The organism is Egicoccus sp. AB-alg2, assembly GCF_041821065.1.
Lineage (GTDB): Bacteria > Actinomycetota > Nitriliruptoria > Nitriliruptorales > Nitriliruptoraceae > Egicoccus.
The window spans coordinates 171,680-227,673 of the sequence record NZ_JBGUAX010000005.1 but is presented as its reverse complement, the minus strand read 5'-3'; the positions used below and the strand labels follow the sequence as shown (position 1 = coordinate 227,673).

Below are 55,994 nucleotides of genomic sequence, written 5' to 3'. Positions count from 1 at the left end.
GGCTGGTGCCCAGGGCATGGTCGGCGTCGGCGGGCCGAACCACGCGGTAGGTGTAGGTACCGGCGCGTGTTGGCGAGAGTCGGAACCGATAGGTGCTGGTGGAGCTCAGCTTCGTCTCCGCGACCTTGCGCCAGATGCCATTGACGTTCTGCTGCAGTACCACCGGCTGGCCCGCGTGAGCGGGCGAGACCTTGCCGTCGAGCGTGGCGGTTCGGCCGACCGACATGGACGTCGTGCTGAGCGTGGCCGTCACTCGCTGTTCGACGGTGACCGACACGAGCGAACTACTGCCCGGCACAGTGGTCGTGTCACCGACGAAGCTCCAGCGGTACTGGAGGTTGCGGGACGGCTTGACGGCGAAGGAGAAGCGCCCATCGCGGTCGGACGTCACCTGCGCCACGTCACGCCAGGGGTCCTGTGTCGTGTGCCGCACCTGCAGACGGACGGCTTTGCCGCTGAGCGCCGTCGAGCCGCGGAGGATGCGTCCGGTAACGGTCGTCGAGTTGCCGTGAACGAGTTTGGTCGGCGACGCGGCGACGGACACGCTCGGCGTTCTCTGGAAGCCGAAACGCAGACGCTCGATGCGGTCGCCGGTACGGATCGTCACGGTTCGCGAGGTCGTCGTCGTCGCCACGTACCCCGCAGGCACATCGGCGCGCACGGTGTAGGTGCCCGGCATCAGTTCCTCGACGAGGAACCGGCCACGTCGGCTGGCGACCTGCACGCCATCCCGGAAGACGCGGACGGGCGTCGACAATTCGTACTCACGGTTGCCGAACAGGCCGTCCTTGTTGTCGTCCTCGAAGACGGCTCCCTCGATGACACCGGTCGCGCAGCGGACCCCGAAGTTCAACGTGTGGGTGCGTCCGCGTTCGACCCGCACCTCGACGGGGTTCGGCGTCGTGAACTGGCATTCGTAGTAGGGCTCGAACTCGACCTGGTATGTGCCGGCCGGAAGTTCATCGAAGATGAATTCGGCGTCCCACCCACCGTTGTGATCGCCGTAGGGATCGTCCCAAATTCCTACGCTGAACTGTCCGCCATAGAAGCCGCCCTCCAGCAGGACTTGGCCCGGCACGACCGGCAGGCGCATCTCACTGTTGTCGCGGACACCGTTGCCGTTGTCGTCGCTGAAGACGACGCCCTGGATCACGGCCGAGTAGGTGTCAGCGCCTGCCGGCGCGACCGGCAGCAGCGACATCGTCAGGACGGTCGCTGCGCCCATGCCGAAGCGCGCAGCAATGCCGAGCATGCTCATATGGATCCCCCGAATCGACGCGGATGCCCGCGCGGAGGTGCCAAGTGAGGCACCAGCAGAGATCATCGGCCGCCCGGTCTGCCGAAGAAGTCGTCCAGCTTCCCCGGCCATGCGCCGCTCGGTCAGCGCACGGTGCAACTCGCCGAGCTCCTATTGAGCTCGATCTATGATCTGGCGATGCGGCTCTCCGCGCGGCGGTTGAACCGGGCCACGTTGGCCCGGCAGTTGCTGTTGCGTCGGGAAGCCCGGCCAGTTGCCGACGCGGTCCGGCGGGTCGTCGCCCTGCAGGCCCAGGAGCCGGCATCGCCGTACGTCGCGCTGTGGAACCGGCTCGCCGACTTCCAGCCGGCCGACCTCGACGCCGCCTTCGCGCGCACCGCCGTGGTCAAGGCCACGCTCATGCGCATCACGCTGCACGCGGTCCACGCCGACGACTACACGACCTTCCACGAGGCGATGCTGCGCAACCTGCGGGCATCGCGGCTCAACGACCGCCGCTTCACCTCGACGGGCCTGTCCATCGCGGATGCCGACGCCCTGCTCCCGCACCTGGTCGCGTTCGCCACCGAGCCACGCACGAAACGCGACATCGAGGCGATGCTCGCCGAGCACCTCGGCGCGCCCCCGGAGCGCGGCGTGTGGTGGGCGCTGAGAACCTTCGCGCCGCTGCTCCACGCGCCTACCGGCAAGCCGTGGTCGTTCGGTCGCGAGCCGACCTTCGTCGCCGCACCCGCGGCGCCACCGCGCCCCACCCCGGCGGAGGCGCTGCGCGGGCTGATCCGGCGCTACCTCGAGGGCTTCGGGCCGGCCTCGGCCGAGGACGTCGCCCAGTTCGCGATGCAGCGGCGCACCGTCGTCCGCGAGGCCATGCAGGCCATGGCCGACGAACTGGTCGTCCACGAGGGGCCCGACGGCAAGCCGCTTCACGACCTGCCGGACGCGCCGCTCCCGGACGAGGACACGCCGGCGCCGCCGCGGCTGCTCGGCATGTGGGACAGCATCCTGCTCGCCTACGCCGACCGCGGCCGCGTGCTGCCGGACGAATACCGGCAGACCGTGCTGCGCCGCAACGGCGACGTACTGCCCACCGTGCTGGTCGACGGCCACGTCCGCGGCGTCTGGCGGCCGGTCGACGACGGCATCGAGGTATTGCCGTTCCACCGCCTGCCCGACGACGCGTGGGAGGCGCTCACCGCCGAGGCACGCGGCCTCCTCACGCTGTTCGCCGATCGCGATCCGCAGGCCTATGCCCGCTACGGCCACTGGTGGTCGAAGCTGCCGGCGGCCGGAACCCGCGTCATCGGCCGCTAGCGCCCGCTCGACGACAGCCGCTCGAGGACGGCCTGCACCGCGGCTTCCACGTTCGGGACGGTCCTGACCGAATCGCCCGGCAGTGGCCAGCCGCGCAGCGCCACCACGGGTCGGCCGGTCCGCACCGCCAGCGCCACCTCGCTCAACGACCCCCAGCTGCCGCCGATGCACAGCACCGCGTCCGCCGTACGGATCACGAGCCCGTTGCGGAGCTCGCCCATCCCGGTCGGCACCAGCACGGTGTGGGCCGCCGCTCCGTCGTGCCGGTCCATGCCCGGCAGCAGCCCGACGGAGATGCCGCCGACCGTCGCCGCCCCCTCGGCCGCAGCCTCCATGACGCCGCCGAGCCCGCCGGTGACGATCGTGTGTCCGGCCTCGGCCAAGCGCCGTCCCGCCTCCCTGGCATCGGCGCGGTCGTCCTCGGTCGCGCCGTCACCGGGAACGATGATCGCCACGTACGCCGCCATCACCCGAACCGCCCGGTAGTTGTCGCTCGATGCGGCGAGTATGGCCCCGCCCGACCCGTGCGCCGGCAACGCTGTCCGTGCGGGCCTTCAGAGTGGCTGCGGCGCCAAGGGCCCGATGGCTCGCACGCAGCTGCGCCGTGATCAGGCCGGTCGGGTCGGCGACCTCCAGCACGATCTCGCCGGTCGCCACCTCGAGGTAGCCCAGCCGCAGCCCGTCGGCACCGTTGGCGTAGAGACGGTCCTTGCCAAAGCGGCGCCACCGGCGGACCGTCACCGCGCGGCCGTCGGCGGTCGGCGGAGGCGACGGCGCCGCAGCGGCGGGTGCTGGGGGAGCGGCGGGGACCGCCGAGCCGGCCGACAGCGAGGCAGCGGGGGTCGTGGCCGCAGTTGTCGGTGATGGCGGACCGGTGACCGCCGGCGAGGCGGCCGGCGGCGCTGGTGCTGGTGACCTCGACGCAGCCGCGGCCTTCGGTGGCAGCCATGTCTGCGGAGTCCGCGCCGCCCGCTCCAGTTCCAGCACCTGCCCGCCGCTCAGCACGTCGTCCGGCAGGGACGTCAACCACCCCGCCAGATGTGGTGGTGTCAGCACCGCGATGCCGGCGAGCGGCTTCCTCACCTCGATCCGGCAGCCCATCAACACGAGCGCGCCCCACGGCTGCACCGGCCGGCCGACCGCCGCCGACAGCCGGTCCCGCACCGCCTCGACCTCGCGGAGCAGGCCGGGCACGGAGCCGGTCCGGTGGCCGTTCTGGCGGACCGACCGCTCGTGCACCGTGACCGTCCCGGTCAGGTTCTTCGTGTTCAGCACGAAGACCCCGGCGGGTCCGATCACGAGGTGGTCGAGGTTCGCGCCCCGGCGCCCGATCGTGAGGTCGTGAACGACGGCCCAGCGCTCACCGAGCCCGGCCAGTACTGCCGCGACCCGTTCCTCGCCCTCCGCGCCGCGGCGCCAGCTGCGCTCGTCGCTGCGGGTGTCCAGCAGCCGTTCGACGAGCCGTCGCCCGCGACTCTTGCCGGCCGCGTGTTCCCGCTCCTTCTCGCGGGCGCCGGCGCCGGCCTCGTTGTGCAGGTAGCGCTGCTCGATGCGGATGGCCCAGTCGTCGTGCGCGTCCACGCGTCCCCCTCGTCGTGGAGGCGGGTATCGGCACGTCGCCCACCGATCTGGAGGACCTTTCGGTCATGCGACCACAGAAGCCCCGTCCGCAGCCCGTCCGCGGCCCGGCCGCCACGCCGCCCACGATTCGACGACCGCGCCGGGCACGACCGACGGCCACGCCCGGCGCCGCACAGCCCACGACCCCCGCCCGCATCCGGAGCCCGGTCGGCGCCGCCCCCCGTAGAACGGCGCCGACCGGCGGCTACGGCCGCGTGCCGGTGCGCTGTTCGCAGAACAGCGCGGCACGCTCCAGCAGGTCCGCCGCCAGCCGGCGCGGTTCCCACGAGGTCGATCCCATCCGCAGGGCGTGCTCACTGGCCTGCAGCAACCGTGCCGGCTGTGCGTCGGCCAGGTCGCCGAGCAGCGTGACACTGCCACGCGTCAGCCCGGTCGTGAAGGCGAGCCCGAGCGCGGTGGCCGCCAACAGCGCGACCGCCGGCGCCGGCTCCAGAGCAGCGTCTGGTCGCACCGTGCCGTCGGGTTCAGCGACACCAGCCGCCACGTCGCGACCATCCCGGTCGGCGAGGCGGTCGGACCCGACACGCACGTCCGCCCCTGGCCACACCGTCGCCGGCGCGGGCGCCGCGACGACCGAGCCAACCGCCGCCACCTTGCCAACCCCGCGGGGCGGCGCGACGAGGGCAGCGCCGTGATCGGCGAACTCCGTCGCCTCGTCGGGCCGCAGTGGTGCGTGCGCAGTTGCCTGCATGGGCGTTCGTCCCCGGATCGATGTCCGCGCCTAGCTCAGCATGGGGTGGAGCGGGGGGACAGGCACCAAGGTCACTAATGGTCGCCCCGGCGGATCGGACGTCGACGCGCGCGCCCGCAGCGCCACAATGCTGTTGCGGGACGAACTGAGCACCAAGGTCCCTAGCCACGCTCGCGGTCGTCAACCACCCTGCACCTCCTGGCAACACCCTCCCCCGCCTCGGCGTGCCACCCGGCCGCCTACCGACGGTGACCTGCCCATGCCCGCCCAACCCCGCGAACCCGACGCCAGCTGGCCCCGCAACAACGGTGCCGGCACTCCGGGCGATCCAGCCGCCCCACCCGTCGATCTGCTCGACAGCGTCCAACAGCGCCTTTTCGTCGTGGCGTTGGGGCTGAACGGCGTGCGCAACACCGTTCGGGATGGCACGGTTGCGGAAGAGCTCGATCGGCTCGAGGCATTGATCGACGACGTGATCCGAGACGTGCGTGCCGGCTCGGCGCGCTGACCCGCTCGGCGCACCGATCCGCGGGGCCGCGGCCCCCGGGCGGCCCGCACCGTCGGGTGACGCCCCCGGTGTCGGCTGGAGACGGGTGATGGCGCACACGGTCGTGATCGTCGACGACCACGAGGTGGTCCGGCAGGGACTGCGGCGTGCGCTCGAGCGCGTCGCCACGGACTGCGAGGTGGTCGGCGAGGCCGGGACGGTCGCCGAGGCCCGCACGGTCGTGGCCGCGACCGACCCCGACGTCGCGATCCTCGACGTGGTCCTGCCCGACGGGGACGGGATCCAGTTGTGCCGCGAACTGCGCGCCAGCCATCCCAACACCGCCTGCCTGCTGCTGACCTCGTTCCCGGACCCGCGCGGGCTGCTGTCCGCCGCGCTCGCCGGCGCCGGCGCCTACCTCGGCAAGGACAGCCGCGCCGCGGACCTGGCCGAGACCGTCGCGCTGCTGGCCAAGGGCGGCACCCTGCTGCCGCCCGACACCGTCCCGGAGCTGCTCGACAAGGTCACCGGCACCGTCGACGAGGATCCGCGTGTCGCCACCCTGACCGACCAGGAGCGGCGGGTGTTCGAGCTCATCGGCCAGGGGCTGTCCAACCGGCAGATCGCCGAGCGGCTCTTCCTCGCGGAGCGGACGGTCAAGAACTACACGACGCGGCTGCTCGACAAGCTCCAGATGGAGCGCCGCACGGAGGCTGCCGCCCTGGCGGCCCGCCTGGCCGAACGGCGCGCCCAGAGTTCGGCCCGGCAGCCGCCGAGCACGTCCAACACGCCCTGACGGATCGGCCGGCGGACCTCAGGTCGCCGGCAGGGTGAACACGAACCGCGCCCCCTCGCCGTCGCCCTCGGCCGAGAACGAGCCGCCGTGGCGCTCCACGATCCGGCGGCAGGTCGCCAACCCGATCCCGATCGCACCGCCGTTCCCACCCCGAACGAACGGCTCGAAGAGCGCCTCGCGTTCCCCGGGACCGAACCCCTGTCCGGTGTCGCTGACCGAGATCTGCCAGCTCGTCGCGTTCCGAGCGGCGGTCAGGTCGATCACCAGTGGTCGGTCCGGGTGCCGCATCCTCAGCGCGTTGGCGAGCAGGTTCTGCAGCAGCAGTCCGAGCAAACGCGGATCGCCCTCGACCTGTGGCAGGTCGTGCACGCGGATGTCGGCCTCCGCGCCGCGGATCTCGGGTTCGAGCGCCACCGTCGTCTCCTGCACCAGCGAAGCGAGGTCGACCGTTTGCAGCTCCAGCGGGCCGCGCTCGACCCGCGCCAGCGAGAGCAGCCCGTCCACGGACGCGGCCATCTTGGCGGTCAGGCCGTCCGCGGCGTCCAGCAACTGCCGGACGGAGTCGTCATCGAGGTCCGCCCCGGATTCGAGCAGGTGCGACAGGAGTCCGCGCAGCGTCGCCAACGGGCTGCGCAGGTCGTGTGAGGTCACCACCGCGAAGCGCTCCAACTCGCCGTTGCTGCGCAGCAGTTCGGCGTTGAGATCGCGCAGCTGCGACTCCACGGCCTTGCGTTCGCTGATGTCCACCACCTGCCCGATGACGTGGGTCGGCCGGCCGTCGGGGCTGCGGATCACCGCCACGTGCAGCTCGCACGGCACATACGTGCCGTCGCCGCGCAGGTAGCGCTTCTCCATCTCGTAGTCCAGGCGCCGCCCCGCGATGACCTCCTCGAGCAGGCTGAGGTCGGCCTCGAGGTCGTCGGGGTGCGTGATGGACTGGAAGTCGGTGGCGAGCAGTTCCTCGGTGCCCCGGCCGACGATGCGGCACAGCGCGTCGTTGACCTCGAGGAAGCGGCCGTCGAGCCCGACCAGTGCCATGCCGATGGGCGCGTTGGCCAGCGCGGCGCGGAACCTCGCCTCCGACTCCTGCAGCCGGTCCTCGGCCTCGCGGCGGTCGCTGATGTCGCGGGTGGTGCACTGGATGGCGGCCGGCTCGCCGGTCTGCGGGTCCGGCACGGTGCGGCCGCGCACCTCGACCCACCGGTAGCTGCCGTCGGCGCAGCGCAGCCGGTAGGTCGCCGTGCCGCCGCGCGGCCCGGCCAGCACGGCGTCGTGGACGGCGCGGATCGCCGCCACGTCATCGGGATGGAACAGGTCGTACGAGGGCGTGCCGACGAGCTGCTCCGGCCTCCAGCCGAACAGCTCCTCGCTGGCCGGGGACACCTCGAGATAGATGCCGTCGAGGTCGTACAGCGCGAGCATGTCGCCGGCCGTCTCGGTCAACTGTCGCAGGCGCTGCTCGCTGCGGGTCAGTGCGGCCATGCGTTCGAGTTCGTCGGTGACGTCGCGGGCGACGACCAGCCCGCCGATGACCTCGCCGCCCGCACCTCGCAGAGGGACGATGTCGACGGCGTTGGTGCGCTCGGGGCGCCGCACGCCGTGGTAGTGGAAGCTCTGCGTCTCGCCGGCCAGGGCGGCCCGGTAGCGGACAGCCAGTTCGTCGTTGGGGCTCACGAGCTCTTCAAGACGTCGCCCGAGCAGCTCCGCCGGGTCCCAGCCCTGCGCCTCGAGCCCCGGCCCGCCGGCAGCCGTGAACCGCAGGTCCCGGTCGTAGGCGAGCACCGCGACGTCGGGCAGCCGGGCCAGCAGCGCCTGGATGGCCTCGGGATCGGCGAGCGGATGCTCGCGGTCGAGCACGTCCGGTGGGTTCCCGGGCGTCGCCTCCGGGCCATCGAACCTGGCCATCGTCTACCTCCTGCTTCTGCGTGCACACCGGCACACGACGGCGAGGTCGCGCGCTCACCGTTGTTCGTACCCACTGGTGCCCGGGTACGCCGGGGTCCCAGGCCACCGATCCACGGGGCGTTCGGCCTGGGGTGGACCACGGACGACCGTCGTGTCACAGGGCGGACCTACGGTGACCTCGGATCGAGGAGGCGCGCGCGGGCGCGCACGGGGACCGGGACCCGGCCGGGGCACGGCCGGCTCCTGCACCTCCTCGGCACCGATCACGGTCGGCAGACGTCGTCGACCCGGCGGCCGCATGCCGTCGTGCGAACCGAGGAAGAGGAACGAACATGACGCAGCAACCATCCGTCCCACCGCCGGCGACCCCGGTGGAAGAGCCGACGGCCAAGAAGCCCTGGTTCAAGCGCTGGTGGGGCATCGCGCTCATCGTGGTGCTGGTCCTAGGGGTCGTGAACGCGCTGAGTGACGGGGGCGAGGACGCCGCCGCACCGGCGGGCGCGGGCGCAGACGCCCCAGGAACCGACGAGGCCGACACCGAGGCAGCGGACGCCGGTGACGCGGACACGGACGAGGCCGCCGCTGACGCGGCCGCGGACGACGAGCCGGCCGACACCGACGTGGCGGCCGAAGATGACAGCGAGGGTGACAGCGCCGACGAGGCGGCCGGGCAGCCGGAGGAAGCCGCGGACGACGTCGAGGCCGGCACCGACCTGGCGTTCGGCAACGGCACCTACCGCGTCGGTGAGGACCTCGAGGCCGGCACCTATCGCAGCACCGGCTCGTCGCTGTGCTACTGGGAGCGCCTGGCCGGCTTCTCCGGCGAACTGGACGACATCATCGCCAACGGCAACGACCCGCTGTCCATCGTGACCGTCGACGCCGGCGACGCCGGCTTCTCGACCCAGGGCTGTGGCGACTGGCTCCCCGTCGAGGCGACCTATCCCGATGCGCCGGCGACCAACTTCGGCGACGGCACGTTCGTGGTCGGCGAACACATCGCCCCGGGCAGCTACCGGGCTGACGGCGACGCCGACGACCTGTGCTACTGGGAGCGGACGTCCGGGTTCTCGGGCGAGCTCGGCGACATCATCGCCAACGGCAACTCGCCGACCGTCGTCGACATCAGCGAGTCGGACGCCGGCTTCAAGGCCAGCGGCTGCGGCACCTGGTCGCAGTAGACGCACAGCGCGAGGGGTCGCCCGGGTCGACCGGGCGGCCCCGCTTCGTTGCGGCTGGTCGGCCGGCGACTCGACTCGCGCCCGCCGGCGGCATCGGTCGCGCCTGGCTGCCGCCGCGCAGCGGTCGGGCGCGACGCTTGCGCGCTGACGCGACAAGGCAGCCCCGTCGCGCCGGCCGGCATCGGTCGCGGCCGGCGGCATCGGTCGCGTCTGGCTGCCGGCCCGTGGCGGTCGGGCGCGACGCTTGCGCGTAGACGCGACCGGACACCCCCGTCGCGGCCCGTCGCGGCCCGGCGCGGCCGCGGAAGCGCCGCGGTCAGCTCGCTTCCGCGGAAGCGCTCCGGCGCGCTTCTGGCTGCCCGATTCGAGCGACATGCCCGGTGACGGATGGTGACGGACAGTGGTCGAGACAGTTGTGAGACACCTGGACGTCATGCTCAGCGTGGAGGTTCAGGGCCGCCGCCGACTCCGGCCGGTTCGCCCTGCGCCAACGCGCTCACCCACACCGAGGTGCCCCCTTGCCCAAGACGGAACCCGCACCACGACCGGCCGGCGGCCGGTGGTGGCTGGAGGCCGTCCCGGGGCCCTTGGCCGTCGCGGCGATCACCGTGCTGCTCGCCGTCGCGTGGGCGGTGACCTACCTCACCGGCGGCACCCGGATGGTGGGTCCGCACGCGTTCTACCTCGCCATCTTCCTCGCTGCGGTCGTGTTCGGCGCGCGCGGCGGCGCGCTGACCGGGCTGGTCGCCGGCATCCTCTGCGGACCGTTCATGCCGATGGACGTCGCCGCCGGCGAACCCCAGCTGCTGCAGAACTGGCTGCTGCGCGTAATCATCTTCGTCGCGATCGGCGCCGCCGCCGGCGCGATGGTGCGCGCCATGCGCCGCGCCTACGAGACCGCGATAGAGCAGCGCATCGACCAGGAGCTGCGCCTCGCGACGGCGCCGGTGCCCGCGGTCCCGCCCGGCCACGACCGGCAGGTCCGCCAGTTGCTGGACGAGCGCGCCTTCCATCCGGTCTTCCAGCCCATCTACGCCCTGTCCGACGGCCGGCTGCTGGGCGTGGAGGCCCTGACCCGCTTCCACGTCGACCTGCCCGGCTCGCCCGAGGTGTGGTTCCGGCTCGCGGAGCAGGCCGGTCTCGGTCGCGAACTCGAGCTGGCGGCGATGGAGGAGGCGGTCGAGGCGGCCGACCGCGCCGAGCTGCCACGCTGCGTGACCTTGGGACTCAACTGCTCGCCGACCACGCTGCCCGACCCACGCCTGCTGGCGCTCGTGCAGCGGGCCGGGCGCCCGATCGTGCTGGAGATCACCGAGCACGCGGTCGTCGAGGACTACCTCGAGGTGCAGACGGCCATGCACGCCCTGCGCCGCAGCGGCGCGCGGCTGGCCGTCGACGACGCCGGTGCCGGCTTCGCCAGCCTGCGCCACATCGTCCGGCTGGCGCCGGAGGTCATCAAGCTCGACCGCTCCCTGACCCAGGACCTGCGCCACGACCCCGTCCGCACCGCCCTGGCCGACTGCCTGATCCGCTTCGCCAAGGACACCGGCACCGAGCTGATCGCCGAAGGCATCGAGCACGCCAGTGACCTCGCCACCTGGCGCGACTTCGGTGCCCACGCCGCCCAAGGCTTCCACCTCGGCCGCCCCGGCACCCTGCCGGTCTCCGAGCGGTGTCGCGCGATCCTCGACGACGGCGTACTACCCATCAGGGGACAGGTCGAGGTGCGTTAGCCTGTGCCCGCCCGCACCGAGGTGATGCATGGCCGCGCTGGAGGTGTTCCTCTTCGGAGGCTTCCAGCTGCGCCGCGACGGCGAGGCCGTGGCCCCGCTGCCCTCGCGAGCGGCCCGGTCGCTGTTCGCCCACCTCGTGCTCGACCGGGGCACCCGCCACCCGCGTGAACGGCTCGCGGCCCAGTTCTGGCCCGAACTGCCGGCCGCCCGCGCCCGTCGGCGCCTGAGCCACACGCTGTGGCAGATCCAGGACACGCTCGGCGAACTGCCCGGCGGCTGGGACCACCTGCAGACCACCTCGGACGCCATCGCGCTGGACCGCGACGCGCCCTGCTGGGTCGACGTCGAGGAGTTCGAACGCCGCCTCGACCACGCCCGTGCCGCCTCCGGAGGCCCGGCACGGGCGGCGACGGCGCTGCCGGAGCTCGAGCAGGCCGTCGAGCTCTACCGCGGCGACTTCCTCGCCGGCCACTACGACGACTGGGTCCTCGAGGAACAGCAGCGGCTCTCGCAGCGCTACCTCGACGCCCTCACCAAGCTGGTCGCCGCCGCCCGCAGCAGCGGCGCCTTCGAGGACGCGCTCGTCTACGCCCGCCGGCTGACCCACCAGGACCCGCTGCGCGAGGACGCCCACCGCGAGGTCATGCGGCTGTGCATGCTGCTCGGGCGCGCCAGCGACGCGCTGCGCCAGTACGAGCGCTGCCGCGAGGTGCTCGCCGAGGAACTGGGCACGGAACCGGCCGCCGCGACCGAGCAGCTCTACCAGCGCATCCTGCAGGAACGCGGCCGTGACGACGCGCCCGCGGCACCGGCGCCGTCGACGGCGTTCCCGGACCGCCTGCCGCTGGCGGGCCGTGACGCCGAACGGGCCGAGGGCGTCCGGATCCTCGAGGAGGCCCTCGCCGGCCGTGGCGGGTCGGTGCTAGTCGAGGCGGACGCCGGCTACGGCAAGACGCGGCTGCTCGCCGAGGTGGTCGACGACGCCAACTGGCGCGGCTGCAAGGTGCTGCAGACCGTCTGCCGCGGCCCCGAGGTCGCCGGTCCCTACACGGCCGTGCGCCAGCTGCTGGAACCGGCACTGACCGCCCTGCGGGTCGAGCAGCTGCGCCACCGGGTCGAGCCGGTCTGGCTCGGCGTCGTCGCCCAGCTGCTGCCCAACGTCGCCCGTGCGCTGGGACCGCATGCCGTCCCCGTCCCGTCCGTGCGCGGCGACGAGGCCGCCCAGCGGCTGCGCCACGCGCTGGTGCGCACGATCACCGCGCTGTCCACGCTGGACCCCTTGCTGGTGGTCGTCGACGACCTGCAGTGGGCGGACGAGGCCTCGCTGCAGGTGATCGGCGACCTCGCGGCCGAGACCCGCGGCCACCACCTCGCCGTCGTGCTCGGCTACCGCGGCGAGGAGGCCCGCGAGCGCAGCGCGGTGTGGGGCGCGGTCCGCGAGCTCGACCGGCGGGCCCGGCCGGCCCGGCTGGTCCTCGGCCCGCTCGACCTCGACGCCGTCGGCGACATCGTCCGGTTGGTGGGCACGGCCCGCGACGCCGAGGAGGTGCTGACCGCCCGGCTGCACCAGGAGACCGGCGGGCACCCGCTGTTCGTCGTGGAGACGCTGCGCACCCTGGCCGAGACCCCGGAACTGCGTTTCGAGCACGCCGACGGTGACCCCGACGTCGCCTCGCTGCCGCTGCCGGCCACGATCCGCGACCTCGTGCTCGCCCGGCTCGCGCCGCTGGACGACCCGGCCCGCGCGCTGGTCGAGGTGGCCGCCGTCGGCGGTGAGGGCACCGCGCTGGACACCATGGTGACGGCGCTGGAGCTGCCGCGCGGCGACGTCGTCGACGCCGCCGACCTGCTCGTTCGCCGCGCGCTGCTCTGCGAGGTGGACGACGGATTCGGGCTGCGCCACCAGCAGCTACGTCGGGTCGTCCTGGACGCGTTGCCGGACCGACGGCTGCGGACGCTGCACCGGCGCGTCGGCGAGGCGCTGGAGGACCAGCAGCCGGACGCCCTCGACCGGCTCGCGCACCACTTCAGCCACGCCGACGAACCCCGCAAGGCCGTCCACTACCTGCGCGAGGCCGGCCGCGCCGCCGCTGCCGTGCACGCCTACGCGACCGCCGACGAGTACTACGCCCGGGCCGTCGAAATCCAGCGCCGCCGGCCGGCCAGCGTCGCTGCCCGCTTCGAGCTGTTGGCCGACCACGAGGCGGTCCTGGACGTCCTCGGCGACCGCGACCGCCAGCAGGCGGTGGTCGACGAGCTCATCACGCTGGCCGACGGCTCGCCGCGCCGCGAGCTGGAGGCGCTGCAGCGCCGGGCGCTGCTGACGGCCAACCTCGGCGCGCCCGAGCAGGCCCGCGCCGACGCCCGCCGCGCCGTCGAGCTGGCCACCGCCGCGGGGGAGGACCTGCCGCTGGCGAGTGCCCGGTTCGCGCTCGCGCGTGTGCTGGCGTGGGCGGGGGAGCGGCGTGCCGCGCTCCCGCTGTTCGTCCGCGCCGTTCGCACCGGCGCGGTCGCACCGGCCCTGGCGGTGGAGATCCGCACCACGCTGGCATCGGTGCTGCGCGAGATGCAGCGCTACCGCGCGGCCGAGATCGAACTGGACGCGGCGCTCTCGCTCGCCCGCGCGCACGACGAGACCCGCGAGGAAGCCCAGGCGCTGGGCGTGCTCGGCACGGTCCTGATGGAGACCGGCCGTGCCGCCGAGGCCACCGACCTCTACGGCCAGGCGATCGAGCGCTGCCGCACCATCGGCCTGCGCCGCGCCGAGGGCATCCACCTGCTCAACCAGGCCAACGCCCACTACGTCCGCGGCCTGGTCGGACAGGCGTTGCCGGGCTACGAGGCTGCCGCGGAGATCTTCGCGCAACTCGGTGACCGCCGCGGCGAGGCCGCCGTCCGCTTCAACCTCGGGGTCGTCCTGCACGCCGTTCTCGGCGACGACGAGCGCGCAACGGTCGAGCTGTCGTCGGCGCTGAGGTACTTCCAGGAGGTGGGCGACCCGCTGTTCGAAGCGAGCTGCCGCGACGCCCTGATCGGCGTCGCGCTGCGCCGGGGCGACATCGACGCCGCGCAGGAGCAGCTCGACGCGGCCTTCGCGCTTCCCGACGTCTCGGCGGATGCCATCGGCCACGTGCAACTGATCCGCCGCGAGGCGGAGCTGTTCCTGGCCACTGGCGACGGCCAGGCCGCGCTCACGTCGGCTCGCGAGGCGGTCGCCTCCGCACGGCAGCACGATTTACTCGACGTCCTGCCATTGCTCCTGGGGCTCGAGGGTCGCATCCGGCTGGCGAACGGCGATGCGACGGCTGCCGTCGCCGCCACGGCAGCGGCGGTCGACGCGCTGCACGACGGGGTCGAGCGTCCCCACCTCATCTGGCTGGTGCACCACGAGGCCCTGCGAGCCGCCGGACGCAGCGAAGAGGCCGGGGCGGCGGCCGCCGAGGCCGCACAGGCGCTCGACACCCTCCTCGAAGGGCTCTCCGCGTCCGACCGGTCGCAGGCGGAGGGCGTGCCGGAGCACCGGCGAATCTTCGAGGCCGTGGAGGCGCCGGCCCGTCCCGGGCACACCCGCATGGTCGTCGCGTCGCGGTCGGCGCCGCGAGGGCGGGCCCTCCACGCGCGCGAACTGGTCGAGGTGGAAGTCGACGTCTCGCCCGGGCCCGACGCGCCGGCGGAGCCGATCGAGCGGCGCCAGTGGCTGCTCCAGCACGTCGCGCGGCAGATCACCGAGCAGGACGGGGCGCCGACCACCGCTGATCTCGCCACGCTGCTCGAGGTGAGCGAGGCGACGGTGCGCCGTGACCTGCAGGCTCTGCGGGCCGCCGGCCGCGACGTGGAGACCCGTGGGGCCCGCGCCGGATGACGCTTCGCGACTCACGGTCGGTCAGCGGTACCTAGACAAATCCGAGACAGCGGCATGGCACCTTCTCGTCGTCGCAAACGACCGCCGACCACGAAGGCTTGATCAGATGTCGCGTCTCAAGGCCCGCCTCACCGCCCTCTCCGTCTTCACCGCCATGGCGATGCTCGCCGCTTCGCCGGCTTTTGCCGGTGTCCGGAACCTCGGCCTGTAGGCCTTTTTCCGGTCGTCCCCTGTCCCAGACGACCGACTTCGAGAGGGCGACCGCTGGTCAGCGGTCGCGGCAGAACGCTCCACCCCCAACGTCCCAAGGGGTGGAGCGTTCTCTCGTCCGCGGCGAAAGGTCCGCAGAGCAGCTGATCAGCGCCGAATGGTCGTCAGCTGCCACCAGGTGACACAGTCCGTCGTTCGCCGCGAGGGTGTCGTTGCGGCCGGCGGTCGGCTCGGGCACAGCGGCGCACCACTCTCGTGGGCGGCGGCCGAGCGTCGACCGGAACCGCTCCCAACGGGCGGTCCGGTGCGCAGCCCGTCCAGGTCCGACTGGGCGACGACCCGCACGCGCCCGGCGGCGGCGCGCCGCTCCTCCAAGGCCTCGTCGTCGAGCAGCGCGCGCAGACGGCCGTCCTCGACCAGGACCGCCCCGGGACGCCCGGCCACCCGGACCACCTCGCCGTCGCGGAAGCCGTCCAGAACCTCGACGCCCAGCCGGTCGGCGAGCCGCGCGCGCTCGCGGTCGGTGGGGTAGGGGTTGGGCCGGCAACCCTGCAGGTCGATCGACTGCTGCTGCATCAGCGGAGCCGGCTCGCCGCGGCCGGGACAGTCGGCATGCCGGAAGTCCAGCCAGTGGCCGACCTCGTGGTTGACCACCATGCGGCGGTAGTCGGCCAGTGACGCGCCGGCCCTCCGCCACGCCGGCGTGCCGCGGTGCCAGCGGGCCCGGTTGATCACCACGTCGTCGTCGACCCGGCACGAGTAGTCGTGGCTGCAGATCGACCCGAACGACGGCAGGCGTCGCGGGCTCGCCAGCCAGAGCGTGAAGGCGGCGTCGTCGCAACTGGCCTGCTCGACGAAGCGCACGGTGCCGCCGAGGCTCCAGCCGCGGCGCTCGGCCAGGATTTGCTGCGCCTGGGCGGCGAAGGCCGCCCGCTCGACACGCGGCGCGCCCGCGACCCGGACGCAGTAGGGGTGCGTGACCGTCGACCTCGTCGTGGTCTGCTCGCCGTCGGGCGGCACCGCGGACGCGGCCGACGGCGCCACCGACACGACCAGCGCGACGGTCGCCGCCAGCAGGAGCAGACGGATGCCCTGGATCACCAGCCCTGCTCGTCCCGGTCCACCGGCCACGGCAGCCGGGGCGCGAAGCGACGGTAGCCGCCGGGAGGCGGAATCGTCGCCGACGCGACGGTTCTCGCCCGATCAGAGGCATCCGTCCTGGACCCGCCTCGACCGGGCGCGATCCGAAGTGTCGTGCGATGGGCGTCGAGTGTCCCGTGAGCCGACACCGGCGCGCGTCGCGACGGATGCCGGCACCCGTAGTTGGCGGAATCCACCGGAAGGTCCGGCAGAAGTTGCCATGCCCACGGCCGCCTGAACGGCTTACGGTGCCCGCACGCCGGACGGGAGACCGGCGCAAGCGGGGTCGCGAGCGAGGGAGTGCTCATGGTCGATCGAACACAGGTCGAGGTCCTCTACGACGTCGACGAGATGCCACCGCTGCGGGAGGCCGTACCACTGGGGCTGCAACACGTCCTGGTCATGGTCGCCAGCAACGTCACCATCCCCATCATCATCGCCGGCGTCGTCGGCGCGACGACCGGCGAGACCGCCTTCCTGGTCCAGGTCGCGCTGCTGGTCGCGGGCCTGACCACGCTGCTGCAGACCATCGGCGTGGGCCCCATCGGGGCCCGGCTGCCCGTGGTGCAGGGCACCAGCTTCGGCTTCCTGGTCATCGCCATCCCGCTGGCGTCGGAGTACGGCCTGTCGGCCGTCTTCGGCGGCGCGATCATCGCCGGCATCGTGCAGGTGGCCCTCGGGCTCACCCTGCGCTGGCTGAAGTCGCTGTTCCCGCCGCTGGTGAGCGGCATCGTCGTGCTGGTCATCGGTGTCGGGTTGCTGCCGGCCGGGATCAACCTCGCAGGCGGCGGCGCCGGCGCGGAGGACTTCGGCTCGGCGACCAACCTCACCCTGGCCGGCCTCGTCCTGCTCGTGACCCTGCTCGCCTATGCGCTCGGCCGCGGCATCGTCAGCGCCGCGTCCGTCCTCATCGGCCTGGTGGCCGGCTACCTCGTCGCCCTCCCGCTGGGCGCCGTGGACGCCAGCCAGATCGCGGAAGCGGCGTGGTTCTCGTTCCCACGACCGCTCGCGTTCGGGCTCAGCTTCCCCGCCGCGGCGGTGATCGGCATGAGCGTGATGGCGATCGCCACCTCGGTGGAGACCATCGGCGACCTCGCCGCCGTCACCAAGGGCGGCGCCGGTCGCGAGGTGACCGACCGGGAGCTGTCCGGCGGCGTCATGGCCGACGGCGTCGGCACCGCGTTCGCGTCGCTGTTCAGCGCGATGCCCAACACCTCGTTCAGCCAGAACGTCGGGCTGGTCGCCTTCACGGGCGTGATGAGCCGGCACGTCGTGTCGGTTGGTGCGGCGTTCCTGATCGTGGCCGGGTTCGTGCCCAAGCTGGCCGCCGTCATCGCGGCCATGCCGTCGGCCGTGCTCGGCGGGGCCGCGGTCGTGATGTTCGCCATGGTCGCCGCCGCCGGCATCCGGCTGATCGCCGAGTCGCGGCTCGACCGCCGTGACCTGCTCATCATCGCGGTCTCCGTCGGGGTGGGGCAGGGCATGGCCACCGTGCCGGACGTCGTCGCCATCGCGCCCGAGCAGCTGCGGGTGCTGCTGATCACCGGCATCGTCCCGGCCGGCTTCCTCGCCGTCCTGCTCAACATGATCCTGCCGGGACGCGATCGAGGGACCGACTCGCCGCTGGGTGCCACGATCGCGCCGGACGCCGCCATCCTCGCCGGCGAGGACGACACACCCTCGCGACGCCACACGGACGAGCCACCGCGCACACCCCAGCCGTGAGCGAGGCCACGCAGCGTCACCCGACGTGGGCACTGGCGCTCGGGCTGACGCTGCTGGTCGGGATCTTCCCGCAGTTCGCCATCGGGGCGCTCGGCCCCCAGTTGCAGGCCGACCTGCAGCTGGGGCCGAGCGACCTCGGGCTGGTCTTCGCCGGCCTGTACGCGATCGGCGTCTTCGGTTCGCCACTGGCGGGACCGCTCGTCGACCGCATCGGTGGGCGTCACAGCTGCCTCGGTCTCCTGGTGGTCGCCGGCGGGGCGCTGCTGCTGGCGTCGTTCGCGGGCTCCGGCGTCGGCCTGAGCCTGGCGATGTTGCCGGCCGGTGCCGCCATGGCGTTCGCCAACCCCGGCACGACCCGGTGGGCCTCGACAGCGGCCACCGCGCGGGCGCAGGCCAGGCTCGTCGGGATCGGCCAGGCCGGTGTGCAGGCGGGTGCCCTGGCGGCGGGCGCGCTGGCCGCCGCCAGCGCCGTCGGCCTGGACTGGCGCGCGACGCTGCGGATCGGTGCGCTGGTCGCGGCGGTAGGTGCCGTGCTCGCCTGGGCGTCCCCGAGCGACCATGCCCGCACGGGATCAACGTCCGCTCGGGCCGGCGATACGAAGGTCGGCCACGTAAGGGGTGGCCACGCGAGGGGCGGCCACGCGAGGGACGGCGGCGCGACGGCTGGCCAGCCAGGGGCCGGACGCGGCCCATCGCCGGCCGGCCGGCGGGTGCGTGTCGCGACGGATCCGGGCGTGCGCACGCGCCGGTCCCTGGCTGCGTACGCCCTGCTGATGGGCGGGGGCAGCGCGGTCGTGTTCGCCTACCTGCCCACCTTCGCCTCGGACGTCGGTGGGCTGTCGGTGTCAACGGCCGGGGCGACGGTGATGGTCTACGGCGGGACGGCGCTGGTGTGCCGCCTGCTGCTCGGGTTCGCGGTGCGCCGCCCGGACCGGCTGGCCGTGCCGCTGATGGTCGCCATGGCCGTCGGTTCGGCCACCGCCATCGTGCTGATGGCGGCCAGTGGCGCGGTGCCGGCGCTGCTGTGGGTCGGGGCCGTGCTGTTCGGCGCCACCGGCACCACGTGGCCGGCGGTGGCGTTCCTCGCCCTCGTCCGCGCCAGCCCGCCGGGCACGGCCGGTCGGACGACCGGCTGGGTCACCGCCGCCTTCTACCTCGCCCTCTGGGTCACCCCACCGGTCAGCGGCGCGCTGATCCCACGGCTGGGCTACTGGCCGGTGTGGGCCGGGGCCGCGACGATCGCGCTGTCCGCGGCGCTGCCGGCCGCCCGCGCCCGCCCCGGGCGACACGCTGCGGAGACCGGCCAGACGGCGGTCGGACGGCCGGTCGCCGACGAGGCCCGCGACGGGGCCTGACTTAGGGTCGGAGGCCGCACGCACCCGGAGGTGGCATGGAGCCGACGATCACGCTCGACGGTGGCCTGACGGTCCCGAAGCTCGGCTACGGCACCTGGCGGCTGTGGGGCCAGGACGCCTACGACGGCGTGCGCACCGCCCTGGACGTCGGCTACCGCCACGTCGACACGGCACAGGGCTACGACAACGAGGCCGAGGTGGGTCGCGCGATCGCCGACAGCGACGTCGACCGCGACGAGGTGTTCCTCACCACCAAGCTCAAGCCCAGCAACGCCGCAGCGGCCGACGTGCGCCGTTCGACCGAGCAGAGCCTGCGCGACCTCGGCGTCGACCGTGTCGACCTGCTCCTGCTGCACTGGCCGGCCGAGGACCACGCGCCGCTCGAAGAGACGATGCAGGCCATGACCGCACTGGTCGAGGACGGTCTGACCCGCGCCATCGGCGTGTCGAACTTCCCGTCGGCCATGCTGCGGCGGGCCTACGAGTTCGCCCCGCTGGTCACGGACCAGGTCGAGCACCACCCCTACCTCGCCGTCGACGCCATCGAGGAGGTGCTGCGCGAGCACGGCGGCTTCGTGACCGCCTACAGCCCCATCGCGCGTGGCGAGGTGGCTGACGACCCGACCCTCACCGAGATCGCGGACGCGCACGACGTGACCGCGACGCAGGTCACGCTGCGCTGGCTGATCCAGAAGCCCGGCACGGTCGCCATCCCGAAGTCGGGCAACCCGGAGCGCATCCGCACCAACTTCGACGTGTTCGGCTTCGAACTCAGCGACGAGGAGATGGCCCGGATCCGTGCGCTGGACCGTGGCCACCGGCTGGTCGCCCCGGCCGACGGCCCCGACTGGGACTGACCGTCGGCGGCAACGTCGTCAGGTGCTGACGGTCGCGACGTCGATGATCTCCGGCTGCACGAGGCGGACGTAGTCCGCGGTCGTCAGCGTGATCGTTTCCGTGTGCGAGCCGTCCCGGAACACCAGCTGCGGGCGTGCCCGCAAGTCCTCGTCGAGGAACGTTGGCACGCCGTACAGGTTCCCGAACGGTGGCTCGGCACCGGGTTCGCAGTCGTCGAACACCGACGTGAACTCGTCCTCGGTCGCCAGCCGGACGTCGTTGTGGCCGAGCACCTCGCTGACCCGCTCGAGGTCGACGACCTCCGCGCCCGGTACGACGACCATCGCGAGCTGGCCGCCGACCGACAGCAGCACCGGCTTCGCGACGTCGTAGCCGCTGATGCCTTCCGCGTCGGCCAGGCGCTGCGCCGTGACCGCCCGCGGGTGCGTCTGCACCTCGAACTCGACGCCGTTGCTCTCCAGCAGGGCGTGCAACTTCTCCGCCGCCATCATGCTCCCTCCCGTGTACCCCGAGCGTGAAGGGGCGAGGCGGCCGCGTCAACGGCGGCGCGCGGCTCAGGCCACCAGCCGGCGCAACCATCGCGCCACGGGCCGTGCAGCGGGGTCTGACGGCAGCGCGGCCGCGAGTGCCATCACCCGGGCGTGGGCGGCGGGCCAGTCGGCGCTGGGGCGCACCGCTGCCCGCCTGTGACACGCCGGGCGCCGATCAGCCGCCGGCGCTGGCCCAGCTCCCGGCGCGGCGCGCGTCGGCCACCCCGTCGATGGTGCCGGCGTCCCAATCGATCTCGAGGACCTGCACGCCGCCGAAGTACTCGGTCGTGGGCACGTCGGTCGTGACCTCGTAGCCGCGCTGCTGCAGGGCCTGTCGCTCGCCGTCCGAGACGGCCTCCTCCAGCTCCAGCCGGCGGGCCTCGAGGTGGAAGCGGGGGGCGACGACGGCGTCGTCCAGCGGCTCGTCCAGCGCCGCCCAGCGCACCAGCACCTGGGCGACGATGTTCGGGATGCGCCGGCCGCCGGGCGAGCCCAGCCCGAGCACCGGGCGGCCGTCGTCCAGCACGATCGTCGGCGTGATGAAGCTGCGGGGACGCTTGCCCGGGGCGGTGTGGTTGATCGAGTCCGGCTCGGGATCGAAGTTCTTGAGCTGGTCGTTGAGGAAGAACCCCGACACCGGTAGGCCGGAGCCGAAGAAGTTGCTGAGCGTGTTGGTCATGGACACCATCGTGCCCTGCCGGTCGACGACGACCACCTGGGTCGTGTCGGTCTCCAGCGACAGGACGTCCTCCTCGTCCTCGACCGGCGCGAAGCCGTCGTCGGGGATGCGCTCGGCCAGCGCGTCGGTGTACTCGCGCGACAGCAGGCGGTCGAGGTCGACGTCCTCCTGGCTCGGGTCGCCGATGTAGGTGCTGCGCTGGTCGTTGGCCAGCCGCCACGCCTGCGCCATGAGATGGATCCCCTCGGCGCTGCGCGGGTCGACGTCGGCGACACCGCTGGTCTCCGCGATCTGCAGCAGCTGGACCAGCGGCGGACCGCTGACCGGCGCGCCGCCGGAGACGATCTCGTAGCCGGCGAAGCTGCCGACCGCCGGTTCGAGCTCGAGCACCTCGTAGTCGTCGAAGTCGTCGAGCTCGAGACCGTTGACGGCGTCGACGATCGCCTGGGCGAGCTCGCCGCGGTACATCACGTCCGAGCCCTGCTCCTGGATCAGCCGCAGGGCCTGCGCGTACTCGGGCTGGCGCAAGGTCTCGCCGGCGGCAATCGCGGTGCCGTCGGGGAACAACCGCGGCAGCAGGTGGATCGGCATGCGGTGGGCCGCACCGCGCATCCGCTCGTTGAGGTACTGGTCCACCTCGACGCCGTCCTCGGCGAGACGCGCCGCGTACTCGATGAGGTCGGCCAGTTCCACGGTGCCGTGGTCGTCGTGGATCACCTCCATGCCCGCGACGAAGCCGGGCACGCCGATGTCCGAGGCGGGCAGCTCGCCGCTCAGGGGCGTGATCTCCCGGTAGTCGTAGTAGCTCGGGGGACCGTCGGCCGGCTGGATCAGCATCGCGCCGCCGCCGCCGATGCCGGAGCCGAACGGCTCGGCCACGCCCAGCGCGTAGGCGACGGCGATCGCGGCGTCGACGGCGTTGCCGCCGCCCTCCAGCACCTGCATCCCGACGTCGACCGCGTCAGGGTGGCTCGCGCTGACGCCGTACTCCGCGAGCAGCGGCTCAGCCGCCGGTTCCTCGGTCTCCTCGTCGGCCCCCGTTGGTGCCTCGTCGCGGTCGGCACGGCGCTGCAGTTCGACCGGGTCGCGGTCCTCGACCGGCCCCGGGTCGTCCTCGATCTCGGTCAGTTCCTGGTCGAGGAACTCGGCGCGTTCCTGGCGGTCGCGCGGCTGGTTGTAGATCGCCACGCCGATCATGCCCAGCACGACGACGACGGACAGGACGTAGTTGAGCCACCGGTCGGTCATCACGAGCCGGCCCCTCCCAGCGCCCCGGAGTGGTCGATCTCGGTCACCAGCATCCCGTCCTCGCGTGTCCACTCCAGGCCACCGCCGGTCAGCCGCTGGAAGATGCGGGCACGCCGGTAGTCCGCCAGCGGCCCGGCCAGCGGCCGCGGCGCGCCTTCACGTACCTCGACGGGCACGAACTCCACGCGGGCGCGGCCGTCCTGACCCAGCTGGTAGCGCACGACCGCCGACTCGCGTGTGCGCGACCAGCCCTGGTCGAACACGAAGTTGCCGAGGCTGTACATCACCAACGTGTCGCCGATCCGTTCCACCGACTGCAGCACGTGGGGATGGTGGCCGATCACGATGTCGGCCCCGGCCGCGGCCGCCATCTGCGCCAGCTCGCGCTGGTCACGGTTGGCCGCGAAGCCGTATTCCGTGCCCCAGTGGAAGTGGGTGACGACCAGGTCCGCGTTGGCGGCCGCCTCGCGGATCAACCGTCCGGTCCGGTCCGGTTCGGCCGACAGCACGCCGCCCTGGAAGGCCAGCGCCACGAACCCGACCACGTAGGCGTCACTGAACGACAGCGTCGCCACGGTCAGGTCGCCGACCTCCTGGTACTCGATCTCCAGCGCGTCCTGCAGGGTCTCGCCGGCGCCGACCGACGCCAACCCGACGTCGTCCAACGCGGCGATCGTCTCGCGCAGCCCCGGGATGCCATGGTCCATGGCGTGGTTGTTGGCCAGCGCCAGGGTCGTGAACCCCGCGTCCGCGAGGGCCTGCGCGGCCCGCCGGTCGCTGGCGAGGTGGATGAGCTTGTCGGCGTCCGGCAGTGCGTCGGGATCCGCGGCGATCACCTGCTCGAGGTTGCCGGTCACGTAGTCGGCGCCGTCGAACAGCGGCGTGACGTCCTCCAGCAGCCAGTCGTGGCCGCGGCGCTCGGCCACCTTCGCGACGTGACGGCCGAACATCAGGTCGCCGACCATGACGCCACGGAACAGTGCCGTGTCGTCCAGCGGCGCCGCGGCGGCGGCCTCGCCCTCGAGCCAGCCGCCGCCGTGGACCAGCCCGACGAGCAGGGCCGTGACCACCAGCGCGACGAGCGAGTCGCGTCCCGCCGTGCGTGACTGGCGGCGCAACCGGCGCTGCAGGCGACCCCGGAAGGTGGTCGCCGGCGCGTCGACCGGGGGAGCGGTGTCGGTCATGGCCTCAAGCCATCACGAGGTTGACCGCGAACACCAGCAGGAACGTCACGCCCGCCAGCAGCAGCGTGGAGATGAGCGTGTGCGGCAGGCCCTGGCGGGCGATCGAGTTGGCGACCAGCCCGGGGACGATGACGCCGATGCCGCGGAACTCGTACACCTCGAACGGCAGCGCGGGATACAGGTAGTCGAACAGCAGCTTCAGCAGGATCCCGACGCCGAGCATCGCGACGAACCGTCGGCGGCCGTAGAGGATCACCCACTTCGACACGCCGAAGTGCACGATCGTGAAGGTCGCGAAGCTGATCAGGAAGATCGCCCCGACGAACAACACCTGGTCCAGCACCAGGGCGAGGTAGCCGGGGACGACCATGCCCGCCGGGATCACGCCCGTGCGCTCGGCGTAGACGAGGCTGACGACCACGCCGATCACGAGGGAGAGGTAGAGCTCGGTTCCGAACATCAGGCGACTCCGCGGTCGGTCGTCGGGTCGATGGCGAGACGCTCGAGGGCGGCGACCAGCTCGGCCCCGCCGCCGTGGAGGTTCCCGACGCCGTAGACGATCCGGCGCGTCAGCTGGCCGTCGAGCGCCTGGATCACCTGCTCGGCATCCTGGCCCGTGAGGTCACGCACGTCGCCGGCGCCGATCGCCCCGGATTCGGCCGCCCGCAGGATCGGCCGGGTCTGCTCGCCGGTCACGACCAGCGTGTCGATCGGCAGGTGCGGCAGCACGTCGGTGGCGAACAGCTGGGTGCGGCCCATCCGGTCGGCGCGGCAGTTGACGATCACGGTCAGCTCGTCCGAGGGCAGGGCCCGGTCGTGGATGTGTTCCCACACCGCCAACGTCGAGGTGGGGTCGTTGGCCGCGAACCCGTTGACGAACCAGGCCGGCTCGTCCGGGTCGCCGACCGGGGTGATCCGCATCGCGAACGGGTCGGAGGGAGCGGCGCGCATGCCGCGCAGCGCCGCCTCGTCGGGGATGCCGAGCTCGCGCGTGATCGCCAGCACCAGCGCCACGTGGTCGGGCAGGACGAGGTAGCCGTAGCCGGCCAGCTGGTCCTCGGTGACCGCCTCCGGTTCGGCGACGAGCAGCTTGGCGCCACGTTCGTCGGCCACCCGCCGGTAGGTGTCGAGGTGGCGTTCGGGCGTGACCACGACCGTCTGGCCCGCCGGGATGCTCTCGGCGAGGACCTCGGCGACGTCCTCCACCGTCGGGCCCATCTCGTCGAGGTGGTCGTCGAGGGCGTTGCAGATCACCAGCAGGTTCACGTCCAGCAGGTCGCGGTGGAACGTGAGCTGGTACTCGGGATCGACCGCCATGCACTCGATGACCATGGCGTCGGCCCCCTCGCGCACCGCACGCCGGGTGACCTGGCGCTGCTCGCCGATGTTGGGCCCCTCGGGCCGGCGACGGACGTCCTCCTCCGTGCCGTTCCAGCCGAACAGCAGCTTGGGTTCGGTCCCGGTCGTCTTGCCGAGCGGCCGCAGACCTCCCTCGGCCAACGCGCCCGTGAGCAGGCGGGTGACGGTGGACTTGCCGCGGCTGCCGTTGATGCTGATCCGCAACGGGACGCGGTCCAGCCGGGCCTGGTTGCGCCGCCGCTCCCACAGGCCGAGGAGGAGCAGCAGCACGAGGCCGGCAGCGACGACGATCGTGACGACGTCGTCGGACGACGACAGGGGTAGATCCTCCACGGGCGCTGCTGCTCTCCGGTCCGTGCGGGCCTCCCCCTGACAGGCCGCGCTGGTGTCCACGGTGCGTGACCCTACGTGGTCGGCACCGGATCCCTGGTCGGCCGACCCTGACCGTCCGGGAGGCGCCCGCGGCCGCACGTGGCCGATCGTGGGTGATGGGCGCGTTCGCTGACGTTGCGCGTCTGTTGCGAAGTCGCCGGACGTCTGTACCTTCGGTCACGTCCGACGGGCCGGATCCGGCGACACGCCGACGGCCGTCCGCTCCTCGACCGCGCGATGCCGGCGCGGTGTCCCCCCATGCCTTCTCGGAGCCCGTGTTGCGCGTCCACCTGCTGCTGCCCGCTGCCGTCGTCGCCCTCGCTGCCACCACCGTCGCCGCCGTCGGCGTCCGCGCACCTGACGCCGGTGCCGACACCGCGACGGCGACCCCCGTGTTGGCCGAGGCCGTCCGCGCGACGGCCGCCGCCGGCATCGACCTCGACGTCGACGTGGCGCGGCACGACCACCCGCCACGCAGCGTGGTCACCGACCCCGACGGCGCCTGGCTCGCCACCTTCACCGACGGCGCGCACACGGTCGCCGTCGCCGGCGAGGAGCGCACCTTCGACGAGCCGTCCGCCGATGCCGGCGTGACCACCGACGTGTGGGTCCGCCTGCTCGACGCGCCCTTCGACGGCGACGTCGACCTCGCCTGGCTCCGGGCCGCGCTCGACGACCGTGAGCCCGACGTGCTGGAGATCGCCACCGAGTACTTCGAGGGTGCGCCCGACGTCCGCGACGAGGACGGGGCGCTGATCGCGGGCGAGGCCGAGTACGGCCCGCTGCTGCCCGACGGCTGGCGGCCGGTCGGCGCCGACTGGCACGACTTCCCGGGCGTCGACGCGACCTACGGCAGCAAGGTCGACCCGGCCGACCCGGAGGAGTACCGGGCCCTCGACTGCTCCGGCTACGTCCGGATCGTCTACGGGTTCCGGCTGGGGCTGCCCCTGACGCTGCGGCCCGACGGGGGCGCATCGCTGCCGCGCCGCTCGTTCGAGCAGGCCGCCGAGGCACCTGGCGTGGTGCCCATCGCCGACGGCGAGCTCGACGAGGCCCGCCTGCAGACCGGCGACCTGGTGTTCTTCGACGCGCCGGACGACGGCGACGACCGCATCGACCACGTCGGCATCCACCTCGGCGTGGACGACGACGGCCACCACCGCTTCATCCACTCGCGCCGGTCCTCCAACGGCCCGACGCTGGGCGGAGACGCGCAAGGTCCGTCGATCCTCGACGGCGAGGACTACTTTGCCCGCGGCTTCGTGTCGACGCGCCGCCTCTGACGCCCGCGCCGCCCGAAGCGGGGCACGCCCGGCCGGCACGCGGTCGGGCACAAGGGGACGAGCATGCACGGGGCGACGGACGATCCTCATCACACGCTGGGCGTGTCACCGGAGGCGACCGCGGAGCAGATCACGGCCGCCTACCGGCAACTCGTCCGGCAGGAGCACCCGGACCTGCACCCGCACGACTCCGCCGCCGAACGGGCCGCCCGTCACCAGCGCGTGGCCGCCATCACGGCTGCCTACCGGATGCTGAACGATCCGGCCGAACTGCAGCGCTGGCAGCGGCTGCAGGAGCGTCGTCGGCCCGACGCCGCCGGTGACCAGCCGGGCCGGCGGGGCGTCCATTTCACGGCGGCGAACCCGCGTGCCGGCGGCGGGATCGAGCCGGCGCCCGGGGATCCGGACTTCGACTACCGGCGGCGGGCTCCGAGCGAGTTCGACGTCGACGACCGGCCCGGCGGCGTGCCGTGGAGCGCCAGGCCGCGGCGCCGGTCGCGGTGGCGTCGCCGCTGACCGGACGGGCCGCGGCGGGCCGCCGGCTGCTTGGCTGGTGGCGGGTCGAACCGAAGGAGTCCTGTGGCCGCGCTGCTGGCGGGCGTCCCGATCCTGGTCGTGCTCGTGCTGATGGTGGGCCGCCGGTGGGCGGCGTCGCGGGCCGGTCTGGTCGGTGCCGCCCTCGCGCTGCTGATCGCCGTCACGGCATTCGACTTCGGCCGGGGCGTGCCCGCGGAGGCGCCCGGTGCGGGCGCCTACCTCGGCACCTTCGGCGAGGCGCTGTTCACCTCCGCGACCATCCTCTGGATCGTCGTCCCCGCGTTGGCCATCCACCACCTGCAGGTCGCCACCGGCGCCACCGACCGGCTGCGGCTGGCGCTGGCCGGCCTGGCCGCCGACCCGCGCCTGTTCGCGCTGCTGATCGGCTGGTTCTTCGCGCTGTTCGTCGAGGGCGCGGCCGGCTTCGGTGCGTCGGTGGCGCTGGCCGCACCATTCCTGGTCGGGGTCGGCTACCGGCCGCTGGACGCCGTGGTGGTGGCGATGCTGGGTCACGCCATCGGCGTGTCGTTCGGCGCCATCGGCACGCCTGTCGTCCCGCAGGTGGCCGCGACCGGTCTCACCGGGCGGGAGATCGCCGCGGCCACCGCGTCGCTGCACCTCGCCGCCGGCTGGCTGCTGCTGGCGGTGTTGGTGGTCGTCGCGTCGCGGGCGCTGGGTCGGGCGCCACGCGGCGCCATCTGGGGCTGGGCGCTGCTGGCAGGGGCCGCGTTCCTGGTGCCCTACTGGCTGATCGCGACCTTCGTCGGCCCGGAGCTGCCGACGCTGGGCGGCTCGCTGATCGGCATCGCCGTCTTCGTCGCCGTGCTGAAGCTGGTCGGTGGTGGCGCCGCGCGCCCGGCCGGAGCGCCGCCCGTCGAGGTGCCCGGTGCGTCAACGGCAGCGCCCGCCCCGCCGATCGAACGGCCGGCCCGCGGCGCGCAGACGAGGGCCGAGCCCGTCCGCGGCGGCAAGGCGGTGCACGGTAGGGAGCCGACACCGCACGGCGGGGCGGTGACGGCGCCGCCCACGGCGTCGGAGTTGGCGCGCGCCGCGGCCCCCTACCTGGTCCTCGTCGTCCTGGTGCTGCTGACCCGACTGGTGCCCGCGATCCGCGACCCGCTGGTGAGCGTGGAGCTGGCCTGGGAGCTGCCGGGCGGATTCGCGGGGGTGTTCCGGCCGCTCAGCCACCCCGGCACGCTGCTGGCGGTGTCGTTCCTCGGCGGGGCCGTCCTGCAGCGGGTCGGCGGCGCCGCCGTCGTCCGGGCGCTGCGCACCACCCTCGCCCAGCTCGGTGGCGTGACCGTCGCCCTGGTCGCGATGCTGTCGCTGGCCCGGATCATGGTCCACGCCGGCATGACGCAGTCGCTGGCCGAGGCCGCGGCGGCCGCGGCCGGTGGCACCTGGCCGCTGCTGGCGCCGCTGGTCGGCGTGCTGGGCACGTTCGTGACCGGCTCGGCCACGGCGTCGAACGTGCTGTTCACCGACCTGCAGGTCGCGACGGCCGACGCGCTCGAGTTGCCGCTGACCCCGATGGTCGCCGCGCAGGGCTACGGCGCCGCCGTCGGCAACATCGTCTGCCCCCACAACATCGTCGCGGCCGGCGCGACCGTCGGGCTGACCGGCGCCGAGGGCGAGGTGCTGCGGCGCACCATGACCCCCGCGCTGGCGTATGCCGTCATCGGCGGCCTGCTGGTGCTGCTGCTGACCTGACCGCCCGGATTCCGCGGAGTAGCGTGCTGGCAGGCCGCGGCCGCGGCCGGGCGCGGGAGCCGCGCAGGACCGGAGAGCAGCACACGTGACGACGCTGGGCATGGTCGGACTCGGACGCATGGGCGGCAACATGACGCGTCGCCTGCGCGACCGCGGCATCGAGGTGGTCGCCTACGACCGCGACCCGGACGTGGCGGAGGTCGCCGACCTCGACGCGCTGGTGGCCGCCCTGCCGACGCCGCGGCTGGTCTGGCTCATGCTGCCGGCCGGTGACCCCACCCAGCAGGCGATCGACGCGCTCGCCACGCGTTTGGACCCGGGTGACACGGTCGTCGACGGCGGCAACGCCAACTGGCGCACCACCGTCGCCCGGGCCGAGGAGCTCGCCCTGAGCGGCGTCCACCTCGTCGACGTCGGTGTGTCCGGCGGGGTGTGGGGCTACGACGAGGGCTACGCGTTGATGGTCGGTGGCGAGCCCGACGCCATCGCGCGGTTGCGGCCGGTGTTCGAGGCGCTGCGCCCGGCCGAGGGCGGCTTCTCGCACGCCGGGCCGGTCGGCGCCGGTCACTACGCGAAGATGATCCACAACGGCATCGAGTACGGGATGATGCAGGCCTTCGCCGAGGGCATCGAGCTGCTCGAGGCCGGCGGTCCCGACGGGATCGACCTCGTCGAGGTGGTGCGTGGCTGGCAGCACGGCAGCGTGGTGCGCTCGTGGCTGCTCGACCTGCTGGTCCGGGCGCTGGAGGACGAGGACACCTTCGCCAGGATCCGCGGCTGGGCCGAGGACTCCGGCGAGGGCCGCTGGACCGTCGAAGAGGCGATCGCCACCGCCACGCCCGCGCCCGTCATCACCGCCGCGCTGTACGCCCGCTTCGCCTCCCGCCAGGACGACCCGCTGGCGATGCGGGTCGTCGCCGCCCTGCGCCAGCAGTTCGGCGGCCACGCCGTGCGGTCGTGACCCGGTGACGGGGGACCGGCCACGCGACGACGCCGGACGCACCGGGCGTCCGCAGGCCGGCCGGTCGCACCTCGTGCTGCTCGGGATGATGGGGGCCGGCAAGACCACCACGGGGCGGGCGCTGGCGGACCGGCTCGGCTGGCCGCTGCGCGACGGCGACGCCGACCTCGAGGCCCGCACCGGCCTGACGGGCGCGCAGGTGGCCGCCCGTCACGGCGTCGAGCACCTGCACCACCTCGAGGAGGAGGTGCTGCTGGACGCGCTCGCCGCCGGGACACCGAACGTCGTCGCCGCCGCCGGCTGGGTGGTCGAGTCGGCCCGGTGCCGGCAGGCGCTGCGCGAGCGGGCGACCGTGGTGTGGCTCGACGTCCCGGTCGCCGACCTGATCCGGCGCATGGCTGCCGGTGACCACCGACGGCCCCTGGACGTCGACGCCGCCGACGCGCTGCTGGTACGCCGCCGCGCCCGCTTCGTCGAGGTGGCCGACCTGCACCTCGACGCCCGTGCGCCCACCGCCGACCTGGTCGAGCGCATTCTCGCCGCCATCGCCGGAACCGCCGACCGTGGAGGTGTCGCCGACCGTGGAAGTGGCGCTGCCGAGGAGGACCGGCCATGACCGGCACGCTCACCGCGGCCGTCGTCGACGACCACCGTGCCCGCCTCGGCGAGGGGCTGTGGTGGGACGCGCCTCGTGAGCGGCTGCTGTTCGTCGACCTCGAGCGTGGCCGGGTACTCGCGCACCGGCCCGGCACCGGCCACAGTGACGTCCTGCTCGACCACGACGACGTCGTCACCGCCGTGCTGCCGGACCGCGACGGCCGGCTGGTGCTGGGGCTGCGCGACGGGCTCGGTGTCTGGGACGAGAGCGCCGGAGACGCGCCGCGGCTGGTCGTCCCGCTGCAGGCCGACGACGCCCGCCTCCGGGTCAACGACGCGACCGTCACCCCCGATGGCGCCGTCCTGGCCGGCACCATGCACCTCGACGACGAGCGGGCGGGCGCCCGCCTGCACCGCGTGGACGGCCGCGGGACGCGGGTGCTCCGCGACGGGCTGACGATCAGCAACGGGCTCGGGTTCTCGCCGGACAGGACGATCCTCTACCACGCCGACACGCCCACCGGCCGGGTCGACGCGCTGACGCTCGGACGCGACGGCGAGGTGGCGTCGGTCGCCCGCTTCGTGCGGATCCCGGACGACGCCGGGATGCCCGACGGGCTGTGCGTCGACGCCGAGGGCGGGGTGTGGATCGCGCTGTACGGCGGGGGAGCGGTGCGGCGCTACCTGCCGGACGGCGCCCTGGACACGGTCGTCGAGGTACCGGCGTCGCACACGACCAGCTGTGCGTTCGGTGATCGCGACCTGGACACCCTGTTCGTCACCACCGGCGGGGCGGGCGAGGAGGGCGGGGAGGGCGCCGACACCGGCGGGCTCTTCGCCGTCGCGCCCGGCGTTCGTGGTCTGTCCGTGCCGCCGGTGGCGCTGTCGCTGTAGCCGACCGAGGCCCGGCCGTCCGGCCCTCCTGGCGTCTCGGTCGGGTGACCATGTCGCGGTAGCGTCGCCGGGTCGGCGACGACCAGGAGTTCCGCGTGCTGCTGCAGGAGCAGGCGCTCGCCACGGCGGCGGTGGACCACCGGCTGGCGGCGCTACGCGAGCGCCGTGCCCGCCATGCCGAGCCGGCCCTCTGCGACGAGGTCCGCGACCTGGTGGTCGTGTGCTCCAGCTCGCGCAGCGGTTCGTCGCTGCTGGGGGAGCTGCTGCGCCGCAGCCCGGAGCTCGTCACCACCTCGGCGGAGACGAACCCGCAGTTCGTCGTCCCGGTCCTGGGGCGGGGTCCGGACCTGCTCGCGGATCCGTCGCCGGTCTGCGCGGCCGGCGCCGGTCGCGAGGTCGTGCGCAGCGAACTCTCGCTGGACCTCGGCGCTGCCGCGCCACCGACCGCGCCGCCATCGGGCCACGACCTCGAGGTGTTCGCCGACCACGTCGCCTGGCGGCTCACCATGCAGTGGCCGCGGGAGCCGATCGATCCCGAGCACGTCCGCGCCGTCGTCGCCGACCTCGGCGTCCCGGAGCAGGTGGACGCGGCCTGGTTCGGCCGGCTCCTGTCCGTGCTCCGGACCTCGTACCCCTCGCTGGACGCGCGCCGCTACGACCTGCCGGCCGAGCAGCTGCCCGAGGGTGCCGTACCGGCGGACGAGGAGGCGCCGGCTGCCGAGCCGATCGTGGAGATGGCGCCGTTCGTGCTGCCGCGCCGTTGGCGTGCGGCCACGCCCGCCGAGGTGCGCACCCGCCCGGTCGTGCTCGTCACGCCCCGCAACGCGTTCCGGCTGCCGCTGCTCGCGTCGCTGTTCCCGGCGGCACGGCTGCGCGTCGTGCACCTGGTCCGCAACCCGGCGGCCGCGGTCAACGGCCTGCGCGCCGGCTGGTTGCACCCCGACTTCGTGGCGTGCCGGCTGCCGGAGCTGGACCTGGACGGCTACGACGTGCCACCGGCCCGTCGTGACGAGTGGTCCTTCGACCTGCCGCCGCACTGGCGTGAGCTGACCGGCCGTCCGCTGGTCGAGGTCTGCGCCGAGCAGTGGCGCAGCGCCAACGAGGCCACCATCGCCGCGGCGGCCGACCTCGACGCCGAGCGTCACGTCGTGCGCTTCGAGGACGTCGTCGGCAGCCCGCGCCGCCGGGCCGCCGCGCTGGGGGCCTTGGCGGACCACCTCGGCATCGCTGCCGCGCCGCTGGTGGACCACCACCGCCTGCCGGTCGTCATGGCCACCGAGGCGCCGCGGCCCGGCCGCTGGCGCGACAACGCGGCCCACCTCGACCCGGTGCTCCGCGACCCGGCCGTGCGCGCCATGGCACGGCGACTGGGCTACGGCGCCGACCCGGCCGGTTGGCACTGACGCACGCAGGCGGCGTGCGCGGCGGCGTGTCCTCAGAATCCGGGCGGTGGCCGGAACCCACCGGTGAGGTCGGCGAGCAGCGAGGCGACCCGCAGCGTCGTGCGGTCGGCGAAGGGCCGCCCCACGACCTGGACGCCGACGGGCAACCCGGCGGGTGACGTCCCGACCGGCACGACGGTGGACGGCAGCCGCGCCAGACCGACGACGGTCGTCCACACGAGCTGGTCGAGGTAGGGGCGTGGCCGGCCGTCGACCTCGATGGTCTGCGCCACCCGGTGGTCGAACTCGTCGACCTGCTCCGTGTCCGTGTCGGCGGGGTAGGCGACCACCGGCGTGACCGGGCACAGCACGACGTCGACGCGGTCGAACAACCTCTCCCACCCGCGCTGCAGTCGCCGGCGGTCGGCGTCGAGGTGCAGCCAGTCGCGGTGGGGCATGGCCGCGGCGCGGGCCCGACGGGCGAGGCGGCCGGGGTCGTCGGCGTCGGCGTGCTCGGCCCGCCGCCGCTGTTGCTCGAATTGCTCGTTGGACAGGGAGGCGCTGGACGCCGCGACCCACAGGTCGAACCCGACCCGTTCGGCCTCGCGCAGCCGCCACGGCGGCCGGGCGCGCCGGTCGACGCGCGCGCCGGCGTCCGCCAGCGCGTCACCCGCGGCGTCGATGGCGTCGCGCACGGCCGTGTCGACGGGGGCGTCCTCGTCGTCGCTCCAGACCGCCACGCGCAGGTCCGCCGGCCCGTCCACGGCCGACGACGGCAGCGACACGCGCCAGCCGCGGCCGCTCAGCTCGTCCGGTCCGGCCAGGACGTCCAGCGCCAGCGCGAGGTCCTCGGCGGCGCGGCTCATCGGTCCGACGGCCATGAGGTCCTCCTGGGCCTCGAGGTCGTCGGGCGGGATCGCCGGAAGGTGGCCGCGCGCGGGCACGATCCCGTGGGTCGGGTAGTGGCCGTAGACGCCGCAGAAGGCCGCCGGCTGCCGGATCGAGCCGCCGAGGTCGCTGCCCAGCTCCAGGGGCGTGAGCCCGACCGCCAGCGCGGCCGCCGCGCCGCCGGAGGAGCCGCCGGTCGTGCGCGAACGGTCCCACGGGTTGCGGGTGACGCCGACAAGCGGGTTGGCGGTCTCCTGTCCGCTGACGCCCGGCGGGCAACTGGTCTTGCCGACGACGATCGCGCCGGCGGCCCGTAGTCGGGCCACGGCCGCCGCATCCTGGTCGGGGACGTGTTCCGCCAGCTCCTCCAGTCCCGCGGTGGTGCGCAGACCGGCGGTCGCGAACGCGTCCTTCACGGTCATCGGCAGCCCGTGCAGCGGGCCGCGCACCTCGCCTCGCCGGCGTGCCGCGTCGCGCTCGTCGGCCTGCCGGCGGGCCTCGTCGCCATCGACCGTGACTAGGGCGTGCAGACGCGGATCGAGGGCCTCGATGCGCTGCAGGTGCAGGTCGACCAGTTCGCGGCTGCTCACCTGGCCGTCGTCCAGCAGTGCCAGCAGCCGCGTCGCCGGCTCGAAGTGCAGATCCGTCACACCACCACCCCCGTCGCGCACCGGCTCGGCGAGTCCGACCGGCACGTCCGGCTCGGCGAGACGAGCCGGCGCGTCCGAGTCGGCGAGCCTACGAAGCGCCGAGGGCCACGCGTCCACGTCACCCCGGCCGTGCGGCTGGCCGCCGGCGCCGCCCACGGCGCCTTCCATGGTGGGCGACCCCGACGCGAGAGGAACCGTCCATGCGCGCTGCCGTCATCGACGAGTACGGCGGACCGGAGCAGCTGCAGGTCCGCGAGGTCGAAGACCCCCGGGTCGGCCCCGACTACGTGCTCGTCCGCGTGCACGCCGCCAGCCTCAACCCGGTCGACTACAAGATCGTCGCCGGCAACCTCGACGCCGCCTTCCCGGTGGTGTGGCCGCTGATCCCCGGCTGGGACGTCGCGGGCGAGGTGATCGGCACGGGACCTGCCGTCCGGCACGTCGAGGTGGGTCAGCCCGTGTACGGCTACGCCCGCAAGGACCTCGTCGGCACGGGCAGCTGGGCCGAGCAGGTGGCCCTGCCCGCGCGCGCCGTCGCACCGGCGCCGGCCGACCTCGACCCGGTCGCGGCGAGCTGCCTGCCGCTGGCCGGCATGACCGCCTGGCAGGCGCTCGTCGAGGACCTCGAGGTGGGCCGCGGCGACACGCTGCTGATCCACGCCGCCACCGGCGGGGTCGGCCACCTCGCCACGCAGATCGCCCTGGCCCGCGGCGCCCGCGTGATCGGCACCTGCAGCGAACCCAACCACGACTTCCTGCGGGAGTTGGGCGGCGAGCCGGTCAGCTACGGCGAGGGCCTGGCCGAGCGGGTCCGCGAGGTCGCCCCGGACGGCGTCGACGCGGTCGCGGACTTCGCCGGCGGTGGCGCCCTGGACGCCAGCGACGAGGTACTGGGCACCCCCGAACGGGTCGTCAGCATCCTCGACCCGCAGGCGGCGAAGGAGCGCGGCGGGACGTACGTGTTCGTGCGGCCCGACGTGGACCACCTCGCGGCGCTCGCCGAACTGGCCGACGCCGGTCAGCTCATGCCGCACGTGCAGTCCGTCCACGACCTCGAGGCGGTCCGCGACGCGGTCGAGGAGGCCAGCGGCGGCAAGGTGCGCGGCAAGGTCGTGCTGCGCGTCCCGTGAGTCATCGGGACCCGACCGCAGCACGTGCGCAGTGCCTCGTCGGCGAGAGGGCCGGGCCCGGCGGAGCGAGTCGCTCCGCCGGCCCGTCGCGTGACGGCGTGGCTCAGCCGCGGATCGGCGGCCGGCCGTAGTCGCACACGCCCTGCGGGAACGTGCGCTCGAGCCGGGCGAGCTGTGCCGCGGTGAACTCCGCGGCGCGTTCGCCGTAGGTGCCGTCGGTCAGCGCCTGCGCCAGCGGCTTCGTCTCGCACTTGAAGACGTCACCGTCGATCGGCGCGCCCGCCTCGATCCGCGAGGTGGTGTAGGTCGGGAACGCCTGGGTGCAGGCGCCGTCCGGCCCGTCGTCGAGGATCCCGGCCCACACGTCCTCGCCGGACGCGATCAGCGAGCCGTCGGTGGCGAAGCAGGAGTCGACCGCCCGGTCGGGACGGTTGGCGGCCACGCCGGCCTGCGGGTTCGCGGCGATGTTCGCCATCCACTCGTCGATCACCTCGAAGGCCATCGGCGTCTGGTCGAACGCGGCCTGCGGGCGCGCGTCGGTGAACCACACCACGAGGTTGTCCGCGTCACCGTCGGCCGCCAGCATCCGCTGGCGCACCGCGAACGACTGGTGGCTGTTGTGCATGTCGAGCTCGTGCTCGAGGTACGGACGCCAGTCGATGATCGGGATGTCGATGTCGCCGCGGTACACCATGCCGGAGCTGTGGGCGCGCTCGATGGCGAGCACGTCGCCCTCGCGGCGCGGGGCCACGTCACCGGCCATCTCGATGGTGTTGCGGCGCGACCACGGGTCGAAGTTGGTCGGCGTCGGGCTGCTGGTCGTGAACGGGAAGCCCTCCTGCACCATCTCCGAGGTCGGCTTCCAGCCACCCACCGTCGCGTTGAGGTTCACGAACTCGTCGGCGGTGATGACCCCGTCGACGAACGCCCGCAGGCCGTACTGCACGCCGACGTTGTCCCACGGCACGCGGGCGTAGCCGGACGCGTCGGTGCCGTAGATGTTCACCAGGTCGGCCCAGTGGGTCCACTCGACGCCACTGATGTCCTGCGCGAGCGTGTCCAGCCCACCGACGTTGGTGAAGGTCGGGTTCATCGCCAGCGGCAGCAGCCCCTGCCAGCCCTTGCGGCACTCGCCCTGCCCGGACAGCAGCGGCGAGTCGGCCGCCCGGTCGATCAGCGGGATGCCGAACGCCTGGTAGGCCTGGGCGAGGCCGTTGTAGCTGTTGATGCTGCCCGACGACCAGTTCCGGGGGTGGTCGGTGACGTGCAGGCCCTGCAGCGCCTGCCGGTAGGCCGGTTGGCGCCACTTCGGGTTGCCCTTGTCGACCACGTCCATGAAGTACTCGAGCAGTTCGCAGTCGCCGACGTGGATGGTCTGCGTGACCATGTCCGGGTAGCTGTACTGCGGCACCAGGGCGTCGAGGAGGCCCGGGTGGTTCTGCGCGTAGACGTACTGCTGGATCGCGCCGCCGGACCCGCCGACACCGACCGTGTAGTCCGGCACGCCGTACTGGACGACGAACTTCTCCTTCAGCATCAGCGCGGTCTCGCCGCCGAGCTGCAGGTTGTAGTGGGTGTTGGTGCGCAGGCCGGTGGAGTTCACGACGGCGTAGCCCTTGGCCAGGGCGTGGTCGAGCAGTTGGGCGCCCTCGCTGGCGCTGCCCTGCGTGCGGCCGATGGCGACGCCGCCCTGCAGGCTGAACACGAGCCGGTCGTTCCACACCGGCTCGTCCGGTGCGGCCGGGTCGACCAGCGTCGCGATCGAGTAGATGAAGCGGTTGCTGGTGCCGCGCTCGCGGCGGACCAGGAACGGCACCTCGTCGGGCCCGTCCAGCACGCTGGCCGTCGCGATGTCGGACGGCAGCGGCGAGCCGGGGGTCCAGGACGACCAGCCGCCGCCGGTGGTCCGGTAGCGCCAGTCGACGACCGTCTCCGCGCTGCAGTTCTTCGACCAGCGGCCACCCACCGGGACGCCGATGCCGTCGTCGTTGTCGGCCAGCGGCTGGCCCAGGCCGTTCTGCTGGGTGCGGCACACGAAGGGCTGCTGGTGGGGTCCGGAGAAGATCGGGCCCTCGGCCGGATGGTTGACCAGGGTCACCTCGTCGCGCCAGCGGTCGTGGCCGACGCGGGCGTTGCCGCGGCCCTTCACGGCCTCGGCGACCAGGACGTTCTCGCCCAGCGTCATGCCGTCGACGACGCCTTCGAGGCCGCCGTCGACGGCCGTGAACGCGTCGGTCACGTCGGTGTCGCCGAGGCGGACGCGCACGTCTGCGGCCTTGACGCTCGGCGGCAGCGTCACGGCGACGCGGGCGTCACCGCCGCTGACCTGGTCCGGCGCCGACGACAGCACCTCGATGCCGAGCTCCTTGACCTGACCCGGCGCCGCGCCCGGTGCGGCGTCGGCCACCTGTGGCAGCACCGCGACGGCCAGCGTCGCGGCCGCCAGCGCGGCGATGGTGCGGCGGACGACGCGTGGCGTCGACCCCGCGAGCGTGCGGGTGTGCATACCGGTTCCCTCTCCCGTTCGTGGCGGCACCCGGCGGTGACGACCACGCCCCTCGAACGGCGCCGCTCCCGACGGCGCCCGGCCGGCACCCTAGACGGTTGATACGTCCCGGTACGGGTAAGCGCGGACCGCGCAGGGTGGGGTAGGTCCGGGGAGAAGGGAGCAGGCCGCCCCGGGGAGAGTGGCCGGGGCGGCCTGGGCAGATCCGCGCCTGTCACGTGGCTGGGAGACCCACGACGCAGATCCGGGTCGCGACGACGCTGTCGTTCGCGCTACCCCCGACGCTACGGGTGTCCGCCGCCGCGCAGTAGGGGCGTCGTCCCCTGCCCGACGGGACCGTGGACCCGCAGCCACGATTGGGCAGCCCGCCGAGGGTCTTTTCGCCCCGGCAGACACGGCAGGTCCGTGGTTCCGGCCGCCGCACCCCGCACCGCGTTCACCTCGGCAGCTGGCAGCGCTGCCCGGTCGCGCATCGGCGCAACGGTCGCGGCTGACCGCCGCGGGGCGGCACGCAGGCGCGACCGATGCGCCCTCCCGCGACGGCTGCGTGGGACACCGGCGTGCCGCGGGCTTCTTGCGGTGACCGGTCGGGTCCGACAGCCTTGCGCCCATGGCCGCCACCTTCCGTGTCGCGAGGAACCCCGAAGACGGGTCGAAGCTGCCGTACCTGCTGTGGGTGCCGGTCCCCGGTGACGCGTTGATCCTGAAAGCTCGCGAGCCGTGGCCCCAGACCGCCAAGGTCTACTGCCACCGGGCGACGTGGCCCTCGGACAGTGAGGTCGACCTCGTCGAGGAGATCGCGGTCCGGGTCTGCAGCTGGCGCGGCCGGTCCGTCGACCTCGTGCTCGACCGCCATCGCAACAACCGCTCGCAGTTCGTGTTCACCCGCCTCAAGGGCGGACGCGAGGCGATCTTCTGGCAGACCTCCCGCACGGTCGGCGGCGTTCGCCCCGGCCTTCGCGTCCCCACGCGCCGGGCCTCCGGCATCGAGACGCTGACCGTGCTCAAGGACAGCCGTGAGCGCTACGGCTACCGCTTCGCGGACCAGCAGGCGGTGGTCGACGTGCAGCCGCTGCCGGCCGGCGACTACGCCGTCGCGGTCGACGGGACGGTCGTGGCCGCGGTCGAGCGCAAGTCCGTGGACGACTTCGCGACCAGCGCCATCGACGCGTCGCTGTCGTTCGCGATGGCCGAACTGGCGTCCCTGCCGCACGCGGCGGTGGTGGTCGAGGGACGCTACGGCGACCTGTTCGCCCGTGAGCACGTGCAGCCGGGCTTCCTCGCCGACCTCGTCGCGCAGTTGCAGGTGCGCTACCCGACCGTGCCGATCGTCTTCGCCGGCAGCCGCAAGTTCGCCGAGGAGTGGACCTTCCGCTTCCTCGGCGCCGCCCGCGCCGAACACGGCGGGCGCTGAGACGGTCGTGCGTCCGCGCAATGGTCGCGGTTGACCCCTCCGGACCGGCACCCATACGCGACCGTTGCCGGCTACCGCGACAGGGCGCCGGCCGGCTACCTCGGCTCCCGGGTGCTGCCTGGTCGCGTCTGCCCGCAACGGTCGCGGTTGACCGCTCCGGGGCGGCAGCCAGGTGCGACCGTTGCGCCCTACCGCGACCGGGCGCCGACGGCCGAGGCATGGGAGGGACCGCGACGGGCGCGCCGACGGCCGGCGCGCGGGGTCAGGCCATGCCGGCGGGGGCGCGGTCGTCGGCCGGCTCGGCTGAGGTGCGACGCTCGTCGCGGCGGGCGCGGTGGCGGCCCCACAGCACCAGCAACGCCGGCTGGACCAGCAGGCACGCCAGCACGGCGAACGCGATCATCATCGTGCTGACCGCGCCGAACTGGCTGATCGGCGTCGACTCGAACAGCATCAGCACGGCGAAGGCGAGGCCGGTGGTGACCGCGGAGCCGACCAGCGCGGCGCCGGTGTTGCGCAGCGAGTCGGCCACCGCGTCGTCGGGGGACAGGCCGTGCTCGCGGGCCTCACGGAACCGGTTGATGAGGTGGATGCCGTACGGCACGCCGATGCCGACCGCGATCGAGGCCACCGTCGCCGTCAGGGCGTTGAACGCCAGCCCCAGCGGGTACATCACGCCCAGCACCAGCACCAGCGCGATCGTGGACGGCACGATGCCGATCAGGCCGAGCACGACGCTGCGAGAGCTCAGCAGCGTGGCCGTCACCAGCAGCACCGCCGCGGCGACGAGGCTGATGAGGATGGCCAGCAGCTGGGCGGCCGACAGCGACGAGATGATCTCCGCCTGCACGAGCGGGTCGCTGACCACGGTGACCTCGCCGCCGGCCGCCTCGACGGGGTCGGCGGCGTCGTGCAGGGTCACCGCGAGCGCCTCGGCCCGCTCGGACCCGCCCGCGGTCGACACCGTCAGCACCAGGCCGTCGTCGTCGAGGAAGCGGGCCAGCTCGTCGCCCTCGTACGCCGCGACGACGTCGAGCTGGTCGCGCAACGCCGTCCCGTCCGGCACGGCCGCATCGGCGTCGTCGGGCTCCTGCCAGCCGGCCGCCTCCAGGGCCTCGAGGAGCTCGAGCTGTCGCCGCTCGTCCTCGTCGAGCCGGTCCAGCGGGTAGCCGGCGTCGCGCAGGACGGCGAGGGTCAGCTCGGAATCGTCCAGCGCGGCCAGGGACCGCAGCGCCGCGTCGTCGAGTACCTCGGGGCGGTCGTCGGCGATGTCCTGCGCCAGGGCCTCGCGCACCTGCGCGCGCAGGTCGTCCTGGTCGGCGGTGGCGGCCAGCGCGACGGTCGGGTCGCGTCCCTCGGGCAGCCGGGGGCGCAGCGCGTCGAGCAGTTCCCGCGGCACGTCGACCGACCCGTCGGCCTGCTCCTCGACCAGTTCCGGGTCGATCGTGTCGGGCAGGTCGATGCGTTCGGCGGCCGCCTGGGGGTCGAGCCAGTCGTCGAGTTCGCCCGCGATGCGCTCGCGGACGCCGCTCGCCTGCTCGCCGAGCCGGTCGACGAGGCGGAAGGGCGAGACGACTTCGGCGCGTTCGCCGACGCGGCGGACGTCCTCGATGCCGGCGAGGTCGTCCTCGTAGGCCGCGACGGCGGTGAGCAGGGCCGGGTCCCGCGGGTCGCCGTCGACCAGGACGTAGGTGCGCTCGCCGACGTCGCCGCCGAACTGGGCGTCGAGCCGGTCCAGCACCGCGATGACCGGGTCACCCTCCGGCAGGAAGTCGCGGTCGTCGAACTCCGTCGACAAACCGGTTGCGGCCACACCACCCACCAACAGCAGGAACGCGGTCACACCGAGCACGGGCACGACGTGGCGGGTCGCCAGCGCCGTCGCGACCTGCACCCAGCGTGGGTCGCCGCCGGTGACGCGCTCGGCGGCCTTGCCGGTGTGCGCGGCGGCACCGTGGGCGTCGCGCCGGCGGTCCAGCAGCACGCGCGTGGCGGGCACGGCGGCACCGAGGATCAGGAACGCCGACACGATGCCGACGGCCGCCAGGACCCCGAAGTCACGGATCGGCGGCAGAGGCGTGGCGACGTTGGCGAGGAAGCCCGCCACCGAGGCGATCGTCGCCAGCACCAGCGCCACGCCGACGGTGCGCAGCGCGGTGCGGGCCGCGGTGTCCGGCACGTCGCCGAGGGCGCGCTGTTCGCGGTACCTCGACGTCAGGTGCACCGAGTAGTCGATGCCCAGGCCGACCAACAGGACCGGCACGGCGATCGCGATCTGGCTCATCGGCCCGATCAGGCCCAGCCCGTCCGGGCCGAGCACCGCCCCGAAGCCGGCCATCCACACGATCGAGGCGATCAGCCCGAAGAACCCGACGACGACGTCGGAGACGGAGCGGAACAGCCACGCGAGCACGCCCAGCACCAGCAGCAGCGAGGTGCCCAGCAGGACCGGCATGTCCCGGTTCAGTGCCCGCTCGATGCCGTCCTCGATGGCGGTCATCGACAGGATCGAGATGCGCAGGTCGCCGGTGTCGGTCTCCGCCGCCACGGACTCGATGGCGCGCGAGGCGTCGGCGCGCACGGCCGACGGCGCGGCGCTGTCCAACTCGATCTGGACGAGGCCGCTGCGGGCGCGGGCCGGTTCGGTCTCCAGGTCGTCGGACAGCAACGGCTCGACCTGCTCGCCGGCCCGGTCGACGACGCCGTCCACGAGGATCTGCAGAGTCGTGTCGTCGAGGTCCTCGAGGTCGGACTCGGCGGCGTCGAGCCCGGCCAGGAACGGGTAGCCGTAGGTGATCACGGCCGGCTGGTCGGGCCGGGACGGGACCAGCGCCGCCGCGATCGTGGGGTCCGCGGCGAGGGTGTCCTCCAGCCGCTGGGCCGCCTGCAGGCCCGTCCGACCCAGGACGTTGCCCTGTGCGCCGGCGTCGACCAGCAGTTGCACGGAACTGACGGTGCCGAAGCGTTGCTCGATCGACTCCAGGGTCGCGGCGGCGCCGCCCTCGGGCGCGAACGACTCCACGCCCGTGTCGACCTCGAGGGAACTGGCCGCGGCGCCCAGCACGACGGTCGCCACCAGCAGCCCGGCGAGCGTGAGGGCGGGGACCCGGATGGCGACGCGGGCCAGCAGATCGAGGAGGCGGCTCACCTGGCACCCGCGTCGGACGTGTCGGGCAGGACCGGGCTGTGCAGGACGCCGGACAACAGCAGCTCCATGGTGCGCGGGTCCACGTCGATGCCGACGTGGCGCAGCAGTTGTGCGCCGAGGACGGCGGCCAGCACGGCGCGTTCGAGGCCCGTGCGGTCGTGGCAGGGGACGGTCGGTTCGTCGGCCTCGTCGAGGACGTCGCCGACGAACCCGAGCGACCTGTCCGCCATCTCGTCGAGCAGCGCGGCCACGTCGCCGTGGTCGTGGCGCAGCCGGGCCAGCTCGACCAGCAGCAGCACCTCGACCGGTGGCGGCTGCTCCACCAGCCACCTCGCCGCCTCGCCGATCCGGTCCTCCTCGGACGCGGCGAGGATGCCCGGCAGCACGCCCGTGAACTCGCGCATGCGGTCGCGCATGAGCTCGAGCAGCAACTCGGCCTTGTCCGAGAAGTTCGAGTAGAACGCGCCGCGCGTGTAGCCGGCTCGCTCGGTGATCAGGTCGATCGACGCGCCCTCGAAGCCGTGGGCGGCGAACACCTCGGCCGCCGCCTCGACGAGCCGGGCCCGCGTCTCGGCCTGCTGCTCGGCGCGCGTGCGGCGCCGCCGCGGCGGGGTCATGCCGGCACCTCCGTCGTCGCGGCCGGGTCGGCCTGTCGGCGTCGCCACCACCAGCTGGCCGCGCCGACCGCCAGCAGTCCGCCCGCCAGTGCAGCCCACACGGCCGGCGACACCGGCCGCTGGCCGGCGTGGGCCAGCACGTAGGAGATCGCGTCGGCGTCGTCGCCGGTCAGCCGCTCGGCCCGGGCTCGGCCCTCCCGCAGCACCGCGTCGGTGGCGGCGCTGCGCTGCCCGGCGCGGTCGGCCGTGTCGACGATCTCGCGCACGGCCTCGGGCAGCTCGGCGGCCCCGTCGGCGAACGCGGCGATGCCGTCGGCCAGCTGGCTCGCGCCACCCGCCAGCTCGCCCGCGCCCGCCGCGGCGCCGGCGGCACCGTCGGCCAGTTGCGAACCGGCGTCGCCGAGTTCCTGCGAACCGGCGGCGAAGGCGGCCAGCCCGTCGGCGAGCCCGGCACTGCCGGCCGCCAGCTGCTCCGCGCCGGTCGCGACCTCGCCGACGCCGCCGGCGACGGCCCCGGCCCCGTCGGCCAGCTCCTGGGTGCCGTCGGCCGCGGCGTCGATCCCGCCGGCGAGCTCACGGTTGCCGGCCGCCAGCTGCTCGGCGCCCTCGGCCACCGCCGCCGCCCCGTCGGCCAGCTGCTGGAACCCGGCCGCGGCCTCGTCGACGAAGGCGACGACGTCACCCGCCGCCGCGCGGGCCTGTTCGAACGCGTCCAGGGCCTCCGGCGGCAGCTCCTCGGTGACCTCGGGCGGCAGCGGCCGGTCCAACGCCTCGCTGATGCCGGCGGCCACCGCGTCGCGGATCTCGCCTGCGGTGGCGGCCAGCTCGGCGGTGCCGGCGGCCAGTTCGCGGGCGCCCGCCGCCAGGTCGTCGCCGCCGTCGGCCAGCGCCCCGGCCCCGTCGGCGGCCGTGCCGAGCTGGTCGGCCAGCTCCTGGCTGCCGGCCGCGACCGCCTGCGCGCCCTGGGCCAGCTGCGGCAGCCCGGCGGCCAGCTGCGCCGCCCCGTCGGCCAGCTCGGCGCCACCGCCGGCCAGCTCCCGGCTGCCCGCACCCAGCTCCTGCAGCCCCGCGCCGAGCGCGCCCGCGCCCGCCGCGAGCTCATCCAGCCCGCCGGCCAGCTCGCCGGCACCGTCGGCCAGCTCGGCGCTGCCGTCGGCCAGTTCACCCGCGCCGTCGGCCAGCTGTTCGGCGCCGTCGCCGGTGAGGCTGGACAGTGCGCCCAGCACGGCTGCGCTGTCGCGGTCGAGCAGGTCGTCGCTGAGGTCCACCTCGGCGTCCTCGGACAGCGGCACGGCCTCGACGCGCACGTCGGGCGTGCCGCGTCCGGGACGGGCCTCGACCTGCAGGCCGACCGCGGTCGCCGTCAGCGGTGGAAACAGCAGGTCGGTGTGGGAGACCTCGACACCCGCGTCCGAGGCCCGCATCGCCACGCCGGTGCCGGCGGGGGCGGCCACCTTCCAGGACGCCGGATAGGCCACCGTGATCGTCACCAGTTGCGGTACGCCGAGCCGCACGTCGCGGTCCTCGCGCCCCTGCGGGCCGTCCACCGGCACGGTCACCGTGGTCGCCGTGGTGTCGCGGACGCTGACGGTGGTGGTGACCGGTCCGTCCTGGTCGGCGAGCTCGGTGGCCTCCAGCGACGCGCCCGTCTGCGCGTGATGCAGGACGGCCGTGGCGACCGGGAGGTCCACGTCGCCCGCGGCCGGTGCGCAGGGCTGCCCGTCGACCACCAGCCGTCGATCGGCGTCCAGCACCTCGCCGTCGTCGGCGAGGTGCACCGTCACCAGCGCGGCGGCCGGCCGTGCGCCGGCGTCCTCACAGGCGGCGGCGAGCGTGGTGGCCGAGCCGACGCTGGCGCCCGCCACCACGGTCACGGCCAGCGCGGACGTCCAGGCACGTCGACGGCGGGCGCGGCGGGCGCGGGCACGCCCGCGGCGGGTCTCGGACAGCGGCATCGGTCGCCTTGGCGTGGGGGACACGATTCGAATACGTCAATGTATCCGGATTCGTCGGTGCCTTCGGACGGGGGCGATCGTCACCGTTGACCGGGCACGCGGTGCGCGGAAGATCGGAGCCATGGCCGGCGGATCCGGCCGCCGGTCAGCGAGCGAGAAAGGCCGGTCGATGCCCAAGTACCTGCTCAAGGCCCGCTATACCCCCCAGGGCATGAAGGGCGTGCTCAGCGAGGGCGGGACGGGTCGCCGCGAGACGATCGCGAAGATGATCGCCGACGTCGGTGGCTCGCTCGAGGCCTTCTACTTCGCGCTCGGCGAGGACGACGTCATCCTCATCGCCGACGTGCCTGACAACGTCACCACCGCCTCCATCGGCATGCTCGTCAGCGCGAGTGGTTCCGTGACCAGCCGTACCACGGTGCTGCTGACGCCCGAGGAGATCGACCAGGCGGCGCAACTGCAGGTCGACTACCGGCCACCGGGCGGCTGAGCCGCGACCGGTGGCAACCGGCCCGAGTGCTCGGCCGGCCGCAGCACGAGACGGTCACCGGCGTCCCGCACGCGCGTGCCGAACACCGCGCACGCGCGGCGGAGCCGGTCGTCGATCCAGGCGCGGTCCTCGCCGGTCGCGACACGGGTGGCGGCGAAGTCCAGGCGCAGCGGCACGGCGTCCACCTCGCGGACGCCGTGCGCGTCCACGGTCACCCGCCAGAGCAGGCCGAGGTCGTTGCGCAGTGACGGGTGCGTGACGTAGTCGTCCAGGAAGTCGCCGAGGTCGTACAGCAGCGCCCGCGAGGGGTCCTCGCACAACCGCGCGCCGTGGAAGACGTGGGCGGAGTGGCCGGCGACCACGGTGGCGCCGGCGTCGGCCAGCACGTCCGCCGCGCGCTGGACGTAGCCCAGCGGTTCGCGGGTGAGGTTCGGTCCCCAGTGGGGCGTGACGACGACCACGTCGGCCGCCGCCGCGGTGATCGCCTGGCGCAACCACGCGGGGACCCCACGCTGGAGTTCGGCGTGGGCCACGCCGCCACGCGCGGGTCCGGCCGCGAAGGAAGCCGGGTGGTCGGTCACGCCGAACACGGCCACGCGCACGCCCTCGACCTCCAGGCGCGCGGGCGCGCGTGCGGCCTCGACGTCGGCGCCGGCACCGGTCGTCGCGATGCCGGCGCCGTGCAGCCGGTCGAGCGTCTCGGTCAGCGCCTCGTGGCCGTAGTCCAGGGCGTGGTTGTTGGCGAGCGTGACGGCGTCCACGCCCAGCCAGCGCAGCGTCTCCACGGCGGCCGGGGGTGCACGGAAGAAGAACGCCTTGTTCGGGTCGGGCCACGGCTGGCCGGCCTCGGCGATGCAGCACTCGAGGTTGAGCACCCGCAGGTCCGCGTCCTGCAGCCGGTCACGGACGCCGCGGTCGACGAGCCGGTGCGGGCCGTCCACCAGCAACCGCTCGCCGACCCCGCGCCCGAGCATGGTGTCGCCGAGCAGCGCGAGGGTCACCGTCCCGGCAGGCGTGCTCGCCGTCATGGCGCCGGCGGGCCGTGCCCGACGCCGGGCGGTCGTGGGCGCGCCCCGCCCTCGACCCGCCCTGGGCGATCCGGCATCGGGTCAGGCCTTCTCGATGGGGATCGTGGTGGCCTCCGACTCCGGCACGTGCACACGGATCTCCAGGATCCCGTGGCGGTACCGCGCGCTCACGTCCGACTCGGACACCGAGGCGGGCAACGGCAGGTCGCGGGTGAAGTGGCCGTAACGCAGCTCGCGGCGCACGTAGCCCTTGGACTCGGTCTCCGCCTCCTCGCGGCGCTGGGCGTCGATGTGCAGGCGGTGGTCGGTCACGCTGATCTGGACGTCCTTCTCCGGGTCCACGCCGGGCAGTTCCGCCTTGATGACGAGGTCGTCGCCTTCGCGGAACTCGTCCACCCGCAGGTAGTCGCCCAGGACCATGCTCGGCTCCGGGAACATCGGGGACCGCAGCCGGTCGGTCATCCGCTGTGGCAGCAGCTGGGTCCACTCGTCGAAGAGCGTGTCGAGTCGGTCGAAGATGTCGCGGCTCTCCGCCGACTTGGGGTCACGGCGTACCAGGCCAGCCATGGCGTACCTCCAACGTTGTCGCACCGGCGGCAGGGGGACCGGGCGATGGTCGCAGCGGCCGATCCGAGCCGGCAGAGCCCATCGTCCCGCGATGCGAGGCGGTGGCGACCCGCCGCTCACCTCGCGCGTTCGTCACCGCCGATCACCCTCAGCACCCATCCCTGGGCGTCGACACGGCCACGCTGGCGGCCGGCCCACACGACCGCGAGTTCGTCCGGGGTCCACCGGTACACGGCGTGCTGGCCGTGACGGTCCGCCACGTCCAGCAGCAGAGGCGTGTCGGCGTCCAGGACGGCGAAGCTCGGCTCCTGCCACGTGCCGTCGGGGGAGCGGCCCACCGCCGGGACCGACCGTAGTCCGGCCGCGGCCAACTCGGCCGCCAGCGCCTGGTTGCGCATCCGGTTGCGTTCGGCCGGCAGCACCTCGGAGCGCGGGTTGCAGGCGGTGACGACGTGCACGTGTCCGACGCCGGCCGGGAAGCGACCGCGGGTCGTGCCCCGGGGCGCGCCGGTCAGCTCGAGCCGGCGCCCGTCGAGGTCGATCTCCACGACCGCGTCGAGGTAGGCGCGCCGCAGCCCGTCCACGTCGTCGGCCATGCCGTCGGCCACGTCGTCGGCCACGTCGTCGGCCATGGGCCATCCGTTCGGCATCGCGGGTGTGGCCGCCTAGCGTCGCGCTGTCGGCCGTTTCGTCGAACTGGAAGGATGCACCGCCATGGCCCTGACCTCGAACATGCTCGCCCTCGGTACGCCCGCGCCGGCGTTCGCGCTGCCGGAGGTCACCGACGGCACCACCGTCTCGCTCGACGACCTGGACGGCGAGGTCCTGGTCGTCGCGTTCCTCAGCCGGCACTGCCCCTACGTGAAGCACGTGCAGGACGAACTGGCCGCGCTGGCCCGCGACTACGTCGTCGACGGTCGCGCGTCGTTCGTCGGCATCTGCGCCAACGACGCCGACAACTACCCCGACGACGCGCCGGAGCGGCTGGCCGACCAGAAGCGTCAGGTCGGCTTCGTCTTCCCCTACCTGCACGACGCCGACCAGGAGGTCGCCAAGGCCTACCGCGCTGCGTGCACGCCGGACTTCTTCGTGTTCGACCGCGATCGCCGGCTGGCGTACCGCGGGCGGATGGACGAGAGCCGTCCCGGCGGCGAGACCCCGACCGGCAAGGACCTGCGCGCGGCGATCGACGCCCTGCTCGCCGGGGAGCGGCCGGGCGAGGACCAGGCCCCGTCGATGGGCTGCGGCATCAAGTGGCGCCCCGGCAACGAGCCCGCCTGATGCGGGTGCTGTTCGTCGCCGCGCTCGAGGAGGAGACTAGGGCGCTCGCGGCGCACGTGCCGGTGCACCACCTCGGCGTCGGCAAGGTGCAGGCCGCGGCGTCGTTGGCCGCCGGTCTCGCCGCCGATCCGGCCGACCTGGTGGTCAATGTCGGTACCGCCGGCGGCCTGCACGGTCAGCCGCTGGGCACGGTCGTCGAGGTGGCGCGGGTCCATCAGCACGACTTCGACCACGCCGGCGTGAGCCGGTTCGTCGGCCGGCCACTGCGGGGCGGCCCTCTCGAGCTCGGCGGCCCACACGGGGCAGCGGGCCGGCTGGCGACCGGTGACCGGCTCGTCGCGTCACCGAAGCAGCGCGCGCGCCTTGCCGAGCACGCCGACGTGGTGGACATGGAGGGCTACGCGGTGGCCGCGGTCGCCCGGGCCTTCGGGCGCGAGGTGTGGCTGACGAAGGTGGTCAGCGACGGCGCCGACGCCGAGCTGTTCGGCACGTGGCACGACGGCCTGCGTGCGTGTGGTGAGCGCCTCGCCGACTGGGCCGAGGGACGCGGCCTGCTGGCGTGATCCCCGCCGCCGAGCGATGAGTCCGGGGGGGCCGGCGGCGTCCACCTCCCGCCCCCCCGAGCGCCGGCTCGGCCGGAGACGAAGGAGACGCCGATGAAAATGCTGCTGGAAGTGGTCGTGGTCCCGGTCGCGGACGTCGACCGCGCCAAGGCGTTCTACGCCGACCGGCTGGGGTTCGTGGTCGACCACGACACCACGGTCGGCGACGGTGCCCGGGTGGTCCAGCTGACGCCGCCCGGCTCGGGCTGCTCGATCGTCATCGGCGAGGGTGTGGTGCCGCCGATGCCACCGGGCTCGCTCAAGGGCCTCCAGCTGGTGGTCGCCGACGTCCGGGCCGCCCGTGAGCAGCTGCTCGCCGCCGGCGTCGAGGTCAGCGACGTCGTGGTGATGGGCGAGAGCCCGTCCGCGACGCCCGACCCGCTCGACAACGTCGGGTTCGTGTTCTTCGAGGACCCCGACGGCAACGGCTGGGCGATCCAGCAGATCTCCGCCCGCGGCTGACACACGCGGAGGTCCACCGTGGCGGTCACCACGCCGGCCCGGGCGGCGGCACGACCAGCGGACCGAAGCGCACGGTGTCGGGGTGGGCGGACTGCCGCGCCGTGAGCGCGGCGGCCAGCGCGTCCCGCTGGTCCTGGTTGCGTGGCCGGTCGCCGAACAGCACACCGCCGTCACCGACCGCGTACAGCGAGGCGATGCCGGCGCCGGTCCAGGCCGGTCGCGTCCGCTGTTCCCGCGGGCCGAGCCAGCGCGTCCACGACGCGGTCGGGAAGCATTCGACCACCTCGAGGTCCGCCTCGCGCAGGCCGTGCCACAGTTGCAGACCGTGCTCGACCCATTCGTAGTAGCCGTCGGTCCGGGCGGCCGCGGTGGCGGCGTCGGGGGTGAAGCGGATGGCACACACGCGCGCGGCGAGGAAGGCCACCTCGTCGGGTCGCGCCGGCACCCCGTCGGGGGCCCAGGCCGCCGGGGCGTCCACGGCCACCCGGACCGGCAGCGCCTCGAGCGTGCGGCCGACCGCCGTCTCCACGGCGTCGGGGCCGTCGGCGTGCGACAGTTGGACCCGGCCGTCGCCGCGCACCGCCGCGAGGTGGAACCCCTTGCGGCGGCCGCCGACGTCGATCCCGACCCACGTGCTGCGCGCGTCCATGACGTCATCCTGCCCGCTGGACGCGGGTAGCGTCGGGACTCGGCCCGATTTCGACTCGAGGAGTCCTGGTGGAGTACCGCACGCTCGGGCGCAGTGGCTGCGCCGTCTCGCATCTCGCGCTCGGCACGATGACGTTCGGTCAGGAGACCGACGAGGCCGGCGCCCACGAGCAACTCGACCGCTACGCCGATGCCGGCGGCAACCTGATCGACACCGCCGACGTGTACGCCGGCACCGTGTCGGAGGAGATCGTGGGCCGCTGGCTCGCCGACCGTCCGGCCCGGGTCCGCGACGCGATGGTCGTCGCCACGAAGGGCCGCTTCCCGACCGGCGGCGACGTCAACGATCACGGCCTGTCGGCGCGCCACCTCGGCCGGGCACTCGACGCCTCGCTGCGACGCCTCGGGATCGACACCATCGACCTGTACCAGGTCCACAGCTGGGACCCGGTGACGCCGCTGGAGGAGACCTTCCGCTTCCTGGACGACGCGGTGCGGGCCGGCAAGATCCGCTACGTGGGGCTTTCCAACTACACCGGCTGGCAGTTGCAGCGGACGGTGGACCTCACCGACTTCCGTGGCTGGGCGGTCCCGATCACCCTGCAGCCGCAGTACAACCTGCTCGTGCGGGAGATCGAGTGGGAGATCGTGCCGGCCTGCGAGGCCAACGGGCTCGGGCTGCTGCCGTGGTCGCCGCTGGGCGGTGGCTGGTTGACCGGCAAGTACCACCGCGACGAGGCGCCGGCCGGCGCGACCCGCCTGGGCGAGGACCCCGAGCGCGGCGTCGAGGCCTACAGCCGCCGCAGCCCGCTGGAACGCACCTGGGACGTGATCGACGCCGTGCGGGCGATCGCCAAGGACCGCGACGTCAGCATGGCGCAGGTCGCCCTGGCGTGGGTCGCACAGCGCCCCATGGTCAGCTCCGTGATCCTGGGAGCGCGCACGACCGAGCAGTTGTCGGACAACCTCGCCGCCGCCGACCTGCGCCTGACCGCCGACGAGATGACGGCGCTGGACCTGGTCAGCGACCCGGCGCCGGCAGACTGGCCCTACGGGGGTCCGGGCGTCGACCAGCGCAGCCGCCGCGTCGATGCTGGCCGCAGCTGACGGAGGCGTGCGGTGGAAGCGGTGCGGTTCGTCGACGGGCGGCGGGTCGACCAGGGACCGCTCGAGGTCCAGCGCACACGCGTCGCCGCCGACGGCGGGTTCCTGTGGGTCGACGTCGCCGACCCCGGCCACGCCGACCTGGCCCACCTGACCGAGCGGACCGGGCTGTCGGCGGCGGCGCTGGCCGTCGCCGCCCAGGACCACGTCCGCCCGCGCCTCGAGCGCCACGGGGACGACCTGGTCGTGGTCCTCAAGACCGCCGTCTACGTCGATCCCGAGGAGGTGATCGAGGTCGGCCAGCTCGCGCTGGTGCTCGGGCACGACGTGGCCGTCACGCTGCGCCGCGGGCCGCAACCGGAACCGCGGCCACGGGCGAACGGCGACGAGCTGGACGAGGCACTGTTGCGGTTGGGACCGGTCGGGCTGTTGGCAGTCGTCGCCGGCCGGGTGGTGCGCAGCTACGCGGTGGTGCTCGACGGGCTCGACAACGACGTCGAGGAGATCGAGACCCAGGTCTTCTCCGGCGGCCGGACGAGCAGCGCCGAGCGCATCTATCGCCTCAAGAGCGAGGTGCAGCTCTTCCGGTGGGCCGTCGCGGCCCTGCCCGACGAATTCGAGGAGCTGCTCGACGAGTTCGGCGATCTGCTCGACCGCGGCGGCGACGAGGGCGCGCCCGGGGCCCCGACCGACGTGCTGGCGCGTCTGCGCGGCATCCGGCTGGAGGCGACGCGGGTCGGCGAGCACGTCACCGGCCTCGACGAACTGCTCAACAGCGCCCTCAACGCCCACCTGGCGCAGATCGGGATCCGGCAGAACGAGGACATGCGCCGGATCTCCGCGTGGGTCGCCATCGTGGCGGTCCCGACCGCCATCGCGGGCATCTACGGCATGAACTTCCAGCACATGCCCGAGCTGGGTTGGCGCTACGGCTACTTCGTCGTGCTCGGGACCATGGCGCTGATCTGCGTCGTGCTCTACCGGCTCTTCAAGCGCAGCGGCTGGCTGTGACCTCGCGTGCGTCCGGGCCTTGTGTTCCCGCGGCCGGCTTGCCATGCTCGGGCGCGTCGAGGAGTCAGGCATGTCGGAGGTCGTCTACACGTCGCGGGTCTCGATCGTGCGCGAGCGCGGTCCGATCCGCTCCGCGCAGGTGCCGGGGCGTACGCAGCCGGTCACGTTCGGCGTCCATGGCGAGATCGCCGCGCACTACGGGGTCGATCCCGCCGAGATGCCGGCCGACGCGACCACCATCGACTACCTGGTGGCCGCTGCCGGTGGCTGACTGACCGGCACGTTCGGGGGTGCCCTCGAGGCACGTGGCATCCCCGCCGGAGGCGGTCGTCTCCGATCCGAGGTCCGTGGCGAGGTGGAGTTGGACGGTGGCGTGCTCGTGTTGCGGCGGGTGCACGCGGCCTACACCCTGACGGTCGACGCCGACGCCGACCGCGACAAGATCGAGCGGGTGCACGGCTTCCACGCCGACAAGTGCCCCGTGGCACGGTCGATCCGCGACGCGATCGCGATCAGCACCTCCTACGAGTTGGTGGCGGCGCCCCCCGACCACGACTGATGGGCCGACCTTGCAGTTCGCCGACCGCACCGACGCCGGACGGCGCCTGGCCGACCTGCTCGCCACGCGCGACCTGCAGGACCCGGTCGTGCTGGCCCTGCCGCGCGGGGGCGTGCCGGTGGCCGCGCCCGTCGCCGACCGCCTGGGTGCCCCGCTGGACGTCCTGGTGGTCCGCAAGCTCGGCGCGCCCCGACAGCCGGAGCTGGCCATCGGCGCGATCGCGGAGGGCGCGGTGCGCGTCCTCGACCCGACCATGGTCGACCGTCTCGGGCTCGACGAGGGGGCGCTGGACGCCATCGAGGCCACCGAACGGCGGGAACTGCAACGCCGGGTCCACCGCTACCGCGGCGACCGGCCGCTCCTCGACCTGCACGGCCGTACCGCGGTGATCGTCGACGACGGGCTGGCGACCGGCGCGACCGCCGTGGCCGCCTGCCGCACCGCCCGTGGGGCGGGCCCGCTGGGCGTGGTCCTGGCCGTGCCCGTCGCGGCCGAGGGCGGGGTGGAGCACCTGCGCGCCGAGGCCGACGCCGTCGTGTGCCCCGTCGTGCCCATGGCGTTCCGGGCGGTCGGGCAGTGGTACGCCGACTTCACCCAGACCGGGGACGAGGAGGTCCTGGCCCTGCTCGCCGCTCAGGCCGTGCGGAATCCCGACAGCGGCGCATCGAGGTAGCGCGCCAGCGCCCGGGCCCCGTCGTGCATGGCCCGGTCGTGGCTCCACTCCAGCGCGCGGTGCGCGACGGGGGCGAGCACGTTCATCCACCGCCGCGTGGTGGACACCTGCCAGCGGAAGCGGACCTCGGTGCCGTCGTCGGTCGGCAGCATGCGCCACAGGCCGTGCCCCTCGAGATCGCCGCGTGCCTCCCACTCGATCAACTCGGGTCGTTCCGTGCGCACGGTCGTCATCGACCACGTCAGCGTGAACGGCAACACGGAACGGATCGAGCCGCGGTGCACCGCCCCGACACCGTCCTGGTCGCCGTCGACGAGCCGCTCGACGTCGCCGACCCGCGGCCAGCCCGCGAGGAACTCGCGCGGGTCGATCATGGTGGCGAACACCGACTCGGCAGGTGCGCCGAGGTGGAAGACGGTCCGCCGGTCGTACCAGGCCATCCTCGTCTCCTTCGCGCCCCGCGATCAGCCGCCGTCGAGCTGGCGGACGAGCGTCTTCGGGGCCACCAGCCGGTAGGCCTCGTCCAGCACGTCGGCCACCTCGTCCCAGTCCGGGTCGACGTCGAGCCGCAGGCCGACCCACCCCCGGTGGCCGACGTAGGGCGGCCGGAAGAACCGGTCGGGTTCGGCGCGGATCACGTCCTCCTGCACCCCCGGCGGCGCCGGGTAGACCAGTGCGAGCCGGCCGTCGCCGTGGTGGTCGTCGGTCAGGTACGCCAACGTGCGCTTGCCGCGGACGAAGAAGGTGACGGCACCGTGGCTGAGCCGCTCGCTCACCTCGGGGAAACGCTCGCACCGTTCCCGCAGCCGGCGGGTCGCCTCGGCGACGTCCTCGGGCGAGTAGGGCAGCTCGCGTGGTGGTTCGTCCATGGCGCGAGTATGACCGCTGACCGGCCCGGACCCGCGTACCTTCCCGCCCGATCGAGGAGGGGCCGTGCCGTCACCGGGATTCGAGGTGTTGCCACCCGCCGCCGCGCCGCGGCCCCTGGTCGTCCACGTCCCGCACGCGGGCACGCACGTGCCACCGGACGTGCGTGCCGGTCTGCTGCTCGACGACGCCGGGCTCGCCGAGGAGCTGCGGCGCCTGACCGACCACCGCACCGACGTGCTGGCGGCCGGCACGGCCGCGCTCGGCGCGACCCGCTTCGTCAACCGCTGCTCGCGCCTGGTCGTCGACCCGGAGCGCTTCCTCGACCCGGCCCGCGAGGAGATGGAGACGGTGGGCATGGGGGCCGTCTACACGGCCACCAGCGACCGGCGGCTGCTGCGCCGGTCCGACCCGCGCGAGCGTGAGCAGCTGCTCGACGTCTACTTCCGGCCCTACCACGCCGCGCTGACGGCGCTGGTCGAGGAGCGGCTGCGGACCTGCGGCGTCTGCGTGCTCCTCGACGTCCACTCCTACCCGAGTCGCGCCCTGCCCTACGAGCTCCACGGCGAGGCACCCCGACCACCGCTGTGCATCGGCACCCACCCGGTGCACACCCCGCCGGCCGTGCGCGAGACCGTCGCTCGGCTCGCCCGCGACGCCGGATTGGCCAGCGCCCTCGACGTGCCGTTCGCGGGCACGTTCGTGCCCGGCGACCACCTCGGCGACCGGCGGGTGGTGTCGGTGATGCTCGAGATCCGTCGCGACACCTACCTCGACGAGGACTCGGCGACCCCGCACGCCGGTGAGGCCGCGCTCACGGCGCTGGTCACCGCGGTCGCGGACGCACTGCTGGAACTGGTGGCTCCCGCCGCCGCCTGATGCCCGGGCAGCGTGGGGGAGCGGCCGTGCACACGCCGGTGAGCCGGCCGGTTCGGCGTGCGCTCGGGGACCAGTGGACGGCATGTTCGGGCGACGTGCGCGCAGATGGGGCCCCTTCCCCACGCAATACCAATCAAAACCTAGCGTTCCCACAGGACTCCACGTAGAAACACAGGAGAACTCCGTGACGAGCCGGGGAGCGCGCGCACGTGTACGCCGAGGAACGCCGACAGGTCATCGTCGACCGTGCACGCCGCGACGGGCGCGTCGAGGTGGCACGACTCGCCGCGGACTTCGCGGTCACGACCGAGACCGTGCGGCGTGACCTGACCGAACTGGAGGCGGCCGGCCTGCTGCGGCGCGTGCACGGCGGTGCCATCCCCGTCGAGCGCCTGCGTCACGAGGCCGCGGTCGTCGAGCGCGCCGCCCGGATGGCGGCCGAGAAGGCCCGGATCGCCAAGGCCGCCCTCGCTCACGTCCCGCACGACGCCACGCTGTTGCTCGACGCCGGCACGACCACCCAGGCGCTGGCCGCGGCGCTGCCCGACGACCGCGACCTGACCGTGGTGACCAACTCGCTGCCGATCGCGACGGAACTCGCCCCCCGCCCTCGCATCCGCCTGCAC

At 73.8% G+C, this 55,994-nt stretch carries 51 protein-coding genes (2 of these 51 running past the window's edge); 29 read left to right on the top strand and 22 right to left on the bottom strand.

The annotated features are described in order from the left end of the window. A protein-coding gene (locus ACERM0_RS10935; RefSeq protein WP_373678627.1) for a hypothetical protein crosses the window boundary here: on the bottom strand, window positions 1-1,252 show its 5' portion. Its footprint begins 26 nt before the window's first position; only the first 1,252 of its 1,278 coding nucleotides appear in the window; the start codon lies at window positions 1,250-1,252; the stop codon falls past the left edge of the window. Window positions 1,253-1,435: 183 nt separating this feature from the next. Here ACERM0_RS10935 and ACERM0_RS10930 point away from each other — a divergent pair, with 183 nt between their 5' ends. Then, window positions 1,436-2,569, top strand: coding sequence for a winged helix DNA-binding domain-containing protein (locus ACERM0_RS10930; RefSeq protein ID WP_373678626.1), 1,134 nt, complete (start codon window positions 1,436-1,438; stop codon window positions 2,567-2,569). Here ACERM0_RS10930 and ACERM0_RS10925 read toward each other — a convergent pair. The 3 genes from ACERM0_RS10925 to ACERM0_RS10915 all read right to left on the bottom strand — a co-directional run bounded on the left by ACERM0_RS10925 (window position 2,566) and on the right by ACERM0_RS10915 (window position 4,661). Continuing rightward, the gene (locus ACERM0_RS10925) at window positions 2,566-3,036 is read right to left on the bottom strand and encodes a TIGR00725 family protein (protein WP_373678625.1); all 471 of its coding nucleotides are present in this window, start codon (window positions 3,034-3,036) and stop codon (window positions 2,566-2,568) included. The genes ACERM0_RS10930 and ACERM0_RS10925 overlap by 4 nt on opposite strands. After that, window positions 3,002-4,150, bottom strand: coding sequence for a nuclease-related domain-containing protein (locus ACERM0_RS10920; RefSeq protein WP_373678624.1), 1,149 nt, complete (start codon window positions 4,148-4,150; stop codon window positions 3,002-3,004). Before ACERM0_RS10920 ends, ACERM0_RS10925 begins: the two co-directional genes overlap by 35 nt. Before the next feature lie 244 nt (window positions 4,151-4,394). Continuing rightward, window positions 4,395-4,661, bottom strand: a complete 267-nt coding sequence (locus tag ACERM0_RS10915; protein ID WP_373678623.1) for a hypothetical protein — start codon at window positions 4,659-4,661, stop codon at window positions 4,395-4,397. Between the two features lie 499 nt (window positions 4,662-5,160). Here ACERM0_RS10915 and ACERM0_RS10910 point away from each other — a divergent pair, with 499 nt between their 5' ends. Then, the gene (locus ACERM0_RS10910) at window positions 5,161-5,409 is read left to right on the top strand and encodes a histidine kinase (RefSeq protein WP_373678622.1); all 249 of its coding nucleotides are present in this window, start codon (window positions 5,161-5,163) and stop codon (window positions 5,407-5,409) included. 88 nt (window positions 5,410-5,497) lie between these two features. Then, window positions 5,498-6,184, top strand: coding sequence for a response regulator transcription factor (locus tag ACERM0_RS10905; RefSeq protein ID WP_373678621.1), 687 nt, complete (start codon window positions 5,498-5,500; stop codon window positions 6,182-6,184). Window positions 6,185-6,202: 18 nt separating this feature from the next. Here the strand turns inward: ACERM0_RS10905 and ACERM0_RS10900 are convergent, their stop codons facing one another. Beyond that, window positions 6,203-8,089, bottom strand: coding sequence for a PAS domain S-box protein (locus ACERM0_RS10900; protein ID WP_373678620.1), 1,887 nt, complete (start codon window positions 8,087-8,089; stop codon window positions 6,203-6,205). 332 nt (window positions 8,090-8,421) lie between these two features. On the opposite strand from ACERM0_RS10900, the gene ACERM0_RS10895 reads away from it, so the two are divergent. From ACERM0_RS10895 to ACERM0_RS10885, 3 genes are all read left to right on the top strand, one after another. After that, a complete protein-coding gene (locus ACERM0_RS10895) occupies window positions 8,422-9,270 on the top strand; it encodes a hypothetical protein (RefSeq protein ID WP_373678619.1) in 849 nt (282 codons plus the stop codon). A gap of 518 nt (window positions 9,271-9,788) precedes the next feature. Further along, window positions 9,789-11,003: an EAL domain-containing protein gene (locus tag ACERM0_RS10890; protein WP_373678618.1), complete on the top strand. Its 1,215-nt coding sequence runs from the start codon at window positions 9,789-9,791 to the stop codon at window positions 11,001-11,003. A gap of 28 nt (window positions 11,004-11,031) precedes the next feature. Beyond that, the gene (locus ACERM0_RS10885; protein WP_373678617.1) at window positions 11,032-14,865 is read left to right on the top strand and encodes a BTAD domain-containing putative transcriptional regulator; all 3,834 of its coding nucleotides are present in this window, start codon (window positions 11,032-11,034) and stop codon (window positions 14,863-14,865) included. A gap of 357 nt (window positions 14,866-15,222) precedes the next feature. Here the strand turns inward: ACERM0_RS10885 and ACERM0_RS10880 are convergent, their stop codons facing one another. Continuing rightward, window positions 15,223-16,176 carry a DUF3152 domain-containing protein gene (locus tag ACERM0_RS10880; protein ID WP_373678616.1) on the bottom strand — a complete coding sequence of 318 codons (954 nt, stop codon included), beginning with the start codon at window positions 16,174-16,176 and terminating at the stop codon, window positions 15,223-15,225. A 345-nt stretch (window positions 16,177-16,521) separates the two neighbouring features. On the opposite strand from ACERM0_RS10880, the gene ACERM0_RS10875 reads away from it, so the two are divergent. The 3 genes from ACERM0_RS10875 to ACERM0_RS10865 are packed head-to-tail and all read left to right on the top strand — an operon-like array spanning window position 16,522 to window position 20,152. After that, window positions 16,522-17,940, top strand: coding sequence for a uracil-xanthine permease family protein (locus ACERM0_RS10875; RefSeq protein ID WP_373678615.1), 1,419 nt, complete (start codon window positions 16,522-16,524; stop codon window positions 17,938-17,940). Continuing rightward, window positions 17,937-19,295 (top strand): MFS transporter, encoded by a 1,359-nt coding sequence (locus ACERM0_RS10870; RefSeq protein WP_373678614.1) that lies wholly within the window; start codon window positions 17,937-17,939, stop codon window positions 19,293-19,295. The genes ACERM0_RS10875 and ACERM0_RS10870 overlap by 4 nt, the downstream gene beginning before the upstream one ends. A gap of 35 nt (window positions 19,296-19,330) precedes the next feature. Further along, a complete protein-coding gene (locus tag ACERM0_RS10865) occupies window positions 19,331-20,152 on the top strand; it encodes an aldo/keto reductase (protein ID WP_373678613.1) in 822 nt (273 codons plus the stop codon). A gap of 18 nt (window positions 20,153-20,170) precedes the next feature. Here ACERM0_RS10865 and ACERM0_RS10860 read toward each other — a convergent pair whose 3' ends face one another. From ACERM0_RS10860 to pgsB, 5 genes are all read right to left on the bottom strand, one after another. Continuing rightward, on the bottom strand, window positions 20,171-20,644 hold the full coding sequence (locus ACERM0_RS10860; RefSeq protein ID WP_373678612.1) for an aminoacyl-tRNA deacylase: 474 nt from the start codon (window positions 20,642-20,644) through the stop codon (window positions 20,171-20,173). A 214-nt stretch (window positions 20,645-20,858) separates the two neighbouring features. Further along, window positions 20,859-22,610: a gamma-glutamyltransferase family protein gene (locus ACERM0_RS10855; RefSeq protein ID WP_373678611.1), complete on the bottom strand. Its 1,752-nt coding sequence runs from the start codon at window positions 22,608-22,610 to the stop codon at window positions 20,859-20,861. Beyond that, a complete protein-coding gene (locus tag ACERM0_RS10850) occupies window positions 22,610-23,794 on the bottom strand; it encodes a CapA family protein (RefSeq protein WP_373678610.1) in 1,185 nt (394 codons plus the stop codon). Before ACERM0_RS10850 ends, ACERM0_RS10855 begins: the two co-directional genes overlap by 1 nt. 4 nt (window positions 23,795-23,798) lie before the next feature. Further along, window positions 23,799-24,254 (bottom strand): poly-gamma-glutamate biosynthesis protein PgsC, encoded by a 456-nt coding sequence (gene pgsC, locus ACERM0_RS10845; RefSeq protein WP_373678609.1) that lies wholly within the window; start codon window positions 24,252-24,254, stop codon window positions 23,799-23,801. Beyond that, complete coding sequence (gene pgsB, locus ACERM0_RS10840; RefSeq protein ID WP_373678608.1) at window positions 24,254-25,486, bottom strand: poly-gamma-glutamate synthase PgsB; 1,233 nt, start codon at window positions 25,484-25,486, stop codon at window positions 24,254-24,256. The genes pgsC and pgsB overlap by 1 nt, the downstream gene beginning before the upstream one ends. 317 nt (window positions 25,487-25,803) lie before the next feature. Here pgsB and ACERM0_RS10835 point away from each other — a divergent pair, with 317 nt between their 5' ends. From ACERM0_RS10835 to ACERM0_RS10805, 7 genes are all read left to right on the top strand, one after another. Continuing rightward, window positions 25,804-26,808, top strand: coding sequence for a C40 family peptidase (locus ACERM0_RS10835; protein WP_373678607.1), 1,005 nt, complete (start codon window positions 25,804-25,806; stop codon window positions 26,806-26,808). Between the two features lie 63 nt (window positions 26,809-26,871). Beyond that, on the top strand, window positions 26,872-27,324 hold the full coding sequence (locus tag ACERM0_RS10830) for a DnaJ domain-containing protein (protein ID WP_373678606.1): 453 nt from the start codon (window positions 26,872-26,874) through the stop codon (window positions 27,322-27,324). 63 nt (window positions 27,325-27,387) lie between these two features. Then, window positions 27,388-29,055, top strand: coding sequence for an L-lactate permease (locus tag ACERM0_RS10825; protein ID WP_373678605.1), 1,668 nt, complete (start codon window positions 27,388-27,390; stop codon window positions 29,053-29,055). An 85-nt stretch (window positions 29,056-29,140) separates the two neighbouring features. Beyond that, the gene (gene gnd / locus ACERM0_RS10820) at window positions 29,141-30,016 is read left to right on the top strand and encodes a phosphogluconate dehydrogenase (NAD(+)-dependent, decarboxylating) (protein WP_373678604.1); all 876 of its coding nucleotides are present in this window, start codon (window positions 29,141-29,143) and stop codon (window positions 30,014-30,016) included. Window positions 30,017-30,020: 4 nt separating this feature from the next. Next, the gene (locus ACERM0_RS10815) at window positions 30,021-30,632 is read left to right on the top strand and encodes a shikimate kinase (RefSeq protein ID WP_373678603.1); all 612 of its coding nucleotides are present in this window, start codon (window positions 30,021-30,023) and stop codon (window positions 30,630-30,632) included. Beyond that, window positions 30,629-31,507 (top strand): SMP-30/gluconolactonase/LRE family protein, encoded by an 879-nt coding sequence (locus tag ACERM0_RS10810; RefSeq protein WP_373678602.1) that lies wholly within the window; start codon window positions 30,629-30,631, stop codon window positions 31,505-31,507. Before ACERM0_RS10815 ends, ACERM0_RS10810 begins: the two co-directional genes overlap by 4 nt. Before the next feature lie 95 nt (window positions 31,508-31,602). Next, window positions 31,603-32,910 carry a sulfotransferase gene (locus tag ACERM0_RS10805; protein WP_373678601.1) on the top strand — a complete coding sequence of 436 codons (1,308 nt, stop codon included), beginning with the start codon at window positions 31,603-31,605 and terminating at the stop codon, window positions 32,908-32,910. 32 nt (window positions 32,911-32,942) lie between these two features. Here ACERM0_RS10805 and ACERM0_RS10800 read toward each other — a convergent pair whose 3' ends face one another. Then, entirely contained in the window at window positions 32,943-34,595 is a 1,653-nt protein-coding gene (locus ACERM0_RS10800; protein WP_373678600.1) for an amidase, read from the bottom strand. A gap of 32 nt (window positions 34,596-34,627) precedes the next feature. On the opposite strand from ACERM0_RS10800, the gene ACERM0_RS10795 reads away from it, so the two are divergent. Then, complete coding sequence (locus tag ACERM0_RS10795; RefSeq protein WP_373678599.1) at window positions 34,628-35,557, top strand: NADP-dependent oxidoreductase; 930 nt, start codon at window positions 34,628-34,630, stop codon at window positions 35,555-35,557. A gap of 103 nt (window positions 35,558-35,660) precedes the next feature. Here the strand turns inward: ACERM0_RS10795 and ACERM0_RS10790 are convergent, their stop codons facing one another. Continuing rightward, window positions 35,661-38,063, bottom strand: a complete 2,403-nt coding sequence (locus tag ACERM0_RS10790; protein ID WP_373678598.1) for a DUF6351 family protein — start codon at window positions 38,061-38,063, stop codon at window positions 35,661-35,663. Window positions 38,064-38,673: 610 nt separating this feature from the next. On the opposite strand from ACERM0_RS10790, the gene ACERM0_RS10785 reads away from it, so the two are divergent. Next, a complete protein-coding gene (locus ACERM0_RS10785) occupies window positions 38,674-39,477 on the top strand; it encodes an ERCC4 domain-containing protein (protein WP_373678597.1) in 804 nt (267 codons plus the stop codon). Window positions 39,478-39,739: 262 nt separating this feature from the next. On the opposite strand, the gene ACERM0_RS10780 is transcribed toward ACERM0_RS10785, so the two are convergent. The 3 genes from ACERM0_RS10780 to ACERM0_RS10770 are packed head-to-tail and all read right to left on the bottom strand — an operon-like array spanning window position 39,740 to window position 45,197. Beyond that, the gene (locus tag ACERM0_RS10780; RefSeq protein ID WP_373678596.1) at window positions 39,740-42,625 is read right to left on the bottom strand and encodes an RND family transporter; all 2,886 of its coding nucleotides are present in this window, start codon (window positions 42,623-42,625) and stop codon (window positions 39,740-39,742) included. After that, window positions 42,622-43,242, bottom strand: coding sequence for a TetR/AcrR family transcriptional regulator (locus ACERM0_RS10775; RefSeq protein ID WP_373678595.1), 621 nt, complete (start codon window positions 43,240-43,242; stop codon window positions 42,622-42,624). The genes ACERM0_RS10780 and ACERM0_RS10775 overlap by 4 nt, the downstream gene beginning before the upstream one ends. Next, window positions 43,239-45,197 (bottom strand): hypothetical protein, encoded by a 1,959-nt coding sequence (locus tag ACERM0_RS10770; protein ID WP_373678594.1) that lies wholly within the window; start codon window positions 45,195-45,197, stop codon window positions 43,239-43,241. Before ACERM0_RS10770 ends, ACERM0_RS10775 begins: the two co-directional genes overlap by 4 nt. A gap of 169 nt (window positions 45,198-45,366) precedes the next feature. Between ACERM0_RS10770 and ACERM0_RS10765 the strand changes: the two genes are divergently transcribed. Next, window positions 45,367-45,687, top strand: coding sequence for a GYD domain-containing protein (locus tag ACERM0_RS10765; RefSeq protein ID WP_373678593.1), 321 nt, complete (start codon window positions 45,367-45,369; stop codon window positions 45,685-45,687). On the opposite strand, the gene ACERM0_RS10760 is transcribed toward ACERM0_RS10765, so the two are convergent. The 3 genes from ACERM0_RS10760 to ACERM0_RS10750 form a co-directional block, all read right to left on the bottom strand. Continuing rightward, a complete protein-coding gene (locus tag ACERM0_RS10760; RefSeq protein WP_373678592.1) occupies window positions 45,666-46,715 on the bottom strand; it encodes a CapA family protein in 1,050 nt (349 codons plus the stop codon). The two genes, ACERM0_RS10765 and ACERM0_RS10760, sit on opposite strands and share 22 nt — an antisense overlap. 81 nt (window positions 46,716-46,796) lie before the next feature. Further along, on the bottom strand, window positions 46,797-47,282 hold the full coding sequence (locus tag ACERM0_RS10755; protein ID WP_373678591.1) for an Hsp20/alpha crystallin family protein: 486 nt from the start codon (window positions 47,280-47,282) through the stop codon (window positions 46,797-46,799). A gap of 116 nt (window positions 47,283-47,398) precedes the next feature. Then, window positions 47,399-47,914: a DUF3293 domain-containing protein gene (locus ACERM0_RS10750; protein WP_373678590.1), complete on the bottom strand. Its 516-nt coding sequence runs from the start codon at window positions 47,912-47,914 to the stop codon at window positions 47,399-47,401. Between the two features lie 82 nt (window positions 47,915-47,996). Between ACERM0_RS10750 and ACERM0_RS10745 the strand changes: the two genes are divergently transcribed. From ACERM0_RS10745 to ACERM0_RS10735, 3 genes are all read left to right on the top strand, one after another. Continuing rightward, entirely contained in the window at window positions 47,997-48,563 is a 567-nt protein-coding gene (locus ACERM0_RS10745) for a thioredoxin family protein (protein WP_373678589.1), read from the top strand. After that, window positions 48,563-49,126, top strand: a complete 564-nt coding sequence (locus ACERM0_RS10740) for a nucleosidase (RefSeq protein ID WP_373678588.1) — start codon at window positions 48,563-48,565, stop codon at window positions 49,124-49,126. Before ACERM0_RS10745 ends, ACERM0_RS10740 begins: the two co-directional genes overlap by 1 nt. Window positions 49,127-49,219: 93 nt before the next feature. Next, on the top strand, window positions 49,220-49,627 hold the full coding sequence (locus tag ACERM0_RS10735; RefSeq protein WP_373678587.1) for a VOC family protein: 408 nt from the start codon (window positions 49,220-49,222) through the stop codon (window positions 49,625-49,627). A 25-nt stretch (window positions 49,628-49,652) separates the two neighbouring features. Here ACERM0_RS10735 and ACERM0_RS10730 read toward each other — a convergent pair whose 3' ends face one another. Beyond that, window positions 49,653-50,276, bottom strand: a complete 624-nt coding sequence (locus tag ACERM0_RS10730) for a DUF429 domain-containing protein (RefSeq protein WP_373678586.1) — start codon at window positions 50,274-50,276, stop codon at window positions 49,653-49,655. Between the two features lie 68 nt (window positions 50,277-50,344). Here ACERM0_RS10730 and ACERM0_RS10725 point away from each other — a divergent pair, with 68 nt between their 5' ends. The 5 genes from ACERM0_RS10725 to ACERM0_RS10705 all read left to right on the top strand — a co-directional run bounded on the left by ACERM0_RS10725 (window position 50,345) and on the right by ACERM0_RS10705 (window position 53,622). Then, entirely contained in the window at window positions 50,345-51,382 is a 1,038-nt protein-coding gene (locus tag ACERM0_RS10725) for an aldo/keto reductase (RefSeq protein WP_373678585.1), read from the top strand. A 12-nt stretch (window positions 51,383-51,394) separates the two neighbouring features. Further along, a complete protein-coding gene (locus tag ACERM0_RS10720; RefSeq protein ID WP_373678584.1) occupies window positions 51,395-52,390 on the top strand; it encodes a magnesium and cobalt transport protein CorA in 996 nt (331 codons plus the stop codon). A 70-nt stretch (window positions 52,391-52,460) separates the two neighbouring features. Further along, the gene (locus ACERM0_RS10715) at window positions 52,461-52,661 is read left to right on the top strand and encodes a hypothetical protein (protein ID WP_373678583.1); all 201 of its coding nucleotides are present in this window, start codon (window positions 52,461-52,463) and stop codon (window positions 52,659-52,661) included. Next, entirely contained in the window at window positions 52,662-52,949 is a 288-nt protein-coding gene (locus ACERM0_RS10710) for an OsmC family protein (protein WP_373678878.1), read from the top strand. A gap of 10 nt (window positions 52,950-52,959) precedes the next feature. After that, window positions 52,960-53,622, top strand: coding sequence for a phosphoribosyltransferase (locus ACERM0_RS10705; protein WP_373678582.1), 663 nt, complete (start codon window positions 52,960-52,962; stop codon window positions 53,620-53,622). Here ACERM0_RS10705 and ACERM0_RS10700 read toward each other — a convergent pair. Both ACERM0_RS10700 and ACERM0_RS10695 read right to left on the bottom strand, forming a co-directional pair. Then, window positions 53,583-54,062, bottom strand: a complete 480-nt coding sequence (locus ACERM0_RS10700; protein WP_373678581.1) for an SRPBCC family protein — start codon at window positions 54,060-54,062, stop codon at window positions 53,583-53,585. The genes ACERM0_RS10705 and ACERM0_RS10700 overlap by 40 nt on opposite strands. A 24-nt stretch (window positions 54,063-54,086) precedes the next feature. After that, the gene (locus ACERM0_RS10695; RefSeq protein ID WP_373678580.1) at window positions 54,087-54,491 is read right to left on the bottom strand and encodes an MmcQ/YjbR family DNA-binding protein; all 405 of its coding nucleotides are present in this window, start codon (window positions 54,489-54,491) and stop codon (window positions 54,087-54,089) included. A 64-nt stretch (window positions 54,492-54,555) separates the two neighbouring features. Here ACERM0_RS10695 and ACERM0_RS10690 point away from each other — a divergent pair, with 64 nt between their 5' ends. Continuing rightward, window positions 54,556-55,368 carry an N-formylglutamate amidohydrolase gene (locus tag ACERM0_RS10690; protein WP_373678579.1) on the top strand — a complete coding sequence of 271 codons (813 nt, stop codon included), beginning with the start codon at window positions 54,556-54,558 and terminating at the stop codon, window positions 55,366-55,368. Between the two features lie 209 nt (window positions 55,369-55,577). Beyond that, window positions 55,578-55,994, top strand: the 5' portion of a protein-coding gene (locus tag ACERM0_RS10685; protein ID WP_373678578.1) for a DeoR/GlpR family DNA-binding transcription regulator. Its footprint extends 345 nt past the window's final position; only the first 417 of its 762 coding nucleotides appear in the window; it begins with the start codon at window positions 55,578-55,580; its stop codon lies beyond the right edge, outside the window.

What these genes read in the sequence shown, in the direction of transcription:
- ACERM0_RS10855 (WP_373678611.1), bottom strand. Translation starts at nt 22,610, where the DNA reads ATGACCGACCGGTGGCTCAACTACGTCCTGTCCGTCGTCGTCGTGCTG.
- ACERM0_RS10740 (WP_373678588.1), top strand. Translation starts at nt 48,563, where the DNA reads ATGCGGGTGCTGTTCGTCGCCGCGCTCGAGGAGGAGACTAGGGCGCTC.
- ACERM0_RS10730 (WP_373678586.1), bottom strand. Translation starts at nt 50,276, where the DNA reads ATGGACGCGCGCAGCACGTGGGTCGGGATCGACGTCGGCGGCCGCCGC.
- ACERM0_RS10925 (WP_373678625.1), bottom strand. Translation starts at nt 3,036, where the DNA reads ATGGCGGCGTACGTGGCGATCATCGTTCCCGGTGACGGCGCGACCGAG.
- ACERM0_RS10895 (WP_373678619.1), top strand. Translation starts at nt 8,422, where the DNA reads ATGACGCAGCAACCATCCGTCCCACCGCCGGCGACCCCGGTGGAAGAG.
- ACERM0_RS10900 (WP_373678620.1), bottom strand. Translation starts at nt 8,089, where the DNA reads ATGGCCAGGTTCGATGGCCCGGAGGCGACGCCCGGGAACCCACCGGAC.
- ACERM0_RS10775 (WP_373678595.1), bottom strand. Translation starts at nt 43,242, where the DNA reads ATGACCCCGCCGCGGCGGCGCCGCACGCGCGCCGAGCAGCAGGCCGAG.
- ACERM0_RS10850 (WP_373678610.1), bottom strand. Translation starts at nt 23,794, where the DNA reads ATGACCGACACCGCTCCCCCGGTCGACGCGCCGGCGACCACCTTCCGG.
- ACERM0_RS10735 (WP_373678587.1), top strand. Translation starts at nt 49,220, where the DNA reads ATGAAAATGCTGCTGGAAGTGGTCGTGGTCCCGGTCGCGGACGTCGAC.
- ACERM0_RS10755 (WP_373678591.1), bottom strand. Translation starts at nt 47,282, where the DNA reads ATGGCTGGCCTGGTACGCCGTGACCCCAAGTCGGCGGAGAGCCGCGAC.
- ACERM0_RS10750 (WP_373678590.1), bottom strand. Translation starts at nt 47,914, where the DNA reads ATGGCCGACGACGTGGCCGACGACGTGGCCGACGGCATGGCCGACGAC.
- ACERM0_RS10785 (WP_373678597.1), top strand. Translation starts at nt 38,674, where the DNA reads ATGGCCGCCACCTTCCGTGTCGCGAGGAACCCCGAAGACGGGTCGAAG.
- pgsC (WP_373678609.1), bottom strand. Translation starts at nt 24,254, where the DNA reads ATGTTCGGAACCGAGCTCTACCTCTCCCTCGTGATCGGCGTGGTCGTC.
- ACERM0_RS10695 (WP_373678580.1), bottom strand. Translation starts at nt 54,491, where the DNA reads ATGGACGAACCACCACGCGAGCTGCCCTACTCGCCCGAGGACGTCGCC.
- ACERM0_RS10700 (WP_373678581.1), bottom strand. Translation starts at nt 54,062, where the DNA reads ATGGCCTGGTACGACCGGCGGACCGTCTTCCACCTCGGCGCACCTGCC.
- ACERM0_RS10790 (WP_373678598.1), bottom strand. Translation starts at nt 38,063, where the DNA reads ATGCACACCCGCACGCTCGCGGGGTCGACGCCACGCGTCGTCCGCCGC.
- ACERM0_RS10905 (WP_373678621.1), top strand. Translation starts at nt 5,498, where the DNA reads ATGGCGCACACGGTCGTGATCGTCGACGACCACGAGGTGGTCCGGCAG.
- ACERM0_RS10830 (WP_373678606.1), top strand. Translation starts at nt 26,872, where the DNA reads ATGCACGGGGCGACGGACGATCCTCATCACACGCTGGGCGTGTCACCG.
- ACERM0_RS10745 (WP_373678589.1), top strand. Translation starts at nt 47,997, where the DNA reads ATGGCCCTGACCTCGAACATGCTCGCCCTCGGTACGCCCGCGCCGGCG.
- ACERM0_RS10865 (WP_373678613.1), top strand. Translation starts at nt 19,331, where the DNA reads ATGGAGCCGACGATCACGCTCGACGGTGGCCTGACGGTCCCGAAGCTC.
- ACERM0_RS10800 (WP_373678600.1), bottom strand. Translation starts at nt 34,595, where the DNA reads ATGGAAGGCGCCGTGGGCGGCGCCGGCGGCCAGCCGCACGGCCGGGGT.
- ACERM0_RS10875 (WP_373678615.1), top strand. Translation starts at nt 16,522, where the DNA reads ATGGTCGATCGAACACAGGTCGAGGTCCTCTACGACGTCGACGAGATG.
- ACERM0_RS10810 (WP_373678602.1), top strand. Translation starts at nt 30,629, where the DNA reads ATGACCGGCACGCTCACCGCGGCCGTCGTCGACGACCACCGTGCCCGC.
- ACERM0_RS10770 (WP_373678594.1), bottom strand. Translation starts at nt 45,197, where the DNA reads ATGCCGCTGTCCGAGACCCGCCGCGGGCGTGCCCGCGCCCGCCGCGCC.
- ACERM0_RS10795 (WP_373678599.1), top strand. Translation starts at nt 34,628, where the DNA reads ATGCGCGCTGCCGTCATCGACGAGTACGGCGGACCGGAGCAGCTGCAG.
- ACERM0_RS10715 (WP_373678583.1), top strand. Translation starts at nt 52,461, where the DNA reads ATGTCGGAGGTCGTCTACACGTCGCGGGTCTCGATCGTGCGCGAGCGC.
- ACERM0_RS10930 (WP_373678626.1), top strand. Translation starts at nt 1,436, where the DNA reads ATGCGGCTCTCCGCGCGGCGGTTGAACCGGGCCACGTTGGCCCGGCAG.
- ACERM0_RS10760 (WP_373678592.1), bottom strand. Translation starts at nt 46,715, where the DNA reads ATGACGGCGAGCACGCCTGCCGGGACGGTGACCCTCGCGCTGCTCGGC.
- ACERM0_RS10910 (WP_373678622.1), top strand. Translation starts at nt 5,161, where the DNA reads ATGCCCGCCCAACCCCGCGAACCCGACGCCAGCTGGCCCCGCAACAAC.
- ACERM0_RS10765 (WP_373678593.1), top strand. Translation starts at nt 45,367, where the DNA reads ATGCCCAAGTACCTGCTCAAGGCCCGCTATACCCCCCAGGGCATGAAG.
- ACERM0_RS10885 (WP_373678617.1), top strand. Translation starts at nt 11,032, where the DNA reads ATGGCCGCGCTGGAGGTGTTCCTCTTCGGAGGCTTCCAGCTGCGCCGC.
- ACERM0_RS10860 (WP_373678612.1), bottom strand. Translation starts at nt 20,644, where the DNA reads ATGATGGCGGCGGAGAAGTTGCACGCCCTGCTGGAGAGCAACGGCGTC.